The organism is Sphingomonas sp. 67-41 (assembly GCF_001899725.1).
In the GTDB taxonomy this organism is placed as follows: domain Bacteria; phylum Pseudomonadota; class Alphaproteobacteria; order Sphingomonadales; family Sphingomonadaceae; genus Sphingomonas; species Sphingomonas leidyi.
This window is the reverse complement of sequence record NZ_MKWJ01000022.1, coordinates 413,124-467,560: the sequence shown is the minus strand read 5'-3', so window position 1 is coordinate 467,560 and position 54,437 is coordinate 413,124. Positions and strand designations below refer to the sequence as shown.

Genomic DNA, 54,437 nt, shown 5'->3' with positions numbered 1-54,437 from the left:
CGAGCAGGTCAGCGCCACCAGCGCCGCGTTCTTCGAGGCGACGAAACAGCAGGCGCTGTCCAAATGGCGGTTCAAGCCGGCGACTCGCGGCGGCGTGGCCGAGGAGAGCTGGATGACGCTCAGCGTCACCTTCCAGATCAAGGACCAGTAACGGAACGTCCTTGATGGAGCGCGGGGGCTGGCTCTCGGGCCTCCGCGCTCCTATCTTCGGCGGCGAGATGAGTTACCTTCAGAGATTCAACCCCCTGCGCGCATTCGGCGATCTGCGGCGCTGGCTTGCCACCCGCAAGCCCTATGAGCTGTGGTTCATGATGCTGGCCATGGTGGTCACGCTCGTGATCCTGTGGATGTTCGTGAAGGATTCGAACGTCGCCACCCCGTACAAGCGCGACATCATCTATGTGCAGCAATGGCGGCTCGACCGCAGCGACGCGGACATCAAGGCGCAACAGGCCAAGGACCTGCCCGAGGAGCTGAAGCGCAAGGCGGCGATCGAGGCGGCGCAGAAGAAGCGCCAGGCCGAATTCAAGAAATATGACGATTGGCTGACCAGCCACGGCTTCTGAGCGATGCGCGCCGGATGGGCGCCGCGCTTGCGCTGGCCGAGCGCGGGCGGGGGCGAAGCGCGCCCAATCCCAATGTCGGCTGCGTGATCGAGCGGGACGGAATCGTGGTCGGCCGCGGCTGGACCCAGCCGGGCGGCCGCCCCCATGCCGAGGCGATGGCGCTGGCCCAGGCAGGGGAGAAGTCGCGCGGCGCGACTTGCTACGTCACGCTCGAGCCCTGCGCGCACGAATCGCCGCGCGGCCCGGCCTGTTCGAGCCTGCTCGTGGCGGCCGGCGTCGCCCGGGTGGTGATCGCGCTCGGCGATCCCGATCCGCGCACCAATGGGGCGGGAGCCGCCCGCCTGCGCGCCGCCGGGATCGACGTGGTGGAGGGCGTCCGCGCCGCCGAGGCGCGCCGTTCCATGGCCGGCTTCCTGACGCGGCTGGAAAAGGGGCGTCCGTTCGTCACGCTCAAGCTGGCGACTTCGCTCGATGGCCGCATCGCGCTTCCCTCGGGCGAGAGCCGCTGGATCACGGGCGCGCAGGCCCGCGCCCATACCCATCTGGAGCGTGCCCGGCACCAGGCGATCCTGGTCGGCCGGCGGACCATGGAAGTCGACCGCCCCCGGCTCGACGTGCGCCTGCCGGGACTCGAGGATCGCTCGCCGCGCCGGCTCGTGCTGTCCTCGACCGGCGATGTCGAGCGGCCCGAGGACATTGCCGGCCTCGAGGGCATCGACCTTCTCTTCGTCGAGGGCGGCGCCGAGACGGGCTCGGCCTTTCTCCGCGCCGACCTGGTCGACAGGCTGCTGCTCTATCGCGCGCCGATCCTGATCGGGCAGGGCAGGGCGGCGCTCGGCGATATCGGGCTCGCCCGGCTGGACGATGCCCATGGCCGCTGGCGGCTGGTCGACGGCCGCATGCTTGGCAGTGACAGGCTGGAGGTCTACGAGCGCGCATAATGTTTACTGGAATCGTCACCGATATCGGCACGGTCGAGGCAGCCGACAGGCAGGGCGACCTGCATGTCCGCGTCTCCACCGCCTATGAAACCGCGGGCATCGACCTCGGCGCCTCGATCTCCTGCTCGGGCGTGTGCCTGACGGTGGTCGACAAGGGCGTGGATGCGGGAGGCGACGGCTGGGTCGCGTTCGACGTCTCGGGCGAGACGATCAGCCGCACCGCGCCGGGCATGTGGGCCTCGGGCCGCAAGCTCAACCTCGAGCGGGCGTTGCGCCTGGGCGACGAGCTGGGCGGGCATATCGTCACCGGCCATGTCGACGGGATCGGCACGGTGAAGGCGATCGAGGAGATCGGCGGCTCGCACCATGTCGTCATCCTCGCCGGCCCCGAGCTGGCGCCCTATATCGCGCCCAAGGGCTCGATCACCGTCGACGGCGTCTCGCTTACGGTCAATGCGCTGCGCGATACGGCCGAAGGCGTGGAATTCGACCTCAACATCATTCCCCATACCGCCGCAGTCACTACATTCGGCGCACTCGAAGCAGGGCAGGCCGTCAATCTCGAGATCGACGTGCTCGCCCGTTATCTGCAGCGCATGGAGGCGCTCCGTGGCAAAGCCTGAACGAGCCAACGAACTTGGGCGCCTGAAGCACGCCTTCCTCTCCTCGCCCGAGGAACTGATCGACGAGGCCCGCAACGGCCGGATGGTGATCCTGGTCGACGACGAGGACCGCGAGAACGAAGGCGATCTCGTCATCCCCGCCCAGATGGCGACGCCCGACGCAGTCAACTTCATGGCGCGCTTCGGACGCGGACTGATCTGCCTCGCGCTCACCGCCGAGCGCGGCCGCCAGCTCCAGCTCGAGCCGATGGCGCGCGTGAACGGCACGCCGCTCGGCACGGCGTTCACGGTCTCGATCGAAGCGAAGGAAGGCATTTCGACGGGCATCTCGGCCGCCGATCGCGCGCGCACCGTCGCGGTGGCGATCGATGCGGCCAACGGGCCGGATGCGATCACCTCGCCCGGCCATGTCTTCCCGCTGATCGCCCGCGACGGCGGCGTCCTCGTCCGCACCGGCCATACCGAGGCGGCGGTCGATCTCGCGCGGCTCGCCGGGCTCAACCCGTCGGGCGTGATCTGCGAGATCATGAAGGACGACGGCACCATGGCTCGTCTCGACGATCTCATCGCCTTCGCCCAGTTCCACAACCTCAAGCTCGGCACGATCCGCGACCTGATCGCCTATCGCCGCCGCCACGACCATCTTGTCGAGAAGCGTGCCGAGACCCGCTTCGAGAGCGAATGGGGCGGCGAATGGACCGCGATGACCTTCTGGAACAAGGCGACGGAGAGCGAGCAGGTCGCGCTGGTCAAGGGCAGGATCGATCCGGCCAGGCCCACGCTCGTCCGCATGCATGCGCTTTCGCCCTTCTCCGACATCTTCGGCGAGGGTGGCGCGCGCGGCGGGCTGCTGCGCCGTTCGATGGAGATCATCGCCCAGGAAGGCGCGGGCGTCGTGGTCGTGATCAACAAGCCGCGTCCGGACCAGTTCAGCGTCGCGCTCCAGGCCCGCGAAGGCAAGCTCGAGGCCAAGGACATGGACGAGCTGCGCGACTATGGCGTCGGCGCGACGATTCTCACCGAACTCGGCGTCCAGGACATGGTCCTGCTCACCAACACCCATCACACGCTGGTCGGGCTCGACGGTTACGGCCTGTCGATCGTCGGCGAGCATCCCATCGATACCGGAGAATGACTTGGCACGTGTCCTGATCGTCGAAGCGCGCTTCTACGCGCATCTGAATGACTTGCTGCTCGAGGGCGCGCGCGCCGCGATCGAAGCGGCCGGGCATCAGCACGAGACCATTACGGTGCCGGGCGCGCTGGAGATTCCAGGTGCGGTGGCGATGGCCGCCGAGACCGGGCGCTACGATGCGTTCGTCGCGCTCGGCGTGGTGATCCGCGGCGAGACCTATCATTTCGAGATCGTCTCGAACGAAAGCGCGCGGGGCCTGATGGCGCTGGCGATGGACGGGATCCCGATCGGCAACGGTATCCTTACGGTCGAGAACGAGGCCCAGGCGCTCACCCGCGCCAGGCCGGACGAGAAGGACAAGGGCGGGGAAGCCGCCAAGGCCGCGCTGGCGATGCTCGCGCTCAAGAGCCGGTTGGGCTGACAGCCATGGACATGCCCCCCTCCCGCTACCGCGTAGTGGAGCAGGGGCGCCGGCTGGTCGTGATCGATACGCTGGCGGGGGAACCGGTCCGCCCGGTTCCCAGCGCTCCGGAAATGCCGGGCGAACGGCGGCGGCGCATGGAAGCGCCGCGCCCGCGGGACCGGGCCGCGCCGCCGCTCCGGAGGCCCGAGCCGGGCGGCCGCCATGCGGGCGGAGAGGGGCTCGGCTTCACCACCGCGCGCTGGTTCGACGATAAAGGCCCGCGCACGATCCGCATCGGCCCGGAGAGTCAGGGCCAGATCGCGGTCGTCGCGGCGATCCTGCTCGTGGTGGCGATCTTCTGCATCGCGATCATCGGCTGGCCGGCCCTCTTCGTGCTGGGCTTTCTCGCGCTCAACCCCAAGACGCGTGGCGGCCTCCGCGCGGCCGCCACCGGCTGGCTCACCGCGCTCGACAGGGGCGGTGGCTAGACCGCTGCCGGATAGTCGGTATAGCCCTCGGCTCCGCCGATATAGAACAGGTCCTCGCGCTGCGGATTGAGCGGCAGGCCCTCGCGCAGCCGCCGCGGCAGGTCCGGATTGGCGAGGAAGGTGCGGCCAAAGGCGATCGCATCGGCCTCGCCCGCGTCGAGCACGGCCTGGGCGTCGTCGAAATGATAGTCGGCATTGAGCGCCAGCGGGCCCTTGAACACCTTGCGCATCACCGGATGCACCGGCGGGTGGTCGGGCAGCCCGCGCGTGCCGCCCGGGCGCGGCTCGCGCATCTCGAGAAAGGCGATGCCGATCTCGTCGAGCGCCGCCGCCGCCGCTTCGAACAGCGCATGCGGGCTGCTGTCGTTGACGCCCTGCACCTCGCCGTTGGGGGAAAGCCGCACGGCCGTGCGGTCGCCGCCGATCGTATCGACCACCCGCTGCGTCACTTCGCGCAACAGCCGCACCCGGTTGGGGATCGCACCGCCATAGCCGTCGTCGCGGAAATTGGCATTGTCGCGCAGGAACTGGTCGATCAGATAGCCGTTCGCGGCGTGGATCTGCACCCCGTCGAAGCCGGCACGGATCGCATTGCGGGCCGCATTGGCATAATCGTCGAGTATGCCGGGGATCTCGTCGGTGCGTAGCGGCCGCGCTTCGCCGTAGGGGCGCCTGATCTCGCCGCTATCCTCCGCCGGATAGGTGCGGACGGTGCCCGGCGCAGTGGTGGCGGAGGCCGAGACGGGCCGGGCGCCGTCCAGGAAGTCGGAATGGACCAGCCGGCCCATGTGCCAGAGCTGCGCGACGATGCGCCCGCCGGCCTGGTGCACCGCTTCCACCACCGGCTTCCAGGCGTCGGTCTGCGCCTCATTCCACAGGCCGGGGGCATAGGCCCAGCCCAGGCCCTGCCGGCTGATGCCGGTCGCCTCGGAGAGGATCAGCCCGGCGCTCGCCCGTTGCGCATAATATTCGGCCATGATCGGCGTCGGCACATGCGCGCGCGTTGCGCGGCCGCGCGTCAACGGCGCCATCAGCATGCGGTTCGGCGCATGGATCGCGCCCAGCTGGATCGGATCGAACAGGCTCGGCATCGAGGCGGTTTCCCTAACGACTGTGACGGCGGCCAAATAGGTGGCTAAGGGGGCACATGCATCGGCCCGGATCCCCAAGAAAAGCTACCGCATCGCAAACCGCCTCTGCGTTGCCGATCGCGGCATTGCTCGCCGGCAACGTCGCGCTCGCCTTCGGGCCGTGGTTCGTGCGGCTGGCCGATGTCGGGCCGGTGGCGGCCGGTTTCTGGCGCATCGCGCTGGCGGCGCCGATCCTGGTCGCACTTTCCCTTGCCGGCCAGAAACGCCCCTTCGCCCCCGCGCGCGGGCTGTGGCTGCCGATCGCCCTTGGCGGGATCGCCTTCGCGGCGGACCTGGCGAGCTGGCATGTCGGCATCCTGCAGACCACGCTCGCCAATGCGACGCTGTTCGGCAATTCGGCGACGCTGATGTACCCGATCTACGGCTTCGTCGTCGCGCGCATGTGGCCGACGCGGACCCAGGGGATCGCGCTGGCGCTCGCCGCGGCCGGGGCGGGGCTGCTGCTCGGCCGCTCCTATCAGCTCTCGCCCGATCATCTGGTCGGCGACCTGCTCTGCCTGCTCGCGGGCACGCTCTACACCGTCTATTTCGTGCTGATGGGCAAGGCGCGCGAAGCGATGGCGCCGCTTCCGGCGCTCGCGCTGTCCACGCTGGCCAGCCTGCTGCCTCTCCTGCTCGCCGCGCTGCTGTTCGGCGAGAAATTCTGGCCGGAGCATTGGGGCGTGCTGATCGGCCTCGCGCTGGCGAGCCAGGTCGTGGGGCAGGGGCTGATGATCTACGCGATCGGCCTTCTCCCGCCCCTCGTCGTCGGCATCGCCCTGCTCACCCAGCCGATCGTCGCGGGGGCGGTGGGCTGGATCGTCTATGGCGAGCGGCTCGGCCTCGCCGATTTCATCGGCGCGGTGCTGGTCGCGATCGCATTGGTGCTGGTGCGCGGCGGCGGCACGCGGGTTGCGCCGGAAGCTGAGGGGACTAAACCGGCATGATGGACCTGAAGGACGCGACTCTCGACGAACTTCGCGCCGCGCTTGCGCCGGAAGTGGCGGCCAATGCGGCGTTCGACGGCTGGAACAACCGCGCGCTCGACGCCGCGGCGGACGGCCTGGGCATCGACCGCGACGTCGCCCGGCTCGCCTTCACCGACGGGCCGGTGGCGATGATCGACGCCTGGTTCGCCGCGATCGACGCCGCGATGCTTGCCCGCTTCACGCCGGAGCAGCTTGGCGGCATGAAGATTCGCGCCCGTATCACCGCGCTGGTCGAGGCCCGGCTCGATCTCGCCGCACCGCACCGCGAGGCGCTGCGCCGCGCGCTCGCCATCCTCGCCATGCCGCAGAACGCGGCGCGCGGGGCCCGGCTCGGCTGGCGCGCCGCCGACGCGATGTGGCGGGCGGCCGGCGACACCGCGACCGACTACAACCATTATTCCAAGCGCATGACGCTCGGCGCCGTCTATGCCGCGACGATCGCGGTGTTCCTCGACGACGAGAGCGAAGGCCATGCCGATACGCGTGCCTTCCTGGCGCGCCGGATCGAGAACATCATGCAGTTCGAGCGTGCCAAGGCGAAGTGGCTGACGCCGCCCGAGCATCGCTTCAGCCTTTCCCGCTTCGTCGGCCGGCTGCGCTACCCGGCGGCTTGATTCAAGGGCCGGCGCCTCGCTGCGGCCAGGCCGTCCCCGGGGGGATGGCCCGGTGCGGGGACGGGGCAGGACATATCCTACTGGCGTACCCTCGTCGCAATTGATAATGACTCGCAGCATGAATGCCCCCGCTGCGATTCCCGTGCCCGTACCGCTTGCCAGCCTGCCCCGCCACAAGCCCGCGGCCGTCGCCACGATCGACTGGAGCAAGCTGAGCGAGCCCGAGGGCCGGCGCCTGCGCGAGCTGGGGCTGGACGAGGGCGTCGAGGTGGAGCTGCTCCACAAGTCGGGCCTGCTCGGCGGCGGGCCGATCGCTTGCCGGATCGGCCGGATGATCGTCGCGCTGCGCCGCCACGTCGCTTCGGCGATCCACGTCAGTCCCGGCGCATGAACGCCGCGCCGCTGGTTGCGCTGGTCGGCAATCCCAATGCCGGCAAGAGCGCCCTGTTCAACGCGCTGACCGGTGCGCGGCAGAAGGTGGGCAATTATCCGGGCGTCACCGTGGAGCGCCACGCCGGCCGCCTGTCGCTGCCCGATGGCCGCCCGGTCGAGCTGCTCGACCTGCCCGGCACCTATAGCCTCGATCCCTCCTCCCCCGACGAGGCGGTGACGCGCGACGTGCTGTTCGGCAAGCAGCAGGGCGAGAAGCTGCCCGATGCGATCATCGTGGTGGTCGATGCCACCAATCTCGACAATCACCTGCGCTTCACGCTCCAGCTGGCTGCCCTGGGCCTGCCCATGGTGGTCGCGCTCAACATGGTCGACATGGCCGAGCGCGACGGCCTGATCCTCGACGCTGCGGCGCTGGAGCGCGAACTCGGCGTGCCGGTGGTCGCCACCGTCGCGGTGCGCAAGCGCGGGATCGACACGCTCAAGGAGCGGCTGGGCGAAGCGGTCAGGGGCAATCACAAGCTGCGCGAGGGCGCGGGCGTCCAGCACGACATCGTCGTCCTCCAGCGCCGCGCCCGCCAGATCGCCGCCGCGGTCACCGTCTCGGAGACGGCCGCGCGCCGCTGGACCCACCGGATCGACGCCGTCGTGCTCCATCCCGTCGCCGGGCCGATCATCCTGCTCGCGCTGATGTTCGTCATGTTCCAGTCGGTCTTCGCCTGGGCCGAGGCGCCGATGGGCTGGATCGAGGCGGGCATGGCCTGGCTCGAGGGCGCCGTCGCCGGTGCGCTGCCCGACGGGTTTCTCCGCGACTTCCTCGTCCAGGGCCTGATCGCCGGCGTCGGCGCCGTCGTCGTCTTCCTGCCGCAGATCCTGATCCTCTTCGCCTTCATCCTGGTGCTCGAGGCGACCGGCTACATGGTCCGTGCCGCGATGCTGATGGACCGGGTGATGGCCGGTGTCGGCCTGTCCGGCCGCGCCTTCATTCCCCTGCTCTCCAGCTTCGCCTGTGCGGTGCCCGGCATCATGGCGACGCGCACGATCGCGGACGAGAAGGACCGGCTCACCACCATCCTGATCGCGCCGCTGATGACCTGTTCGGCGCGCCTGCCGGTCTATGCGATCATCATCGGCGCGCTGATTCCCGATCGCGCGGTGCTGCCTGGCATCGGGCTGCAGGGGCTGGTGCTGTTCGGGCTCTACATCCTTGGCATCGCCGGCGCCTTCTGCGCGGCGCTGCTGCTCCGCCGCACGGTGACAAAGGGTGCGACTTCGGGCTTCATGATGGAGATGCCCAAATACCAGCTGCCGCGCCTGCGCGACATCGTGCTCGGCCTGTGGCAGCGCGCCGAGATCTTCCTGAAGCGGGCCGGCACCACCATTGCCGCCACCGTCGCCATCCTGTGGCTGCTCGCCACCTTCCCCCAGGCGCCGGCGGGCATGAAGCAGAGCGAATATTCGATCGCCGGGCGCATCGCGAGCGGGATCGAGGTGGTGGTGAAGCCGATCGGGTTCAATCACGACATCGCGCTGGCGCTGCTTCCGGCGATGGCCGCGCGCGAGGCGGCGGTGGCGGCGATCGGCACCGTCTATGCGGTCGACAATCCCGAGGATGCCAAGGGCGAGGCGACGATCACCGAGAATCTGCGCAAGCGCTGGAGCCTGCCGACCGCGCTCGCCTTCCTGATGTGGTTCGTCTTCGCGCCCCAGTGCATTTCGACGATCGCGGTGACGCGGCGCGAGACCAATGGCTGGAAATGGCCGATGTTCATGATCGGCTATCTCTTCACGCTCGCCTATGCGGCGGCGGGGCTCACCTATTGGAGCGCGGTGGCGCTGGGGCTCTAGATCCGTCCTGCGTTCCTTCCGTCATCCCCGCGCGGGCGGGGTGACGAGGGTGGGGCGCTCAATCGCGCCTGGCATCGTCCAGCGTCTTCGCGATGCGCGCCTTTTCGGCGGCCTCGGCCTGCTTCTCGGCCCTGGTGCGGCCGAAGCGCGCGCGATTTTCCTGTGCACGGATCGGCTTCTCGGCCCTTGCCCTGGCCTTGCGCGCCTTGTTGAAGTTGATGATCTCGGCCATATCCTCACCAAAGCATCTACAGATTTCGAAGCGGAGTTTCCATGGCGGGCAGCGTCAACAAAGTGATCCTGGTGGGCAATCTTGGGCGCGATCCCGAGAGCCGCAGCTTCCAGAATGGCGGCAAGGTGGTCGAGCTGCGCATCGCCACCTCGGAAAGCTGGAAGGACCGCAACTCGGGCGAGCGCAAGGAAAAGACCGAGTGGCACACGGTCAAGGTCTTCAACGAAGGCCTGGCGAACGTCGCCGAGCGCTACCTGCGCAAGGGCAGCAAGGTCTATATCGAAGGTGCGCTGACCACGCGCAAATGGCAGGATCAGAACGGCCAGGACCGCTATTCGACCGAGATCGTGCTCCAGGGCTTCAACTCGGTGCTCACCATGCTCGACGGCGCGCCCGGCGGTGGCGGTGGTGCTGGCGGCGGCTTCGGCGGCGGCCGCGCATCTGGCGGTGACGATTGGAACTCGGGCGGCGGCGACGAGTTTGCCGGTCAGTCGTCCAGCCGGGGCGGCGGCAATTTCAACAGCGGCGGCCAGCGTTCGGGCGGCGGCGGCGGTGGCGGCGGCAGCTTCGGCGGCGACTTCCCGGACGATCTGGACGACGACGTTCCGTTCTGACCTTCGGAAAGGATTACCATGCGCGGCGCGGTGACTGGATTGGCCTTGCTGGCGGCGGCCTGTGGCGGCCCCAAGACGACCAGCGATCCCGCCGCGCAGAATGTGATCGAGGCGACCTCGAAGGGCGTGCCCGCCAAGGTCGCCGCCGGCACCTGCAACGACAAGCCCGATTTCGTGCCGGTCTACAAGGAAGCCAAGATCATCAGCTGCACCAGCGGCGATGTCGCGGTGACGGGGAAGCGCAGCGGCACGGTGATCTACACCGATTTCGCCACGCCCGCGGCGATCCTCGCCTGGTCGAAGCAGCAGGCCATCGCATCGGGCCTGTCGCTTGGTATCGAGGACGGCAAGTCGTTCAGCGCGACGGAGGGCGACCGGCGCACGCTGCGGGTGATGGCCGAATCGGGCACGGCGACCACCAACGTCACCGTCAACTGGGGCGTGAAGCGCTAGCGCCGGAAATTCAGGCTTCGACGATCTCGGCGACGCCGAACCTGCCCGCCTGGTAATCGGCGAAGGCCTGGCGGATCTCGGCCTCGCTGTTCATCACGAAGGGCCCATGCGCCACGATCGGCTCGTCGATCGGGGCGGCATGGCCGAACAGGAACAGCGCGGGAGCGTCGGCGGCGATCGTCACCGCGTCGCCGGGGGTCAGCTCGGCGAGATGGAAATGCGCGACCGCCGTGCCTTCCACGTGGAACACGCCCCGCACGGCATAGAGGAACACGTCGCGCCCCTCGAGCCCGGAAAAGGTCACGCTGCCGCCGGCCGCGATCTCCACCCAGCTCAGGAAGACGCCGGTCAGCGAATCGACCACGCCCCTGGCCTGGCCGAAACTGCCCGCGACCAGGTGGACGGTGGCACCGTCGACGGCGACCGACGGAATCGCCCCGGCCTGTGCGCCGACATAGCGCGGCGCTGTCATCTTGAGCCTGGAGGGCAGGTTCACCCAGAGCTGGAGGATCTCCATCGGCCCGCCGTCACGCTTGAACTCGGCGGGCGAGACTTCGGCATGGACGATGCCGCTGCCCGCGGTCATCCACTGGATGCCTCCGGCGCGAATGATGCTCGCATGGCCGGCGCTGTCGGTATGCGCCAGTTCGCCCGCCAGGATGAACGTCACCGTCTCGAAACCGCGGTGCGGATGCGGGCCGAAGGGCAGGCCGCGATTGTTCGCCGGATAGGTCTGCGGGCCGTGATGGTTGAGGAACAGGAAGGCGCCGACATGCCCGATCGCCGGGCCCGGCACCGGCCGCCGCGTGACGAGGTCGCCGATGTCGTCGCGAAAGGCCGGGTGCACCCGCTTCACCGTCCGCATCGCATCACCTCCTCAGCAGGAACACCGCATGTTCGGCGAACAGATTGGCCATCGCCGAGCCGCAGCGCTGGTCGCCCGACAGGAACCAGCTGCCCTCCAGCGTGATCCCGCGCCCCTGCACGAACGCGCGAAAATCGTCGACGGTCACATGGTGGATGTTGGGCGTGGCATACCATTCTACCGGCAGCAGCCGCGTCACCGGCATCCGCCCGCCGAACAGCAGCGAGGCGCGCACCCGCCAATGGGCGAAGTTGGGGAAGGAGACGAAGGCGTGCTTGCCGATGCGCAGCAGGTTCTCCAGCACCAGGTCCGGGTGGCGGGTGGTCTGCAGCGTCTGGCTGAGGATGGCATAGTCGAAGCTATGGTCCGGATAGTCGGCCAGGTCGGTATCGGCATCGCCCTGCACCACCGAGAGGCCCCGGCCCACCGCCGCCGCCACGTCGCCCGCGTCGAGCTCGAGCCCGCGCGCATCGACCTGGCGGGTGTCGCGCAGCGCCGCCATCAGCGCCCCATCGCCGCAGCCCACGTCGAGCACGCGGCTGCCCGCCGCCACGTTCGCGGCGATGATCGCCAGGTCCGGGCGCAGAGTCATCGCGTGTAGAGATCCACGTCGTGCCGTTCCATGCAGCGCTCGGGATGCGGGATCTGCGTCCAGCCGAGCTTGGCATAGAGGGGCTGCATGTCGCGCGTGAAGAGCAGCCAGCGGCGCAGGCCCGCCAGCTCGGGGTGCGCCTGCACCGCTTCGAGCATCTGCGTCGCCACGCCCCGGCCCCGGTGTGCCGGCAGCACGAACACGTCCGCCAGATAGGCGAAGGTGGCATGGTCGGTGATGATCCGGGCAAAGCCGACCTGCTCGTTCTGGCCGGCCTCGTCCTTGGCGAAGGCGCCGGCGCAGAAGGAATTGCCGATCGCGTTCTCGACGATGTGCCGCGGGATGCCCTTGGCCCAATAGGATCCGCTCAGGAACGCGTGGATCAGGTCGAGATCCAGCTCGGCCTTGTCGAACGAGATGCGATAGTCGCTCATGCCGTCCCCGCTTCCAGGAAGCCGCGCACCACCCGGTCGAGCTCGGGGCTCTCGAGCAGGAAGGCGTCATGGCCGAAGGGTGATCTCAGTTCGACGAAGCTCGCCCGCGCGCCCGCCGCGTTGAGCGCATGGACGATCGTGCGCGATTCGCTCGTCGGATAGAGCCAGTCGGTGTCGAAGCTGACCACGCAGAAGCGCGCGCCGCTGCCCCGGAAGGCGCTGGCGAGCAGCCCGCCATGCTCCTCGGCCAGGTCGAAATAGTCGAGCGCCCGGGTGATGTAGAGATAGGAATTGGCGTCGAACCGGTCGACGAACGCCAGGCCCTGGTGGCGCAGATAGCTCTCCACCTGGAAGTCGGCGTCGAAGCCGAAGGTCTTGGCGCCGTCCGGTTTCTCCGGGCGGCTCTGCAGCTTGCGCCCGAACTTGGCGGTGAGCCCCGCCTCGGAGAGATAGGTGATATGCGCCGCCATCCGCGCCACCGCCAGCCCGGCGGCGGGGGGATCATTGTCGGCATAATAGTCGCCGCCGCGCCATTTGGGATCGGCCATCACGGCCTGGCGGCCGACTTCGTGGAAGGCGATGTTCTGCGCGGAGTGCCGTGCGGCGCTGGCGATGACCACGGCCGAGGCGACGCGCTCGGGAAAGGTCGCCGCCCAGCTCAGCGCCTGCATGCCGCCCATCGAGCCGCCGACCACGGCGAACAGCTTTCCCACGCCGAGATGATCGAGCAGCATCGCCTGCGCACGAACCATGTCGCGGATGGTGATGACCGGGAAGCCCATTCCCCAGGGGTTGCCCGTGGCGGGATTGACCGTCGCCGGCCCCGAGCTGCCCAGGCAGCTGCCCAGCACGTTCGAGCAGACGACGAAATAGCGATCGGTGTCGATCGGCTTGCCCGGCCCCACCATCCGCGCCCACCAGCCGGGCTTGCCGGTGCGCGGATGGGTGGAGGCGACATGCTGATCGCCGGTCAGGGCATGGCACACCAGGATCGCGTTGCCGCCATCGGGCGTGAGGGTGCCATATGTCTCGTAGCCGATGTCGAGCGGCGACAGCAGCCCGCCGCCGTCGAGGCGCAGCGGCCCCGGCAGCGTCACCGAACGGCCAGTGCCATAACGCGGATCGTCGGACATTCCGCGGTCGTTAGGAGGCTGTGCGTTCCGGTTCAAGCGGCCTTGGCATCGATCCGCCTGCCAAGGACGGCGGCGGCGGCCATCCGCCCGGTCTGCGCGGCGCCGTTCATATAGCCCGGAAAGGCATCGGAGAGATGCTCGCCCGCGAACCAGATCCGCCCCGCATGGGGAACCTGGTCGTCGCCCTCGCCCTCGACGTACAGCAGCTTCGAGAAGCGCGTGAGCTGGCCGGGGGCATAGTTGCAATAGGCGCCGAGCGTGAGTGCCTGGGCATGCCAGTTGGTGCGGGTGAAAGGGCCGGTGGCGGCCTCGACCAATCCCGGGATCGCGGCGGCGGCGCTGTCGGCGAAGCGCGCGGCGAGCGCGGAGGGCGCTTGGCCCTGCGCGCGCAGCACTTCGTCGCCGCCCAGAAACCAGGTCCAGACCGGCGAGAGCCCGTCCTTGCGGTGGACGCTGCCGTCCCAGCCCAGTGCCCAGCCGGCACGCGGATCGGTCTGCCACAGCTCGCCGCCCACGCCCATCGGCCGGCGCCACGGCATGGCATTGGTGCCCGACTGGACCTTCTCGTTGAAGCCCAGCTCCATCTCGCCGATAAAGGCGCGCCAGGCGGCGGGAAGCGGCACGCGGAAATCGATCTGGCGGGTAAGCGGCCCGGGCACCGCGACGATCAGCGTATCGGCATCCGCGGTCGAACCGTCGAGGAAATGGAGCTTCAGCCCCGGCTCGACGCGGTGCAGGCGCTTGCCGGTGGCGATCCGATCGGCATGGAACGCGCTCATCGCCGCGATCAGCGCCGAGCTGCCGCCCTCGATCACATAGCGCTCGTCGGCGCCGCCCAGCACTTCGGCACGCCGGCCGTCCACTGTCGGCAAGTTGAAGATCAGCTCGATCGCCGAGGCGCGATTGGGCTCGACGCCATATTCGGTGCGGCTGGTCGCCTCGAGCAGCTGGCGGACCCAGGGCTCGCGGACCCGGGCGGCGTGCCTTTCGAGATAGTCGTGGATCGACAGGCGATCGAGGCGGGGCGCGACGCGGGCATGGTCCCGGTCCAGCCGGTCGGCGTCCTTCCCGATCTGCGCGGCGATCGGACGCAGCGCCGCGGCCAGCTCCGCGTCGCTCACGAGCCGGCCGTTCGCGAGGATCAGCGTATCGTGCGGCTCGTTCTTGCGGTCGAGCAGCGCCACGCCGAAGCGCGCGAGCAGCGCATGCATGTCATAATGGTCGGTGTTGACCAGCTGGCCGCCCGCCTCGAACGTCCAGTCGCCCGATCTGTGCGTGTACATCCGCCCGCCGGTGCGGCCGCGGCCTTCGTACAGAAAGGCATCGATGCCGGCCTTGCGCAGATGATGAAGCGCGCTGAGGCCGGCGATGCCGCCGCCGACGATCGCCACCCGCCCGGGCGGGCGCGCCGCGGCGGCGCGGGGAAAGGTGCCCGCAATGCCGGTCGCGGCCATCGCCCGCAGCACCGCGCGCCGTGTCGCGCCGCTCGCGCCCTTGACCGGCATCGCCTCGCCGGCCGCTTCCAGATTGCGCCGCCGCGCCGCTTCCAGCGCGCGCCAGACGATGCCGTTCCCCCGCATTGCCCCTCCCTGGCTCCCTTTAACCATGAAGCCCTAGAGCCTGACCCTTGCCATCCGGTAACCATTCCGCCAAGCCGCGCGACCATGACCGCACCAGTTCCCAAGCCCTGGATCATGGAAATCGCCCCCTATGTGCCGGGGCGCTCCACCACCGATGACGGCCGCAGGGTCTCGAAGCTCTCGTCCAACGAGAACCCGCTCGGCACCTCGCCCAAGGCGCGCGCGGCGTTCCTGACCGCCGCGACCAGCCTCGAGCGCTATCCCGATGCCAGCGCCGTCGAGTTGCGCGAGACGATCGCGGCGCGATACGGCCTCGATCCCGCGCGGATCATCTATGGCAATGGCTCGGACGAAGTGCTTCACCTCGCCGCCGGCGCCTTTGCCGGCCCGGGCGACGAGATCATCTACGTCCACTACGGCTTCACCGTATATCCGATCGCCACCCGCCGGGTCGGCGCGACGCCGGTGGTGGCGCCGGACAAGGACTATGCGACCGACGTCGACGCCATCCTCGCCTCGGTGACCGAGCGCACCAAGATCGTCTTCGTCGCCAACCCCAACAACCCGACCGGCACCTATGCGCCGCGCAGCGAGATCCTGCGCCTCCATGCCGGCCTGCCCAGCCATGTGCTGCTCGTGCTCGACCATGCCTATGCCGAATATATCGAAGGCGACGACGACGATGGCGGCATGGAACTGGCCCGCACCGCGCCCAACGTGCTGGTGACGCGCACCTTCTCCAAGATGTACGGGCTCGCCGCCGAGCGGATCGGCTGGGGCTATGCCTCGGCGCCGATCATCGAAGCGATGCACCGCATCCGCCTGCCCTTCTCGATCACCATCGCCGGCACCGCCGCGGCGGTCGCCGCGCTGGGCGATACCGATTTCGTCGCCCACACCAAGGCGCACAATGCCGAATGGCGCCGCTGGTTCGCGGACGAGATCGCCAAGCTGGGCAACAAGGGCCTGCGCGCCGTGCCGAGCCAGGCGAACTTCGTGCTGGTGCTGTTCGAGGGCCAGCTCGGCGCCGAGGCAGCGTACAAGGGACTGATGGACGCCGGCTATATCGTCCGCTGGCTGCCCGGACAGGGGCTGCCGCACGGCCTGCGCATCACCATCGGCACCGAGGAAGAGACGCGCGGGGTGATCGCGGCGCTTCGCAGCCTGGCGGGCGAGGACTGATGCTGCCCTTTGCCCGGGTGACGATCATCGGCCTGGGCCTGATCGGCTCTTCGATCGCGCGCGCAGTGCGGCAGCACATGCCGAGTGCGCGCGTGACCGGCTTCGACGCCGATCCGGCGGTGCGCGAGACTGCCTTGCGCATCGCGCTGTGCGACGACGTCGCGGACACCGCCGGCACTTCGGTGATCGACGCCGATCTCGTCATCCTGTGCGTCCCCGTCGGCGCGATGGGCGCGGCGGCGGCCGGCATCGCCGCGGACCTGCCCGCCGACGCGATCGTCAGCGATGTCGGCTCGTGCAAGGAAAGCGTGGTCGAGGCGGTGCGCACCGCGCTGCCGGACGCGACCTTCGTTCCCGCGCACCCGGTGGCGGGCACCGAGAATAGCGGCCCCGAGGCCGGCTTCGCCTCGCTGTTCCACGGCCGCTGGTGCATCGTCACGCCGGTGGCGGGCACCGACGCACTGGCCGTGGAGCGGGTGCGCGAATTCTGGAAGCGGCTGGGCGCCGAAGTCGAGACGATGGCCCCCGACCATCACGATCGCGTGCTGGCGGTGACCAGCCACCTGCCCCACCTGATCGCCTATACGATCGTGGGCACCGCGTCGGACATGGAGGAAGTCACCCAGTCCGAGGTCATCAAATATTCGGCCGGCGGCTTCCGCGACTTCACGCGCATCGCCGCCTCGGACCCGACGATGTGGCGCGACGTGTTCCTGGCGAACAAGGAAGCGGTGCTCGACATGCTCCAGCGCTTCTCCGAGGACCTGACCGCGCTCCAGCGCGCGATCCGCTGGGGCAAGGGCGACGAACTGTTCGAGCTGTTCACGCGCACCCGCGCCATCCGCCGCTCGATCATCGAGCAGGGCCAGGACGACGCGGCGCCCGATTTCGGCCGCACGCACGACTAGCTTCCCGCGGAGCGACGCCGACGTTCCGCCGGAAGGTCGCGAACGCCTGCGCCCGCAGGATCCCGTCGTTCCGACAGGCGAAAGCGCGGCCGGACGCCGATCCGGCCGCGGGCGGCGGCTCAACCGTTCAGTGCGTTGATCCCCGCATGCACCCGGGCCTCGGCTTCGGCGCGAGGCAGGCCGGGCGGGATCATCGGCTCGAACCGGAAGGTGACGACGCCCGGCTTCTTGATTCCGTGCTTGGGCCATACATGGCCGCTCTTCACCGCGATCGGCACCACGGGCAGGTCGAGCATTCGATACAACCCGGCAAAGCCCGAACGCAGTTCGGGCTTCTCGCCCGGCTTCACCCGCGTCCCCTCCGGGAAGATCATCACCGATCGGCCCTGCCGCAATGCGGCTTGCGCGTCCTTCATCATCGCGCGCAGCGCCGAGGCATTGGCGGTGCGGTTGACGATGATGACGCCATAGCGCCGCGCCGCCCAGCCCCAGAGCGGGATCCGCGCCAGCTCGCGCTTCATCACCGTGGCGGGCGAGCCCAGCAGCCGGCTCAGCTCCAAGGCCTCGAACAGCGATTCGTGCTTGCCCGCGAACAGCACCGGGCCCTTGGGTATCTCGCCCTCGATCCTTACCCGGATCCCCAGGATCCAGCGCGCCGACCAGCGCATCAGCGCCACCCAGCCCATCGCATAGCTGCGCAGCGCGTCGCCGCCCAGCACGGCGACGAAGGGCACGAGCAGCACCATCGGCACCGACAGGCCGTAGAAGAAGATCGAGAAGGCGAGCGTGCGGAGCAGGTTCATCAGCTGGCGCCGAGCAGCAGCGCGATCCGCCGCACGAGATATTTGTGATATTCGCGGAACAGCATCGCGAAGCCCGGCTGGCTGCGCACCGGATCGCCGATCACCTCGACGCCCTTCAGGGCATGGGCCAGCTCGAGCCGGGCGCGCGGCATGTGCCAGTCGGACGTCACCAGCCGCACCGTCCTGTACCGGTGCTCCTTCACCCATTCCGCGGTCTCCTCCGCGTTGGAGCGGGTGTCGACCGCCTGCCAGCCCAGGTCGACGCAGCAGCGCATCAGCTTCCGGTCGATCTTGTATTCCGCGGCGAACTCGCCGGGGCGCACATCGGGATCGACGCCGCTGACCAGCATCCGCTGGGCATCGCCCGCGCGCAGCACCTCGAGCCCGCGGTCGATGCGCTTCGATCCGCCGGTCAGCACCACGATCGCGTCGGTCTTGCGGTTCTCCAGCGGGTGGCCGAGCGAGAGCATGAACGCCGCGAAGCCGAGCAGCCAGGCGATCAGCACCAGGGCAATGAGGCGCAGGATCACAGCGTACGGCCCAGCGCACGCAGCACGGTGCTCCGCGCCGCGAAGGTGGCGAGCAGCGCGAAGCCCAGCGGCAACAACAGGAGCAGGAACCAGTCGCGCTGCTGCAGCGCCACGCCGCTCAGCATCTCCGAGCCCACCAGTGCCATGCGCGACTGGAGGAACCAGACGAGTCCCAGCGCCGCCGCGGAGCCGAGCAGGCCGCCGAACAGCGTGTCGAACGCGATCCGCCGCTGGAACAGGCGGGCAATCTGGACATCGGTGGAGCCGAGCATGTGCAGCACATCGATGGTGTCGCGGTGCGTGTCCAGCCCCGAACGCGCGGCGAGCAGGACCACGGCGGCAGTGGCGGTGGCGATCAGCAGCATCAGCCCCACCGCGAGCCAGCTCATCGTGGTCATGAAGCTGCGCACCGGCGAGAGCCATTGCGCATGCCGGTCGATCCGGGCGCCCGGGGCGATGGCCCGGGCAGTGCGCTCGACCATGGCCAGGCTGCTGCCATGCACCTCGACGTCGATCATCGCCGGCATCGGCAGGTCGGGATCGAGCCCGGTATCGCCCAGCCAGGGCTTGAGCAGCTCGGCGAGCCGCTGGCGATCGACTTCGGCGGCGCGCACCACGCCCGGGATCCTGGCCATCGCCGTGCGGATCGCCGCCGCCTCGCCGTCGCGCGTCGCGGCGTTGGGTTCGACGATCTGGATGGTGAGCCGCCCCGCCAGCTGGCGGTCGAGCTGCGCGGTGGCGGCGAACATGCCAAGCCCCAGCGCACCGGCGAGCACGGTCAGGAACAGCATGATCGCCATGATCCAGGTCATGGCGCGGGTACGCCGGCTCTCGTCGAGCAGGCGGCGATCGGGCGCATTGGGGTTGAGGCTCAGCTTCATGCGCGCCCCGGCGGATTGCGCAGCGCGCCGGTGGGGTCGTTGAGCCGGCCCTTTTCGAGCCGCATCATGTGCGCGTTGGGAATGCGGTTGAGCAGGTGGAAGTCGTGCGTCGCGACCACGACGGTGGTGCCCAGGCGGTTGAGGCTGTCGAACAGGTGCAGCAGCCGCTCGGCCATGTCGGGATCGACGTTCCCGGTGGGCTCGTCGGCGACCAGCAGTTCGGGCCGGCCGATCACCGCGCGGGCGATGGCGATGCGCTGCTGCTCGCCGCCAGAGAGCGTGGGCGGCCGGGCCCGGCCGCGATCGGTCAGCCCCACCCAGGCGAGCATCTCGCGCACCGGTGCCTCGATATCGCCTTCGGACACGCCCGCCACCCGCAGGGGGAGCGCGATATTGTCATAGGCGGAAAGATGGGGAACGAGGCGGAAGTCCTGGAACACCACGCCGATCCGCCGGCGAAAGCCGGGCAGGCGGGCACGGGGCAGGGCGCCTGCATCCTCGCCGAACAGCCGCACCGTGCCGCGGCTAGGCCGCTGGGCCAGATAGAGGAGCTTGAGCAGCGAGGTCTTGCCCGCGCCGGACGGTCCGGTGAGGAAATAGAAGGCGCCCGTATTCAGCGAGAAGCTGACGTCCGAGAGAGTCTCGTCGCCCGAACCATAGCGCAGGCCGACATTCTCGAATTGAACGATGCTGGCCATCTGGCTCCCGGCGCTTCCCTCGCCCCTGCCATCGCACAGGCGCAGACGGGTCACAAGAAGCTGGGGATACTCGGGCACGGGACTCTTGTGGGCGCGAATCGATGGGTCTAGAATCGTGACAATCGGGCGACAGGCCCCGTCTTGTGAGCCGCGCGTAATGATCCTCGAATGCAGCCAGTGCCGTACTCGCTATCTGGTGCCCGACAGCGCCATCGGCGCCGATGGCCGCACCGTGCGCTGCGCGAGCTGCAAGCATAGCTGGTTCCAGGCGCCGGCCGCGCTCGACCTGACGACACGGGCCACGGCTGCCGACGGCCCGGTCACCCAGGCCTCGGATCGCGTGGCCGAGACGCCGCGGCGCGAAGCGCCGGCGCCGCGGGTGTTCGACGACGCCTCGATCACCGCCGCGGCCGGCGGGCCGGCGCCGGACTATGATCCCTTCGCGCCCCAGCCGCCGTTCAAGCCGCGGCGCAATCCTGCCCGGCGCTGGACCGCGGCCGCGGTCGTGGCCGGCTTCTCGATGCTGCTCGGTACCGGGGCGATCCTCTATTCCGGCGCGCCCGGGCTGGCGGCACAGATGGGGCTCGGCCTCGGCATGGGCAGCGAAGTCGAGACGCCGCTGGTCTTCGCCGACAAGAATGCCGAGTTGCGGACGCAGACCAATGGCAGCGAATTGTTCATGATCTCGGGCAAGGTCGCCAATCCCACCTCGGACAAGCAGCGCGTGCCCGACATCCGCATCGAGCTCCGGGACAAGCAGAACCAGCTGGTCTATAGCTGGCGCGTGACGCCGCAGGTACGCGAGATCGGTCCCAAGCAGACGATCGACTTCAATTCGGCCCAGCTCGATCCGCCGCGCAACGCAAGCACGGCGCGGCTGAGCTTCGCTACCGAAATCGGCGGCTGACCCACCAGAGCCGCGCGCCATGGAGCGCGGCGGCCACGACCATCCCGAATCCCGAAGCGAGGACGAGGCCGGTCGCGCCCCAGCCCGCGAGGTGAACAAAGGCCAGCCCCGCCCCGCCGGTGACGAGGAAGAAGGCGATCACCGAGTTGATGCCGGCCACCACCTGGTCGCCCAGCGAGCGCAGCGCATAGACGCATACCACCTGGATCCCGTCGAACAGGATGAAGGGGGCCCAGACGGGCAGCATGGCGAGTGCCAGGCCATGCACCTGGGGTATCGCCGGGAACAGCGCGACGAAGGGGTGCGGTATCAGGATCAGCAAGGCCGCGAGCAGGCCCGTCGCCAGCGCAGCCAGCGCGGCGGCGATGGCGGCGCGGTGCGCCGCTTCCCGGGGGACGCCTTCGCCCACCGCATTGCCCGCGCGCACGCCCGCGGCCGATCCAAGCCCCAGCGCCACCGAGAAGGTCACGTTGTGGATCGAGAACACGATCTGGAAGGCGTGGGTGGTGACTTCGCCCAGTTCGGTCGACAGGGCGATCAGGATCGAGAAGCCGACCAGCTCGAGGCCCGAGGCGATGGCGGGGACCAGGCCGAACAGCGCGAGCCCCAATGCCCCCTTTAGCGAGGCGCGGCTGAAGATGCCGGCCAGGTCGTGCACGCCGCGCTGCCTTGCCCGGGGCAGGGTCCAGGCCGCGCCGATCATCCCCGCCGCGCCCAGCGCCGAGGCGATCGTGGTGGCCAGCGCCGCGCCGACGGCGCCCATGGCGGGCAAGCCGAGATGGCCGCCGGACAAGGCCCAGGCGAGCAAGGCGTTGATCGGCAGGATCGAAAGGTTGACGACCGTCACGCGCTGCGGCCGGCTCACCCCTTCCAGGAAGAAGCTCGCGGTGACGATGAGCAGCTGGAAGGGATAGGCGAGCGCCATCACCCGCACGACGTCGGCGGCGAGCGGCGTGATCTCGCCCGCCACGCCGATGCCGCGCAGCATCGGTTCGGCAAGGGCGAAGAGCGTCAGCGCGCTGATCATGCCCAGCGCGATGGCGAGCAACAGCCCCTGGTGGAACGCGCGGCCGGTGCCGGGCAGGTCCTTCGCGCCATCGGCACGCGAGACATGGACGAGCACGCCCGAAAGCGCGCCCAGCCCCATCACGATGCCCGGAAAGGTGAGCGCACGGCTCGCCCCCAGCGCGGCCACTTCCTCGGTGCCGGTGAAGCCGACGACGATCACGTCGGTGACGTGCAGGATCGTCCAGTTCAGGCTGGTCAGCGCCACCGGCCAGGCGAGCGACAGGATTCGGCGCATCTCGGCGGAAAGATCGGGGGAGAGGCGCATGGGAGGGCGCGCTTAGCGGATTTCGCGCCGTTTGGAAAAGCGTACGGCAATGGCTTGCATTGTCCGGAACGCGTTGCTAGGGGCCGCTGCCTTACCAGCCGTCGGTATTCATTCGACGGAGTTTCACGTGCGGTCGTGGCGGAACTGGTAGACGCGCAACGTTGAGGTCGTTGTGGCCGAAAGGCCGTGGAAGTTCGAGTCTTCTCGACCGCACCAGTGAAAGATGCAGCGCCCGGCGGAGCCGGGCGCAGCCCTCCCCGCGGTACCGCGATTTTTTCCAGAACCGGGCAAACTTCTGCGACAAGTGGCGATTAGCCACGCCCCATTCATGCAAGCGGTGTCAGGTGCGCCGCGGGGTTTTCGACGAGGGTGGGGGATTGATGCGTTCGACGTTGAAGCTGGGTTGCGCGGTTGCCGGTCTGCTCGTCGGTGCGATGCCCGGTGGGGCATTGGCCCAGGCGCAGCAGCAGCCCGCGCCTTCGCCGACCCAGGATCGTCCCGCGCGGCAGCACCCTTCGCAGCCGGCCGCCGCGCAGGAGCAAGGCACGGACGAGCTGGGCGACGAGGGCACGATCGTCGTCAACGGCGTCCTGCCCGGCGCGGTCAAGACCGACGTCAAGCCCGAGGTCCAGCTCAATCCGGCCGATATTCGCGCCTATGGCGCCTCGAACGTCTCGGAACTGATCACGGCGCTGCAGGCGCAGCTTGGCAGCAGTTCGGGCCGCGGCGACGAGCAGCCGGTGATCCTGATCAGCGGCCGCCGCTCGAGCATGAACGAAGTCCGCGACCTGCCGACCGAGGCGATCGAGCGGATCGACATCCTGCCCGAGGAAGTCGCGCTGCAATATGGCTATGGCGCCACGCAGAAGGTGATCAACTTCGTGCTGCGCAACCGTTTCCGCGCGCTCACCACCGTGCTGGAAGGGCAGATGCCCACTGCCGGCGGCAATGCGACCGAGAGCGCGAACCTCAATATCCTGAAGCTCAACCGCGACGGGCGCGTGACGCTCGACGTCAAATATAATCAGAATTCCGCGATCCTCGAGAGCGAGCGCGGCGTCAGCCGCGTCGGAAACGCGCTGTTCGATACGCGCGGCAACATCACCGGCATCGGCGGTGCGGAGATCGATCCCGCGCTGAGCGCGCTCGCCGGCATGCCGGTGACGATCGCCGGCGTGCCGGCGGGGGCGGCGGGCAGCCCGCAATCGCTCGCCGCCTATGCCGCCAATGCCAATGATCCCAACGTCACCGATCTCACGCCCTATCGCACGCTGGTGGGACCGGCGAAGAACCTGACGATCAGCGGCATCTACAACCGCGCGCTCTCGCCCAAGGTGAGCGCCACCGCCACCGTCAATCTGGACGTCAACGAGAGCGAATCCTGGCTCGGCCTGCCGAGCGCGACCTTGCTCCTGCCCGCCGGCAACCCGTTCTCGCCCTTCGGCCAGAATGTCGAGCTGCGGCGCTATTATGACAATCTCAATCCGCTCACCCGCTCGAGCGGCAGCCAGTCGCTGCGCGGCGAAGTGACGATCAACGGCGACAGTTCGCCCTGGATCAACAGCTGGCGCTGGTCGGTCAACGCCAATTACCAGCAGACCGGCAGCGACACGACGACGACGCGCGGCGTCGATCCCGTCGCGATGCAGGCGCTGCTGAATGCCAACGACGCCAGCTTCAACCCGTTCGCGCCGATCCCCTATGGCCTGGTCGGCAGCCGGCCCGACGACTGGACGGAATCGACCACCAAGGTCGGCAATGTCGAATTCCTCACCAACGGCCCGCTGTTCAAGCTGCCCGCGGGCGACGTGACCACCAGCATCCGCGTGGCGGGCCGCACCAACGACCTTTCGGGCAAGTCCTTCCGCGCGGGCCAATACAGCGCCAGCGACATCTCGCGCGACACCGGCGCGGTGCGCGGCAACATCACCATCCCGATCACCAGCCGCCGGCGGGCGGTGCTCGATGCGATCGGCGACTTCTCGGTCAATGCCAATTTCGAGATCGAGCAGCTCTCGGACTTCGGCCGGCTGACCACCACCGGCTATGGCTTCAACTGGTCGCCGATCACGCAGGTCCAGGCGATCGTCAGCTTCATCAACGACAGCAACGCGCCGACGCCGGGCCAGCTCGGCAATCCCGTGGTCACCACGCCCAACGTGCCCATCTATGATTTCGTGCGCGGCGAAAGCGTCAACATCACCCAGATCACCGGCGGCAACCCGCTGCTCGGCGCCGACAGCCGGCACGTATTCCGCCTCGGGCTCAACATCCGGCCGTTCACCGAGACCAATCTCGGCATCGTGGTGAACTACACCAATGTGCGCTTCCGCAACGCGATCCAGAACTTCCCCGGCGCTTCGCAGGAACTCGAGGCCGCCTTCCCCGATCGCTTCGTGCGCGACGGCAGCGGGCGGCTGCTCAGCCTCGACACGCGCCCGGTGAACTATGACCGGACCGCGCATTCCGAACTGCGCTGGGGCTTCAACCTGTTCATTCCCATCGCCTCGCCCCAGCAGAAGCGCATGCGCGAGCGCCGCGAGGCGTTCATGAAGGCGCGTGAGGAATCGCGCCGCACCGGCCAGCCGATGCCGGCCGAGATGACGGCGATGTTCGACCAGTTCCGGCGCCTCGGCCAGCAATCGAGCCTGTTCGGCGGCACGCTGGGCCAGCAGTTCCGCGGTCCGCGCCCCGAGGGGCAGCAGGGCCAGGGACCGCAGCCGGGCCAGGACCAGGGTCAGGGACGCGTACAGACCGACGGGCCGGGCCAGGGCCCTGGCGGCGGCCCGGGCGGCGATGGCCCGCGCCGTTTCGGCGGCCCCGGTGGCGGGGGCGGCGGCGGTCGCGGCGGCTTTGGCGGCGGCGGCGGTGGGAACCGCATCCTGCTCAGCGCCTATCACACCTGGGTGCTCAAGGACGAAATCCAGATCCGGCCGGGCCTGCCCGTGATCGACCGGCTGGACGGCGAGGGCTCGCAGTCGATCGCCGCGCACCGGGTGGATTTCACCGCCGGCATCAAGCGCGACGCGCTGCTGCTCCAGCTCAACGGCAACTGGCAGAGCGGCACCCGCACCACCAGCGGCACCGCGGCGATTCCGGGCAGCGCCACCGAGCTGAACTTCGGCAGCCTGGCCAAGCTGAACCTGCTGGCCGAGTTCAATCCGGGGCAGGACATCGACTTCCTGCTCAAGCACCCCTGGTTCCGCGGCTCGCGGGTGCAGTTCCGGATCGACAATCTGTTCGATGCCCGGCAGCGGGTGACCGATCAGAACGGAATGACGCCCGCAGCCTATGCGCCCAATCTGCGCGATCCCATCGGCCGCACGATCAAGCTCACCTTCCGCAAGCAGTTCTTCTGACCGGCGATCAGTGCGGCAATGGCGTCCCGGCCTCGCGGCTGGCGCGCAGGCCGGGCCGGAAGCGGCCCTGCTGGTCCTGGTCCATGATCCGGCGATAGAGCAGGGTGATCGAGACGCGGCGGTTGCGCGGATCGGCGGGGTTGTCGACGATCAGCGGCTCGCGGTCGGCCACGCCCTCGATCCGCTCGAAGCGCATCTCGGTCACGCCGCCGGAGAGAAGCCGCCTGCGCGTGGCTTCGGCGCGGCCGCTCGACAACATCCAGTTGTTCATCGCCAGCGGGTCGCCATAGCCCAGGCTGTCGGTATGGCCGCGGATCATGATCGGGTTCTCCATGCCCTTGATCGAATCCGCGATCGTGCCGATCAGCGCGCTGGCCTCGGGCACGAGCGCCGTGGTGCCCAGGTTGAACATCGAATAATTGGCATCGTCGAGCAGGTCTATCCGCATCCCGTCGCGCGTCGGCACGAAGCGGACGTGATTGGCGAGCTTCGATAGCGCCGGCGTCGTCCGCATCCGCTCGCGGATGCGCTTGGCGGTCTCGTCGAAATTCTTCTGGTCCTGCTGGGTCAGCGCGCGCTGGTCCTTCAGCGTGCCCTTGGCGCCGGTGCCGACATTGTTGCCGCCGCTGCCGCCCACCGGCACGGTGAGCGCCCGGGTGCCGGTCTGCGAGGCCTTGCCCGGATAATTGTCGCGCTGGTTGATCGCCTCGCCGCCGAACAGGCCGTTCGAGCCGGCGCTGTTCTGCTTCAGCTCGACGAGCGTCGGCGCGAAATAATCGGCCAGCGCCTTGCGCTGCTTCTCGGTGGTGGCGCCCAGGATCCAGAGCAGCAGGAAGAACGCCATCATCGCGGTCACGAAGTCGGCATAGGCCACTTTCCAGGCGCCGCCGTGATGGCCGCCATGCCCCTCGACATAGATCTTCTTGACGATGATCTTGGGTGGCGCGTTTATGCCATGGGGAGCGCGCGCGGTCGCCATCTATGCGGCTCCTGCCGCAGGGTCGGTGCCGGACAGCACGATCAACGCCCCCGCAGCCCGTCGAACACCTCGCCGAAGCCCGGCTGGTTGGCGTGCGCGATGCTGGAGCGGGCGGCCTCGATCACCAGCGGCTGCGGATGGCCGTGGAGCGAGGCGATGATGATCTGCTTCACCACGTGATAGATTGCCGAATCGGCGTCGATCACCTGCTGCAGGCGGCCCGCCAGCGGCGCGACGATGCCATAGGCCAGCAGCACGCCCATGAAGGTGCCGACCAGCGCCGAGCCGATCATCGCGCCCAGGATGCTCGGCGGCTTGTCGATCGAGCCCATCGTCTTCACCACGCCGAGCACGGCGGCGACGATGCCGAGCGCCGGCAGCGCGTCGCCCAGCGACTGGAGCGTGGTCTGCGGGCCCTGCACCTCGTGGTGGTGGGTCTTGATCGAATTGTCCATCACCTCCTCGACCGCGTGCACGTCGAGCGTGCCCGACGAGACGACGACGAGGCGGAGCGTGTCGGTGATCAGGTTGATCAGCGTGTGGTCGGCGAGCAGGCGCGGATATTCGGCGAAGATCGCGCTCGACTTGGGATCCTCGACATGCGGCTCGAGCGCGATCGGCCCTTCGGTCCGCAGCATCTTCATCAGCTTGGAGACCAGGAAGATCGTGTCGAGATAGTCCTGCTTCTTGTATTTGGGGCCCTTCAGCACCTTGATCAGTCCGCCGCCCAGCGCCTTCAGCTCCTTCATCGAATTGCCGATGACGAGCGCGCCCATGGCGGCGCCGCCGATGATCAGCATCTCGTGCGGAATGGCCTCGAGCACGGGGCCGAGCGCGCCGCCGGTGATCGCGAAACCACCGAAGACCATCGCGAGCAGGATGACGAGGCCGATTGCCGGAAACATGTGCGCGAAGAACCCCTGTTTTGACGTCTCGGTTAACGACCGTTTCGCCGTTATCTTCAGCGGAAAAACGTGGTTAATTCGTTACCGGGGCGAATTATTTCGCCGTTTCGCTTGGGTTTTCCGAAGGGATCGCCTGGCCGCGCGGCGGCGCCAGGCGAAATCCTGCATCGGTAGCGCGCAGGCGCCTACTTGATATAGTCGAACAGCGAGACGCTGGTCAGCTTGGAGAAGCTGGCCTGGGTCGCCTGCAGCACGGTCAGCGTCTTCTGCAGGTTCGCCACCGCGGTGGGGATGTCGGTGTCCTCGATGCCCGAGCGGGTGGCCTCGCGGGTTTCCGCCACGTCGGTCAGCCGGTCCGCCTGGAGATCGAGGCGCGCGCCGCGGGCGCCGACCGAGGCGCGCGCCAGCGCCACCGTGTCGAGCGAGGTATTGATCCCGTCCAGCGCCGTGGCGCCGGCCGCCTGCACGTTGCCGCCTGCCTTGAGCGCATCGGCAAGATTGCCCAGTGTCGCGAAGATATCGGCCCCGGCGGGGCTGAACACTCGCTGGCCGCTGATCGTCGGCTGGATGTTCTCGCCGTCGCCGATCGGGATGGCCGAGGGCTCGCCGGTTCCGGCGAAGCTGATCGAGCCGTCGGCGTTCTTCACATAGGCGGCATCGCCGGTCGCCCCGCCGAACAACGGCTGGCCGCGAATGTCGTCCTTGGTGTTGGCGAGGGCGAACAGCGTGTCGCGGATCGAGCTCAGCTCCTCGCCGATCGACGCGCGATCCGAAGCCGAAAGCGTGTCGTTCTTGGCCCGGGTCGCGAGTTCGAGGGCGCGCTGGAGCTGCGTCTCGACGCCCTCGAGCGTCTGGTCGGTCTGCGAGACCACGCCCTGGGCGACGGTGATGTTGGCCTTGTAGGTCGCGTCCGCGGTGGTGGCGCGCTTGATCTGCTGCAGCTTGATATAGGCCGCCGCGTCCGAGACCGCGGTCACGCCCAGCTTGGTCGTGGCGATCTGGGTCTGGGTCTTGTCGGCCTCTGCGGTGAGCTGGGTCATCAGCGACACCGGCCTGCCATACATCTGCGAAGTGGAGATGCGCATGATCGTCTACCTGATATCGAGGATGGATTGCAGCGTCTCGCGCGCGATCTGGATCACGCGGGTCGACGCCTGATAGGCCTGCTGGAAGCGCATCAGGTCGACCGCCTCCTCGTCGATATTCACGCCGCTCACCGAATCGCGCGCCGAGACGGCGGCGTCGCGGATCGCGCTCTGCGCGTCGGCCACGCTGTTGCGGCCCGAAAGCGCCGCGCCATTGGCCGCGGTGAGGTCGGTCACGCCCTGCTCGAACTTGCCGCTGGTGCGCAGCGTTTCGAAACCGGCGAGGTTCGAATTGTCGCGCTGGCCTGCGCCGGCCGCCGCGGCGGCGATCCCGCGGGGATCGGTCATGACCGTGCCGAGCTGATAGGCGGGATCGCCCACCGTGAAGACCGGCTGGCCGGCATTGCCCTGCAGGTCGCTGCCCGCCGCCTGGACGGCATTGACGCCCTCGGCGAAGTCCCTGGCCATCTGGCTGATCTGGTCGCGGGCCGCCGCGATGCGCCCGCCGCTCTCGGCGATGCCGGCGAGCGCGCCGCCGCTCGGTGACATCGGCTGGACCTGGCCGCTGCTCTGCCGGACGGCGAAGGAGAAGGCGCCCTCGTCGTTGCTGACCTGCGAGACCTGGGCCGCCTGCGCGCCCTCGACCAGCAGCGGGCCGGTATTGCCGCCGGCATGCACCGCGGCCCGGCCGTAATTGTCGAAGCTTACCGTCACGTCGGTCAGCGCGCTCATCTGCTCGAGCATCTGGTCGCGCTGGTCGAGCAGCGCCGCCTGGCCGGCGGTGCCTTCATTGGCGCGGGCCAGGCCGGCATTGACCTTGGCGAGGCTGGCCGAAAGGTTGTTGAGCTGTGTGACCGCGGTTTCCGCCGAGGCCTTGAGATCGGTCATCGCGCCGTCGAGCGCCTTGCCGGTCGCGCCGAAGGCGGCGGCGACGCCGGCGGCATTCTCCAGCATCGTCGCGCGCGCGGGCAGCGCGGTCGGGTCCGCCGCCACGGCCTTGGCCGACGTGAAGAAGGCCGTCAGCTGGTCGCCCAGCTTGTTCTGGGTCAGGCTGCTGTCGATCCGCCCCAGCCAGGTGGCGCCGGCGAGCGTGCGGGCAAGGTCGGAGCTCGCGCTGCGCACTTCGGTCGCCTTGAAGGCATCGGCCGCACGGGTGACGCCGCCGACATTGGCGCCCAGGCCCGAATTGATCGCGCTGGTGTTGCCGCCGGTCGCGACGACTTCGCGGACCGTGGCGACGCGGCGCGAATAGCCCGCGGTCGCGGCATTGGCGATATTGTCCGACGTGGTGGCGAGCGCCGACTGATAGGCGCGGGCGCCACTGGCGCCGATCGAAAGCAGGTCGGTCATTTGACGGTGCCTCCTCCTTGCGCGGCTGCCGATGCGGCGCCGGGTTCCGCCGCTGTCTCGGTCTTCATGCTCCTGGCCAGGAAGGCGGTCATCGCCTTGCCGATGCCGATCGGCGCGTGCACGGCCATGCTCTGGGCGAGCTGCTGGTCCTGCATGTCGCGGAACTGGTCCTCGCCCTTGCTGTCGAACAGCCCGTCGCCCAGCTTGGCCTGGCGCATCGATTTCAGCATCATGCCGGTGAAGACCGCCTCGAAGCGCTGGCCCGCGGCTTCGAGATTCTCCTTCGACGCCAGGCGCGACGTGTCGGTCGACACGCCGCCCGACGGGCTGCCGATGGGGCCGAGCAGCTTGCTCACAGGACGATCAGCTCCGCCTTGAGGGCGCCGGCTTCCTTGAGCGCCTCGAGAATGGCCACGAGGTCCGCCGGCGACGCGCCGATCGCGTTCACCGCCTTGACGACGTCCGAAAGCTTGGGGCCCGGTGCCATCAGGAACATCGGTCGCTTCTCCTCTTCCACGCCCAACGTGCTGTGCTGCTCGGTGCGGGTCTCGCCCTTGCTGAACGGTGCGGGCTGGCTGACGCGCTGGTTCTCATCAATACGAACGGTCAGTTTACCATGCGTTACCGCCGCCGGGCTGACGCGGACCGCCGAGTTGATAACCACCGTGCCGGTGCGCGCGTTGACGATCACCTTGGCGGGCGCTTCCGCCGCCTCGACGGTGAGGTTCTCGACTTCGCTCATCAGCTCGGCGCGCACGTCGCGGCCCTCGGGGGCCTGGATGGCGATCGAGACGCCGTCGATGGCGCGGGCGCGGCCGGTGCCGAAGCGCAGGTTGATCGCGTCCTGCACGCGCTGCGCCGTGGTGAAGTCGGCACGGGCGAGGTTGAAGGTCAGGAAGGGCGACCTGTCGAAGCCGGTATCGACGGCGCGCTCGACCGTGGCCCCTTCCGGGATGCGGCCCGACGACGGCGTGTTGACGACGATCTTCGAGCCATCGGCACCTTCGGCGCCCAGGCCGCCGACCGCGAGGTTGCCCTGCGCCATCGCATAGATCTGGCCGTCGGCGCCCTGGAGCGGCGTGAGGATCAGCGTGCCGCCGCGCAGCGACTTGGCCTTGCCCATCGACGAGACGGTGATGTCGAGCTTCTGGCCCGGCTTGGCGAAGGGGGGCAGCTCGGCGGTGATCATCACCACCGCAGCGTTCTTCAGGCCCGGCGCCACGCCCTGGGGCAGCTGCAGCCCGAAGCGCGAGGCGACGCCCTTCATCGACTGGACGGTATATTCCAGATTGTCGTCGCCCGTGCCCGGCAGGCCGACGACGATGCCATAGCCCGTGAGCTGGTTGGTACGGATGCCCTGGAACCCGCCCAGGTCCTTCACGCGCTGGGCATGGGCCGCGGGAGCGGCGGCGGCGAGCGCGAGGGCGGCGAGGGCGATGAAGCGGCGGATCATCTGACTGGCTCCGGCTCTTAGAAGGGGCTGATCACGGAGAAGAACCGGCTCAGCCAGCCCTGGCGGCTGGCGCGGGCGACGTCGCCCTTGCCGGTATAGGCGATGCGGGCATCGGCGACGCGAGTCGACAGCACGCGGTTGTTCGCGTCGATATCGGCGGTGCGCACCAGCCCCTTGATCTGGACGAACTCGTCGCCCCGGTTGAGCGTCACGCGCTTCTGGCCCTGCACCAGCATCGTGCCGTTGGGATAGACGGCGGCGACGGTGACGCTGATCTCGCCCGAAAGCGCATTGGCCTGGTCGGCCGTGCCGGTGCCGTTGAAATTGCGCTTGCCGCTCACGCTGGCGTCGCTTTCCTTGAACAGCGAGAGCGCGCCGGTGGTGGGCGGCGTCAGGCCGAAGCCGCCGCCGCTGTCGAGCTTGCTGCCCGCGGACTTGGACGCGGCGGTCTTCTCGACCAGCAGGATGGTCAGCGGATCGCCCACGCGCCGCGCGCGCATGCCCTCGTAGAGCGCGGCATAGCCGTCGCCTGCCTGGAAGATGCCGCCATTGGCGGGCGGCTGGGCGGTGACCGGCGCGGGAAGCGTCGCGGAGAAGTCCTCCGTCTGCTTCTTCTTGCCGATGCCCAGGAACTGCGCCTGGGCCGGCGTCGCGGCGAAGGCGAGCCCGGCGGCGAGAAGCGTGGCGGTGGCGAGGGCGTGGAGATGCTTCATGATCCGCCCTCAGATGTTCTGGTTGACATATTTGAGCATCTCGTCGGTCGCCGAGATCATCTTCGAATTCACCTCATAGGCGCGCTGGGTCTCGATCATGTCGACCAGCTCCTCGACGACGTTGACGTTCGAGCCCTCGAGCATGCCCTGGCGGATCGTGCCGCGGCCGTCGATGCCGGCATTGCCGAGCGCGACCGTGCCGCTCGCCGGCGTCTCGATCAGATAATTGTCGCCGACCGCCTGGAGCCCCGCCGGATTGGGGAAGCTCGCCACCTGGATCTGGCCGATCTGGGTGAGGTCGGTCTGGTTCGGCATCTGCGCCGAGACAGTGCCGTCGCTGCCGACGGTGACCGAGATCGCGCCTTCGGGAATGGTGACGCCGGGCATCACCTGATAGCCCTCGGCAGTGACCAGCTGGCCCTCGGCCGATCGGGAGAAATTGCCCGCGCGGGTATAGCCCAGGCCGCCGCCGGGCAGCTGGATCTGGAAATAGCCATTGCCGTCGATCGCCATGTCGAGGCCGTTGCCGGTGGTCTGGAGCGAGCCCTGCGTCTCGAGCCGCTGCGTGCCCTGGATGCGCACGCCGGTGCCCAGGTTCAGGCCGGTCGCGTATTTGGTCTCCGCGGTCGAGGCGGCGCCGGGCGCGGTGACGACCTGATAGGCGAGCGTCTCGAAGCTGGCGCGGTCCTTCTTGAACGCGGTGGTGTTCACGTTCGCCAGGTTGTTCGAGATGACCCGCATGCGCGTATCCTGGGCGTCGAGGCCCGTGCGCGCGATATGCAGTGCTGCCGATCCCATGTTCTAACTCCTCAATCAGGACGGCATCCGCATCAGCGATGCGGTGCTCTCGTCCATGTTCTTGGCTTCCTTGAGCAGGCCCGCCTGCACTTCGTAGGCGCGCTGGTTCTCGATCATGTCGACCAGCGCCTGCGTCAGGTTCACGTTCGATTGCTCGAGCGAACCGGAGGTCACCTTGGCATCCATGTCCTCGGGCAGCACGCCGCCGCCCTTCACATGGAGAAGATTGTCCAGCCCCTTGGCGGTCTGGCTGCCGCCGGTGCTCGCCAGCTTGATCTTGCCGACTTCCTGGGGCTGGGTCGGGTCGCCGCCGCGCGGCACGATCGAGATCGTGCCGTCCTCGGCGATGCTGATCTTGTCGGCGGGCGGCACGGTGATGGGGCCCCCCGACCCCATCACCGGGAAACCGTCGCCGGTTTCCAGCACGCCCGAGGGCGCGATCCGGAGATCGCCGCGCCTCGTATAGGCTTCGGTGCCATCGGTGGCCTGGACCGCGATCCAGGCCTCGCCGTTCACCGCGACGTCGAGCGGGTTGCCGGTCTGGACCATCGTGCCCTTCGAGCGGTCGAAGTCGTTGACTTCCTCCGCGGCGAGCTGGCGCGAGTCCATTCCGGTGCCCTGCAGGACCAGCCGGTCGAAGCTGACGCGCTCGGCGCGGAAGCCGATGGTCGAGGCGTTCGCGATGTTGTTCGCGATCGTCGCCTGCGACTGCATCTGGCTCCTGAGCCCGGACATCGCGGTATAGACAAGCCGGTCCATTGCTTACTCCTCCTCAGCCGATCGGATCAGCTGCGGATGTTGAAGATGGTCTGGGACATCTGGCTGGCGGTATCGAGCGCCTTGGCATTCGCCTGGAAGTTGCGCTGTGCCGCGATCAGATTGACCAGTTCCTCGGTGATGTCGACGTTCGAGCGCTCGATCGCGCCCGACATCAGGCCGCCGAACCCGTTGGTGCCCGGCTCGCCCAGGCGCGCATCGCCCGAGAAGCCGGTGGCGGCCCAGGTCGAGTTGCCCAGCTGGCGCAGGCCCGCATTGTTGGTGAAGCTGGCCAGCACGACCTTGCCCAGCGCCTGGGTGTCGCCGTTCGAGAAGCTCGCGGTCACCGTGCCGTCGTCGGCGATCGTCACGCCTTCGATCTGGCCGACGGGCGAGCCGTCCTGCTTGGTCGAGTTGAGGCTGAACGGCGAGCTCACCTGGGTGGTGCCCTGGGTCAGGTCGAGCTTGAGCACCTGTTCCGAAGTCGCGCCCGGCGCCAGGAAGCCCATGAACGTGATCGGCGTGGTCGGCTCGGAAAGCTTGCCGGTGCTGTCGAACTTCAGCTCGAACTGCTTCATCGTGGCGGGGTCGTCGCCGGCATTGAGCTGCTGGTCGCCGACGAAGGAATAGACTTTCCAGGTGCTGGTCGCGTCGCTGTCGGTCGGCTTGGTCTCGCGGACGAAATAGTTGGTCAGCGTCAGCGCGTTGCCGTTCGCGTCATAGACCGTCGTCTGCACCGACTGGTTGTAGGTGGTCGGGTCGAAACGGTCGAACTTGTAGCCGGCGCTCTCGAACTTGGGGTTCGTCGAGGGGATCGCCGAGCCGGCATTGAGGTTGAGGCCGAGCTTGACGTTCTCGGTCGCCTGGGGCGTGCCGCTGGTCTGGGGCAGGCGCAGGCTCACCGTCGAGGACAGGCCGGTCGCGACCACCGCGCCCGAGCCGTCGACCGGATAGACCTGCAGCTTGTTGCCCTGCGCGTCGACCACATAGCGGTCGGCATCGACCTGGAAGCTGCCGTTGCGGGTATAGGCCACGCCATTGCCGCTCTTCTCGTCGCCCTTGACGATGAAGAAGCCATCGCCCGAGATCGCCACGTCGAGCGAAGACGACGACTGGGTGAAGCCACCCTGGCCGAATTGCTGGCGCACCGCCTTCACGACCACGCCCGAGCCGACCATCTGGGTCGGGTTCATGTTGGCGGTCGACGCGATGACGTCGGCGAACTGCGTGGAGCTCTTCTTGAAGCCGTTGGTCTGCACGTTCGCGAGATTGTGCGAGATCGTCGACATGTCGGTCTGCGCTGCCTGCAGGCCCGAGAGCGAAGTGAAGAAGGACATTTTCCGTTACTCCGTGGAAAAGAGGATTCAGCCGACCTGCCAGACGGCGTCGGTGGACACGTTGCCGATGCCCGGAAGAGTGAGGACGGGCTTGCCGTCGGATCCCATCGAGACGGCGGTGACCGGTGCCCAGACCAGCGGATAGGCCTTGACGCTGCCCTTGCCGTCGGTGGCGGTGACGCTGACGTTGAACGGGCCCTTGCCGGCATCCTCGCCGGTATCGGTCTTGCCGTCCCAGTCCCAGGCGACGGCCCCCTTGGCTTCCTTGCCCATCTCGATCGTCTTGAGCGTGTTGCCGTTGGTGTCCTTGATGGTCACCGTGACGTTGGTCGCGTCCTTGTCCAGCGCTACGGCCCCGGCGAGACCGCCGGAGGTGCGCGGATAGGCGGTCGAGCCCTGGACCAGCACGTTCTTGCCGACATAGCCGATGGCGTCGTTGAGCGAGGTGGCGCCCAGCTTGCCGGCGATCGACTTCAGCGTGGTGCTCATCTCGGTGATGCCCGAGAGCGACGAGAACTGCGCCATCTGGGCGACCATCTGGGTGTTGTCGACCGGCTGGAACGGGTCCTGGTTCTTCAGCTGGGCGGTCATCAGCGCCAGGAAGTCGGAGACGTTCATGTCGGTCTTGCCGAGCCGCGACGTGTCCTTCGTGTCGAGCGTGGTGCCGCTCGTCGTGCTGGTCTTGTTGTACCGGGAGATGCCCAGCCCGGCGAGGGTGTTGTCGAAATCACTCATGATCAGCGGCCCAGCTTGAGGGTGTCGACGATGAGCTGCTTGGCAGTCTGCATCACTTCGACGTTGTTCTGGTAGTTCCGGGCGGTCTCCATCATGTCGACCAGCTCCCGGGTCTCGTCCACGGCGGCTTCCCAGACATTGCCGTCCTTGTCGGCCATCGGGTTGCCGGGATCGTAGCGCTTGGTGGGGTCGGAGCCCGCGGTGACGACCTGCTCGACATCGACGGTCGACATGCCGCTCGCCTCGTCGAAGGCGGTGCGGAACACCGGCTTGATCGTGCGATAGGCGGCGTCGGCGCTCGACGCGACCGTGCCGACATTGGCCAGGTTCGACGCCGTGGTGTTCATCCGCACCAGCTGCGCGCTCATCGCGCGGCCGGATACCTGGAAGATCGAAAGCGGCTGGTCGCCCATGCTCATTCTCCCTTCAGCGCGCGCGTGATCTGGTTGATGCGGCCGTTGAGGAACGACAGCGTCGTCTGATACGCGACGGCATTCTCGGCGAAGGCGGTCTGCTCGGTGGTCAGTTCGACGGTGTTGCCGTCGGCCGAGGGCTGGAGCGGCACGCGATAGAGCGTGTTGGCGTCGATCGCGGCATCGAGCGAGCCCCCCGGCGTGGTGGCGCTGTTCAGCGCGGCGCGGAAATCCACGTCCCGGGCCTTGTAGCCGGGGGTGGCGGCGTTGGCGATGTTCGACGCCAGCATGCCCATGCGCTGCGAGCGCACGGCAAGCGCCGCACCGTGTACGCCGAAAAGCTTGTCATCGGGCATTGCACGTCTCCCGCACAAAAGTTCGCCGGGTTCTATGCAACCGCCGTGCCAATTTGCCTTGGGGCACGAAAAAACCCGGTTTCCCCTGGGGGGCGGCAGGCAGCGGCAAGGTTTTGCCGGTGTGGCGGCAGGCGGTTGCCGCTCCGGGCGGCCCGGCAGGCGTTCCAGGCCGCGCCGGGCAGTTGGCCCGTGTCTTGCACCCACGCAGGCATGGACATGAATGTACTTCCGGCCCTGGGGACCTTCCTCGATCCGCTCGCGCTCGCCATTGTCGGCGGGGGGACGCTGGCCGGCACCGTGCTGCGCAATGCTTGGGGCGACCTGGCCCGGGGCGTCGCGGCGCTCGGCGTGCTGCCGCGCCACCGCTTCGATGTGGAGCCCCTGCTGGCCCAGGTCTCGGCGCTCGGCCGGATCGCGCGGCGCCACGGCGTGATCGCGCTCGATCGCTCGAAGATCGAGGATCCGGACATCGCCGCGGCCGTTGCCGCGATCGTCGACGGCGCAGGGCCGCGGGACGTCGAGTCCTTGCTCGAGCAGCGCCGCTGCGCGCGTTTCGAGCGCCAGCGGGGCGCGTGGGAGATATGGTCCGGCGCGGCGGAGCTGGCGCCGGCGATGGGGATGGTCGGCACGCTGCTCGGCCTGGTCGGCATGTTTGCCGCGATGAAGGATCCGCAGGCGATCGGAGGCGCCATGGCCGTCGCCCTGCTCGCCACGCTCTATGGTGCGCTGCTCGCCAATCTCGTGCTGCTGCCGGTCGCCGTCCGCCTGAAGCGTCGCGCCCGGCACGAGGCGCAGGAGCGGCTTCGCCTCCAGCCGGCGCTCGCCGCCCTGGCCGGGATCGAGCCGGGCACCGGCCGGATAAAGGAGATCGCGGCGTGACCGTGTTCGACGAGGACGAACCCGCGCGCGCGCCCTGGCTGGTCACCCTGGCCGATCTGTCGCTGCTGCTGGTCGGCTTCTTCGTCTTCCTCCAGGCGAGTCAGGTCGATCCCGCCAAGCTCGCCGCGGGTATCCGCGCCGGCTTCGGTGTGCGCGAGACGGCGCCCGCCGCCATGCCGGTCGACATCGCCACGGCCACCGGCTTCGCGCCGGGCTCCGCCGCGCCCGTCGATACCGGCTCGGCGCTGGAATGGGCGCGTGGCGCCGCGCGGGACCCGCGCACCCTCTTGCGGATCACCGGCGAAGTCGACGGATCGGCGGCGGACGTCGATCCGGCGACCGGCAGCGGTCCGATCCTTGCCGCCGATCGCGCCCGTGCGGTCGCCGCGCTGCTTGTCGCCCAGCGCGCCGTCGATCCCGCGCGCATCGCGATTTCCACCGGCCGGGGCCAGCGCCGCGCCGTCCTCGCCCTCGGCTTCGAGGGAGGCCGGCAATGATCCGCCACCCGGCAATTGCCTCCCCCTTTTCCATGGAGAAGACCATGTTCCTCGCCATTGCACTCGTCACTGCCGCCCCCGCCGGCGCGCAGGATTTCCAATCGACCCAGGCGCTCGATGCGATCGTCGCCCAGTTCGCCGGCAAGCCGATGGGCGAGCAGGGCGGGGCGATCGCGCCGATCGACCGGCGGCTGAAGCTGGCGGCCTGCATCGCGCCCCAGCTCGAATGGCGCGGCGAGAATCGCGACGCGGTGGTGGTGCGCTGCATGGCGCCGGCCTGGAAGATCTTCGTGCCCGTCGCCGCCGTGCCCAGGCCCCGGGCCGCGCCGCCCGCGCCGATGCCGGCCACCACCCTCGTCCGCCCCGCGGTTCCGGTAAAGGCCGAGCCGGTGATCAAGCGCGGCGATGCGGTCACGGTCGAGGCGGGGGCCGAGGGTTTCTCGATCTCGCGCCAGGGCATCGCGATGAACGACGCGCCTCCGGGCGGCCGGATCGGCATCAAGGTGGACGACAGGCAGCCGCCGGTCCAGGCGATCGCGATCGAGCCTGGTCGCGCCCGCCTGCCCGGCTTCGCCGAGGGAAGTTGAAATTTTTCGGTAAAGCTTCGCCCGCCCTGGCCGTTTGAAGGGCTGCAGGCACAGCGAGGATTGCAGGCAATGGTGGACTCAATCGGCACGAAGGCAGGCGCGGTCACCGACCGTCGCACCGTGCCCGTTGATCCTGCCAGCCGCGTGGCGGCGGTGCGCCCGGTCGCGAGCGACGCGCCGGCGGTGCGGAGCGCCGCTGCGGAGATCGCGGCGGAGCAGGCGGCGCGGCCGCCGGTCGATGCCGAGCGGGTCTCGCGCATCCGCAAGGCGATCCACGACAATAAATTCCCGCTTTCTCCCTCGACGATCGCCGACCGGCTGCTCGCCTTCAAGCTCGATTGGAAGTCCCGTGAACCGTCGTGACGCGCTCATCCAGGTGATCGAATGCCTTCACGCCGAGATCGCGGCGCTCAAGGCGAACGACGTCGCCGCGCTGGAGGCGGCCACCCGCACCAAGCTCGCCGCGATCGACACGGTCGCGCTGCATGACGGCGAGGCCCCCGGCCCCGAGATCCGCGAGCTCGCCGCCGAGGCGCACAAGCTCAACGAGACCTGCCGCATCTATGTGAACCTGATGGCGGCAAATGTTCGCCGCCGCCTGCAAATCCTTTCCGGCCAGCAGGCGCCGGCCTACAAGGCAGGCGGCTACGCCCTCGGCTGAGCGGGCGTTTTCCGCATCCGTTAACCGTAACTGGCACGCTCCTTGCTCTGGATAGCCCCGGATTAGGCTATTCGGATTCCAGGATCGATGAGCGTTACTTCGGTCAACACCAGGGCAAGCGTCCAGACGGCGATCGCCGCGGCGAGCCGCAAGACCGGCATCGACTTCAACTATCTGCTCGGCCAGGCCCAGGTGGAAAGCGGGCTGCGCGCCGATGCGCGTGCCGGCACGTCCTCGGCCACCGGCCTCTATCAGTTCATCGAGCAGAGCTGGCTGGGCGTGGTGAAGCAGCACGGCGCCGAGCATGGGCTGGGCTGGGCCGCCGACAGCATCAGGCAGACCGGCACCGGTCGCTATGTCGTCAGCGATCCCGCCGCACGCAGCGCGATCCTGGGCCTGCGCAGCGATCCGCAGACCGCCTCGCTGATGGCCGCCGAGCATGCCGCGGACAACAAGGCCTCGCTCGAGGACAGCCTGGGCCGGCCGGCCACCGGCACCGATCTCTATATGGCCCATTTCCTGGGCCTGGGCGGCGCCGGCAAGTTCCTGAGCGCGATGGCCGACAGCCCCGGCCGCACCGGCGCCTCGCTGTTCCCCGCCGCCGCGCGCGCCAATCGCAGCGTGTTCTACGCGTCGAACGGCCAGCCGCGCACGCTTTCGGAGATCTACAGCCGCTTCGCCGGCAAGCTCGACCAGGGCGCCGCCGCCGGCGGGGCCGCCGGGCTTGCCTCGGCCGGCCTGGACGACGGCTTCAACGCCGCTGCCCGTGCCTGGAGCGACGGCGACAACGAAGTCGTGCTCGGCAACGGCGCGGTCGATAGCGATCGCCACTGGGTGCAGAACACGCTCGCCCAGCTCAACGTCTCGCAGGGTTCGCCCGGCGACCCGCTCGGCCGCCGCATCGATCCGCTCCGGCCGACGCCGGAGAATGCCAGGCTCGCCTATCTCATGCTCGCGAATCTGGGAGCGTAACCCCCCATGTCCGCAATCTCGCTTCCCGCAGGGACCGGCCCTGCCCTGAAGAGCTTCGCGCTGCCCGGCGCGATCCTGCTGCTCGTCGCGCTGATGGTGGTGCCGATCCCGGCCTTCCTGCTCGACGCCTTCTTCATCCTCAACATCATGATCAGCCTCGCGGTGCTGATGGTGGCGCTGAACGCGCAGAAGCCGCTCGACTTCTCCGCCTTCCCCACCGTGCTGCTGTTCGCCACGCTGTTCCGCCTCGGCCTCAACGTCGCCTCGACGCGCGTCGTGCTGGTGCACGGCCATGAGGGCGAGAGCGCCGCCGGCCATGTGATCGAGGCGTTCGGCACCTTCATGATCGGTGGCGACTATGTCGTCGGCCTGGTGGTGTTCGCCGTCATCGTGATCATCAACATGATCGTGGTTACCAAGGGCGCCGGCCGCGTCTCCGAAGTCAGCGCGCGCTTCACCCTCGATGCGCTGCCCGGCAAGCAGATGGCGATCGACGCCGATCTCAATGCCGGCCTGATCACGCCCGACGACGCCAAGAAGCGCCGCGAGGAAGTGTCGACCGAAGCCGATTTCTACGGCGCGATGGACGGCTCGTCCAAATTCGTGAAGGGCGATGCCATCGCGGGCCTGCTGATCCTCGCGATCAACGTGATCGGCGGCCTGATCCTGGGCGTCGCCAGCCATCATATGGCAGTGGGCGAGGCGGCCTCCACCTATGTACTGCTCGCGATCGGCGACGCGCTGGTGGCGCAGGTGCCGGCGCTGCTGCTTTCGATCGCCGCCGCGGCGATCGTCACCCGCGTCGCCTCGAGCCACGACCTGGCCGGCCAGATCGGCACCCAGTTCGCCAGCCACAAGACCTGGATGCCGGTTGCCGTCATCCTGGGCCTGCTCGGCGTCTTCCCGGGCATGCCGCATTTCCTGATGCTGCCCGCCGCCGCCGCCGCCGGCTTCGCGGCCTGGCGCCTGCGCAGGGCCGCCAACCGGCCGAAGCCCGTCGCCGCGCCGCCGGCCGAGCCGGCCGATCTCTCCAGGATCGGCTGGGACGAAGTGACCGACAACATGCAGGTGATGCTCGACATCGGCTATGGCCTGGTGCCGCTGGTCGACGAGCGCCGCGGCGGGCCGCTGATGGGCCGCATCACCGGCGTGCGCCGCCAGCTGTCCAAGGAGCTCGGCTTCGTCGTGCCTCAGGTGCGGGTGCGCGACGACATCAACCTGGCGCCCTTCACCTATCGCATCGTCATCGGCGGCGTCGTCGTCGCCGAGGACAATGTCTCGCCCGACGAAGTGCTGGCGATCGATACCGGCCAGGCCTCGGGCCGCCTCGACGGCAAGCCGGTCAAGGATCCGACCTTCGGGCTCGACGCGCTGTGGATCGCCCAGGGCGATTCCGATGCCGCCACCGGCCTCGGCTATCTCGTCGTCGATCCGGGCACGGTGGTCGCCACCCATCTCAACCAGTGCCTGATCCAGAACGCGTCGGACCTGCTCGGCCCGGACGAGGTCCAGGCGCTGCTCGACGGGCTCAAGGAGCGCTCGGCGCAACTCGTCGCCGCGCTCTGCCCGGCGCCGGTACCGCTCACCACGCTTACCCAGGTGCTGCGCGGCCTGCTTGCCGAGAGCATTCCGCTCAAGGAGTTCCGCCGCATCGCCGCCGCCATCGCGGTCGCCGCCCAGCGGACCCTGGATGCCGAGGAGCTGATGGAGCTGATCCGTCCCGAGCTCGGCCCGCTCATCATCCAGCGCCTGTGCGGCGTGCGCGAGCCGTTGCGCGTGATGACGCTCGAAGGCCAGCTCGAGGCGCTGCTCGGCCAGGCGGTCCGCTCGGATCCGTCGAAGCGTCATACGATCGAGCCCGATCTGGGCCGCCGCATCGCCGAGGCGCTGCAACGCGCCGCCCAGCCGCTGATCGCCGAGGCCAAGCCCTTCGCGCTCGTCGTCCAGCCCTCGATCCGGGTCGCGATCCGCAAGCTGATCAGGACGGTCCTGCCCGACACGCCGGTGATGAGCTTCTTCGAGGTGCCCGAGGACAAGGCCGTCGAAGTGGTCGCGGTGATCGGCGCGCCGGAGGCGCTGCCCGCATGAACGCCTTCACTCCGGGGAAACTCGACGCCATGGCTTCGCTGGCCCTTTCGCCCCTGACCTACACGCCCACCCCGCCGCGGCGCGATCCCGAGGCGCTGGTGCGCAAGCACCTGCCGCTGGTCCGGCGCATCGCCTGGCACATCCATGGCTCGATGAGCTCGCTCGTCGAAGTGGAGGACCTGATCCAGGTCGGGCTGGTCGCGCTGATCGAAGCGGCGGCAGGGTTCGAGGACCGGGGGCAGGTGACCTTCGAGCAGTATCTCGCCACTCGGCTGCGCGGGGCGATGATCGACGAGCTGCGCCGCCAGGCGACCACTACGCGCGGGGCGATGCGCCGGCGCAAGGCCTATCAGGAAGCGATATCGGTGCTGACCAACGAACTGGGCCGCGCGCCCGACGACGAACAGGTCGCCGCCCGGCTGGGCGTGACGCCGGAGAAGCTGCGCGCCGACTATGCCAATGCCGAGGCGGTGCGCTTCGATTCGATCGACGATACCTATTCGGACGAGAGCCCCTGGTTCATGTCCGACGCGCCCAGCGCCTTCGACCAGCTGGCGGAGAGCGACCAGCGCGAGGCGCTGATCGCTGCGATCGCCGAGCTTCCGGAGCGCGAGCAGCAGGTGATCCAGCTCTATTATGTCGAGGAACTGAACCTCGAGGAGATCGGCCAGGTCCTGGGTGTGGGCGCCGCGCGCATCTGCCAGATCAAGGCATCGGCGCATGCGCGGCTGAAGAAGGGGCTGGCGCGCCGGCTCGGCTAGCCAGCCCGAAACCGCGATCCCCGGCGGAAGCGGGAATCTCGTGCGGCTCCTGCCCTGCGCGCGCTTGCGCCGCCTCGACGCTTGCCGCAGAAATCCCCGCTTCGGACCATTCGGGGGATTTCATGACCAAGCATTTGTTCCTGGCCGGCGCGATGACCTTCGGCCTGCTGGCGTCTCCGGCCTTCGCCCAGGACGCATGGACCGTCCGCTCCGAATGGGTGCGCGCGCACGAATCCTTCCTCGCCAGCGAGGCGCTGCAGGGGCGCGGCAGCGCGACCCGCGACGAGGCGATCGCCGCCACCTATGTCGGCTCGCAGTTCGAAGGCTATGGGCTCCGGCCGGCGCCGGGCATGGCCGGCTATCTCCAGTCCGCCAAGGTGATCCGCTATGCGCTGGACGGCCCGGCGGCGCTGACGGTCGCGGGCAGGCCGGCGGCGGCGCCCACGGTGCTGGTCGGCGCGGCCGAGAGCATTTCCGGCACCTCGGCGGTGTTCGACGGCGCCGATCTCGCGAAAATCCCGCATGCCCAGGTGCTGTTCGTGACCGGCGGCAAGGCCTCGCCCATGGCGCTGGTCCGCGCCGCCAGCGCGGCAGGGGCGAAGCTGGTGATCGTGCGTGAAGACGATGCGACGCGCGCGCTGGCCAAGGCGCTGGGCGGCAAGCCGCGCATGCCGGCCGGGCTCGAGGGCAAGGCGCCGCCGAGCTACGCCGCCTTTGCGACATTGCCGTCGGCCGATTTCGACAAGGCGGCGGCCCAGGCCGGCGCCCCGGTCGCGCTCGCCCTGCCGGTGGTGCGCGAGGAGGCGATCACCACCAATGCGATCGGCTGGCTGCCGGGCAGCGATCCCAAGGCGGGCGTGATCCTGGTCACCGCGCATCTCGATCATCTCGGCCGCAAGCCCGACGGCACGATCATGCACGGCGCGAACGACGATGCCTCGGGCACCACGGCGGTGCTGGAGCTGGCGCGGGCGATGGCGGCGGCGAAACAGGCCCGGCGCGGGCTGTTGTTCGTCGCCTATGGCAGCGAGGAGATCGGCGGCTATGGCTCCAGCTGGTTCGGCGATCACCCGCCGGTGCCGCTCGACCAGATCGTCGCCAATATCGAGATCGAGATGATCGGCGCGCAGGATCCCAAGCTGCCCGCCGGCACGATGATGATGACCGGCTTCGAGCGCTCGACGCTGGGCGAGACATTGAAGGCGCATGGCGCGCTCGTCACCGCCGATCCCTATCCGGAGCAGCGCTTCTTCGAGCGTTCGGACAATTATTCGCTCGCGGTGCGCGGGGTGGTGGCGCACACCATTTCGGGATGGGCGGTCACGCCGACCTATCACACGCCCGACGACACGCTGGCCAATCTCGACATCGCGTTCATGACGCGGGCGATCCAGTCGCTGGTCGAGCCGCTCCGCGCGCTGGCCAACAGCGATGCCCGGCCGCAATGGAAGCCCGGCGGCAAGCCCGAGGGGAAATAGGGGCATCGGCGCGGCCTGCGGCGGACAAGGAAAAACCCCGGTGGTCGATACCACCGGGGTTCCCCATGCGCCCCCTCCGGCAAGAAGGGGTGACCGGCCTTGGTGCCTGTCAGGGGGGTGACACCCCGACCGGCACGCGCTTACTGAAGCAGCTTGAGCACCGACTGCTGGCTCTGGTTCGCCTGGGCGAGCATCGCCGTCGACGCCTGCGACAGGATCTGGGCCTTGGCCAGCGCCGTCGTCTCCGCCGAATAATCGGTGTCCTCGATGCGGCTGCGGGCGTCGCTCAGGTTCGCGACGTTGGTCGTCAGGTTGTTGACCACCGAGTCCAGGCGGCTCTGCGCGGCGCCGAGCGAAGCGCGGAGCGTGGCGACCGACTTCAGGGCGCCGTCAACGGTGCCCTGGGCGGTGTCGGCACTGCCGGCGGTGCCGACGGAAAGCGCCGGGACGACCGGGTTGGCGGCCGCGTCGCCCACGATGGCGCCCACGTCGAGCGCGTCGATGCTGATCGTGATCTTGTCGGTCGATTCCGCGCCGGTCTGGATCGAGAACTTCTTGGCCGCGACTTCGCCGGCTGCCGGAGCGGCCGGATCCGCCGGCGGCTTGCCGATCTGGAACAGCGCATTGCCGTTGAACTTGGTGTTGGTCAGCACGTCCTTGATCTGCGAGGTCAGCTGCGTGACTTCGGCCTGCAGGTTCTTGCGGTCGTCGTCCGAATAGGTGCCGCTCGACGACTGGACCGCCAGCTCGCGGATGCGCTGCAGCATGTTGGTGACTTCGTTGAGCGCGCCTTCCGCGGTCTGCGCCAGCGAAATGCCGTCATTGGCGTTGCGGACCGCCTGGGTCATGCCGCGGATCGAGGCGGTCATGGTCGAGGCGATCGCCAGGCCGGCGGCGTCGTCCTTCGCGCTGTTGATGCGCTTGCCGGTCGACAGGCGCTCCATGGCCGTGCTCAGCGCCTTGTTAGCGCCGGTCGAAGCATTGGCGGCGCGCAGCGCCGCGGTGTTGGTCGAGATAACAGTCATGTTCGTTACTCCATGCTCGTCGGCTTCCCGCTGTCCCCCCTGAACGGGAGCCCGGAGCCGCCAAGCCAAGGAACGACCGCCCGCAGCGGGGCTTAAGCGAAAAATTTTCCCTCTACGCACGCACGCGTAGACGCGCCCGGACCAAGGTTGCTGCGGGACACGCAATTTTACGCGGCGTTAACCAAGTCGACGGCAAAAGGATGGTGTCTCAGGGGGTAACCAATGCGATCCATCGTCCCGTCCGCCGCAGTGCTGCACCAGAAATATGCTCTCGTCTCGTCGCTGCGCGCCCAGGGTTTCGCGATCGGCACCTGCGAGGACGGTCGCCCCGCCGCGCAGGACCTGTTCCTGGTCGCCGAGGGCGAAGTGCCCCCGGCCGCGGCGCGCACGCTGATCCTGGGCGATGAAGGCCGCCAGGCGATCGCGTTCGGCGACGGCAATCCGGCCCGGCTGTCCTACACGGCGGACGATGCCGCGGTCGGCGCGGGCTTCGCCACGGCGCTGCTGCGCGGCCCGCACGAGCCGGTCGCCGCCGACCCGGAAAGCCTGGCGCTGCTGGCGCTGGCCGAGCGCGTCGCCGCATCGGACATCACCGTGCTGATCAACGGCCCCACCGGCACCGGCAAGGAAGTCCTTGCCCGCGCCATCCACAACGGCTCCACGCGCCGCGAGGGCCCGTTCGTCGCCCTCAACTGCGCCGCGCTGCCCGAGACGATGCTCGAGGCGATGCTGTTCGGCCACCAGAAGGGTGCCTTTACCGGCGCCTCGTCGGGCGGCCAGGGCTTCTTCCGCGCCGCGCATGGCGGCACGTTGCTGCTCGACGAGATCGCCGAGATGCCGCTCAACCTCCAGGCCAAGCTGCTGCGCGTGCTGCAGGAGCGCGAAGTCGTGCCGATCGGCGGCACCATGCCGGAAAAGGTGGACGTCCGCGTCATCGCCTGCGCCAATCGCGACCTGCAGGGCGAAGTCACTGCCGGCCGCTTCCGCGCCGACTTGTACTATCGCCTCTCGGTCTTCCCGCTCACGACCAAGGCGCTGGCCGAGCGCCCCGGCGACATCGCCGCGCTTTCGGCCGCGATGGTCGTCCGCCATGCCGGCGGCCGCGGCGCGATGCCGTGGATCTCGAACGAGGCGCTCGACGCGCTCGCCAGCCATGACTGGCCGGGCAATGTCCGCGAGCTCGAGAACGTCATCCAGCGCGCGCTGCTGCTCTGCGGCGGCCGCACCATCGATCCCGAGCACCTGATCTTCGACAGGCCGGCCGCGCGCCGCGTGGACGTCGAGGCGGCAGGCACGCTCTCCAACATCGTCCAGATCCACGAATTCGCCGCGATCCGCGAGATGCTCGCCGAATGCGGCGGCAGCCGGATCGAGACGGCGAAGCGGCTCGGCATCTCGGAGCGCACGCTGCGCTACCGCCTCGCCAAGGCGCGCGAGCAGGGCGAGAGCATCGACGCGGGTAAGGCGAGGGCTTCGGCATGAGCGGTATCGACGGTATCGGCGGCGGCGCGATGAGCGTCGACCGGGTCCTGGCGCTCCGCGCCCAGATCCTCGAGCGCAACGCCGCGCTCGCCAAGGCCAACGAGACGCCCGCGGGCGCAGTGACGGGCACGTCGGGCGGCAAGTCCGCGACCTTCGCCGCGTCGATGGAAGACGCCTTCAAGCAGGTCAACCAGGCCCAGAGCCAGGCCGGCGCGCTCTCCGAGGCCTATGAGCGCGGCGAGACGGTCGACATCGCCAAGGTGATGCTGGCCCGCCAGCAGGCCTCGGTCGGCTTCGAGGCGACGCTGCAGGTCCGCAACAAACTCCTGTCCGCCTACAAGGACATCATGAGCATGCCGGTGTAATCCATGAGCAACGCCCTCACCTCCACCGATGCGCCCGTCCCGCCCGCCGCCGGCCGGCTCGGCGCCCCGCTCGCCCAGATGCGCGGACTGCTGGCGCAGCCCGCGGTCAGGCGGGCGATGCCGCTCCTCTTCCTGGTCGGCCTGGTCGCCGCCGGCTTCCTCGCCTGGTCGCTGGTCTCGACGCCGCCGCAGCGGATCCTGTTCGCCAATGTGAGCGATGCCGACAAGGCGGCGATCAGCTCGGCGCTCCAGGGCGCGAGCATCCGGTCGAGCATCGACGGTTCGGGCTCGATCACCGTCGCCGAGGACGATTATCACAAGGCGCGGATGCTGCTCGCCAGCCAGAATCTGCCCAAGGCGGCACCGGGCGGCTACCAGATCCTCGACCAGCTGCCGATGGGCGTGTCCCGCGCCGTCGAGGGCGAGCGGCTGCGCCAAGCGCGCGAGACCGAGCTCGCCCGCTCGATCGAGGAGATCGATGCGGTCGCCGAGGCGCGCGTGCATCTCGCCACGCCCGAGGCCAGCGTCTTCGTCCGCGACAAGGCTGTGCCCACCGCCTCGGTGATCCTCAAGCTCCAGCCCGGCCGCGCGCTGGGCGACGCGCAGACCCGCGCGATCGTCAACCTCGTCGCCTCGTCGGTTCCCGGCATGACGCCGGAAAGCGTCACCATCGTCGACCAGATGGGCGCCCTGCTCTCGAAGAAGGGCAACGAGGCCAATTCGGCCGGCGACGCCCGCATCGACTATCAGCGCCGCATCGAGGACAAGTATCGCGAACAGCTCGTCCAGCTGCTGACGCCGCTGGTCGGCGCCGGCAACTTCACTGCCGAAGTGCAGGCCGATGTCGACCTGGACGAGAACCAGGCGACGCGCGAAAGCTATGACAAGGAAGGCGCGGTGCTCGCGGCCGAACAGGGCGCCTGGACCGGCAGCAAGGACGGCAACGCGCCCGGCGGCATTCCCGGCGCGCTCTCCAACACGCCGCCGCCCGCCAGCACCGTCGCCGCGCCCAATGCGCAGCCTACGCCCGGCGCGGCGCCCGCCGCCGGCACCGCTGCCGCTGCCGGCGCGAGCCAGGCCACGCCGCAGAAGCAGAGCGACAGCTTCTCCCGCGCCTATCAGACCGGCAAGCAGGTTTCCGTGACGCGCCAGGCGCCGGGCGGCATCAAGCGCCTGTCGGTCGCGGTGCTGCTGCGCGAGGAACCGGGCAAGCCGCGCTCGACGGTGGAGATCCAGCAGATCACCCAGCTGGTCCAGGCGGCGATGGGCTATAATCCGGGCCGCGCCGATCAGGTGACGGTGATCAGCCGCAAGTTCACCACCGCCGCTGATGCGGCCGACAAGGGCCCGGCCTGGTACGAGGCCAATTGGGTGCCGCTCGCCGCGCGCAATGCGACAGCGCTGGTGATTGCGTTGCTCGTCCTCTTCCTTGGCGTCCGTCCGCTCACCAAGGCGCTGCTCAAGAAGCGCGAGGAGCCGGCCGCGGGCAATCGCCCGGCATTGTCGATGGGCGGTGCCGCTGGCGAGGAAGGCGGCCACGGCGCGCCGCCCGTCTCGATCGACATGCTCGAGGGCGCTCACAACAGCTATGACGAGCGGGTCGGCCTGGTCCGCGGCTTCACCCGCGACAATCCCGCGCGCGCCGCCCTGGCGGTCCGCGACATGATCAAGGCGGACGCGCAATGAACGCCATCCGCAGCTTCAACGGCGTCGAGCGCGCCGCGGTCCTGATGATGCTGGTGGGCGAGGAGGAAGCCGCGGCGATCCTCCAGAAGCTCGATCCGGAGGAAGTGCGCCAGCTCGGCAAGGCGATGTTCAACGTGGCGGACGTCAGCGAGGCCGAGGTCGAGATCGTCCTGGACGATTTCGTGTTCAAGGCGCGCGAGCGCACCGGCGTCACCTTTGATCCGGCGCCGAAGATCGAAAGCATCATGACCAGGGCGCTGGGCCCCGAGCGCGCCTCCGGCGTGCTGGCCCGGGTGATGCCGGCCAGCCAGGTCGCCGCGATCGAATGGCTCGACTGGTTCGAGCCCGAGGAGATCGCCGGGATGATCGAGGCGGAGCATCCGCAGATCGCGGCGGTGCTGCTCGCCAATCTCGACCCTGATATCGCCGCCAAGGTGTTCGAGCATCTGCCCGAAGCGGCGCAGCCGCAGATCCTGCGCCGCATCGCCAAGCTGGGGCCGATCCCGCCCGAGGCGATCGAGACGCTGAAGACGATGCTCCAGGGCCGCGCCGGCATGGGCGGGCGCAAGTCGAGCGGCGGGCTCCAGCTCGGCGGCACGCGTGAGGCTGCGAAGATCCTCTCCGGCGCGCGCAAGATCACCGAGCAGCGTGTCATGCCCAAGCTCGCCAAGATCGATCGCGAGGTCGCCCGCGCGATCGAGGAGGCGATGTTCGTCTTCGACAATCTGCTCGAGCTCGACGACAAGAACCTGTCGACGCTCATCCGCAACATCGACACCACGATCCTGGTCAAGTCGCTCAAGGGCGTCGAGGAGGAGGTCCGCGGCCGGTTCCTCGGCTGCATGTCGAGCCGCGCGGCCGACGGCATCCGCGACGAGATCGAATCGCTGGGGCCGATGAAGATGGCCGATGTGCTCGATGCGCAGAAGGCGATGATCGCGATCGCGCGCGGCCTGGTGAAGGACGGCACGATCCAGATGCCGTCAAAGGGCGGGGACGACGACTATGTCTGATTTCTCGCCGGGCTTTGCCGGACGGATCAGCGCGGCCGGGCATGTGTTGGCCCGCGCCTTTGGCGACGGTGCCGGCTTCGCGCCGTCGGATGTCGACCGCATCGGCCGCCGCGTGTTCGAGGAGGTGCCGGCCCAGCCGCGCCATTTCGCGCCGGCCAATCCGGAAGCCAATCCCACCGAGGGCTGGGATCCGTTCACTGCCGATGCCCAGCACCCCGCCGAGCATGGCGCGTTCATCGATCCCATCGCGGCCGCGCACGAGGCGGGTTTCGCCGAGGGGCATGCGGCCGCGCTCGTCGAGGCGGAGGCTGCCAAGGCGCGCGAGACCGCGCTGCTCGACCAGATCTCGGCCGCGCTCGCCAGCGGCGCCCATTTCGATCGCGAGCGCATGGCCGGGCAATTGCGCCAGACCGTGCTCCACCTCGTCACCAGGCTGGTCGGCGAAGTCGGCGTCGCACCGGATGTGCTCGCCCAGCGGATCCATGCCGCGGTCGACATGCTGGCCGACAGTGCCGAATCCGCGCTGCTGCGCCTCCATCCCGACGACGTCCCCTTCGTCCAGGGCAAGCTGCCCGCCACGGTCTTCCCCGTCGGCGATCCGCACGTCCAGCGCGGCGGCTTCGTGGTCGAGAGCGCCTCGACCATCGTCGAGGACGGTCCCGATCTGTGGCTCGAGCAGCTCGCCCAGGCGATCGACCGCGTGCCGATCCCGCCCGCATGCTGAACCTCTTCACCGAAGACTATCTGGAAGGCCTTGGCCGCAGCGACTTCGTCGCCCGGCCGCGGGTCTCCGGCCGCCTCGCTTCCTATGACGGGCTGCTGATGGAGGCCGTGGGCCTGCAGCTGCCCGTCGGCACGGTCTGCGCGATCGGCGACGGCGCCAGCCGGGTCGAGGCCGAAGTGATCGGCTTCCGTTCGGGCAAGACGCTGCTGATGAATCTCGGCGGCCCCGCCGCGCTGCTGCCCAACGCCCCCGTCCGCCCGATCGGCGCGCCGGGCGAGGCCGAAGTGGGCGCGGCGATGCTCGGCCGGGTGGTCGACGGTTCGGGCAAGCCGATCGACGGCCTCGGCCCGATCCGCGGCGCCGGGAAATGGCCGCTCGCCGGCAAGCTCCAGTCGCCGCTCGATCGCGGCCGGGTGCTCGAGCCGCTCGATGTCGGCGTGCGTGCCATCAACGGGCTGCTCACCATCGGCCAGGGCCAGCGCGTCGGCATCATGGCGGGGTCGGGCGTGGGCAAGTCGGTGCTGCTCGGCATGATGGTCCGCGCGGCCCAGGCGGACGTGATCGTCATCGGCCTGATCGGCGAGCGCAGCCGCGAAGTCGCCGACTTCCTGGAGACCAAGGTGGCGGGCGACGCCCGGGCGCGCTCGGTCGTCGTCGCCGTTCCGGCCAATCATTCCCCAGTGCTCCGCATCCGCGGCGCGCTGCGCGCCACCGCCATTGCCGAGGCGTTCCGCGCCGAGGGCAAGAAGGTGCTGCTGATCATGGATTCGCTCACCCGCGTCGCCCATGCCGGCCGCGAGATCGGCCTGGCGCTGGGCGAGCCGGCCTCGGCGCGCGGCTATCCGCCCTCGGCGATCGCGATGCTGCCCAGCCTGATCGAGCGCGCCGGCACCGACGTGCACAGCGGCGGCTCGATCACTGCGATCTACACCGTGCTCGCCGATGGCGACGACGGCAACGACCCGGTGGTGGACAGTGCCCGCTCGATCCTCGACGGCCATATCGTGCTGAGCCGCGCGCTCGCCGAGCGCGGCGTCTACCCGGCGATCGACCTTGGCCCCTCGGTCAGCCGCGTGATGACCGACATCGCGCCCAGGGACCATGTCGCCGCCGCACGCGTGCTGCGCCGGCACCTCGCCACCTATGAGGAGAATCGCGACCTGGTGCTGATGGGTGCCTATCGCGCCGGTGCCGATCCGGAGATCGACGCGGCGATCGCCTGCCACCCGGCGGTGATGGAATATATCCGCCAGGGCGCCGACGAGATCGTGACCCTGCCCGACGCGGTGGCCGAGCTGGTCGGCGTGTTCGGCCATGGCTGATTCGATGGCGGTGCCGGGAATCCAGGATGCCTAGGTCGGCGAAGAAGCTCGGCCGCCTGCTCCGCGTCCGCACGCTCCAGCTCGACCTGGTCCGTGCGGACGAAGTGCGGGCGCTCGCCAAGGTCGATCAGGAAGCCCGGCTGCGCGATCGCATCGCCAATCTGGCGGCGAACGTGGCGCCTGCGCCCAGCGTTTCCGAATCGGCGTCGAGCCTGGCCGCCGCCGCGCATTTCCGCGAACGGCTCCACCAGTCCGCCTTCGCCGCCGAGAAGCGCGTCGAAGTGGCCGAGCAGAGCCTGGAGATGGCACGCGCCGCCACGCGCGAGGCGCGCCGCGACCAGAATGCGATCGAGAAGCTGATCACCCGCGCGGAAGCCAATGCCGCGCTCAAGGCGCTGCGCGAGCTGGAGCAGCTTCCGCCCATGGGCAAAAATCGGCACGATATTTGCTGAGTGCCTCGTGAACCTAGTGTCACGGGGACCTGAACTTGATCCAGCTCGCTACCGCGCTTCCCGCCATCACCGTGGGGCCCGTCAAGCCGAACGCCGCGATTTCCGCGGATGCGGGCGGCTTCGCGCTGGCGCTGGATGCGTTGATGCCGGAGATCGCGGCACCCGCCATCGTTGCCCGGGGGAAACCGGGCGAGGTGGCGATCCCGTTGCCGATGGGGCAGGAATCTGCCGAGGGCGGCAAGGAATTGCCGGATGCCGTGCCTGGCCTGGACGGCAATGGCGGGGAACGCGCCGGTTCGGACGCCGAACAGGAGGACGCGGCGACTGCAGAGGATGCGCCGCCGCCGCCCTTCGCCTGGTTCGCCGCCGCGCCGGTGCCGACACCCGCACCCGAACCGGGCCCCGAAGCGGATGCTCCCCTGCCGATCGTGGGGGGAGACGCGGGCGGCAAGGCCCCGGCGCATCGCGAGATCGTGCTCCCCGAGGCCGGCATGGCGCCGGACGGCAAGGCGAAGACCGATCGTGCCGGCGCCCGCGCCGCCGCCGAACCGGCCGCACCGATCGCGCCGGAAGCCAAGTCGCAACCCGAGGCGGCGGTGCAAGCCCCGGCGCCGCGCCGGCGCGGCGCCGAGATCATCCCGCCCATCGCGTCCGCTCCGTCGCGCACGGTGCCGGCGCCAGGCGCCGCACGCGGCGATCCGGCCATCGATCCGACCACGGCCGATATGGCCGCTGCCGCCGTTCCGCAGGCAGAGCCGGCAAAGGCTGCCGATACGCCCGGATCCATGCCGTCGCAGCCCGTGCTCGCGCCGGCACCGCGCGAACTCCGCCGGGCTGCCGCCGAGGCGCCGGTGGTGCGCATCGCGCTCGATCGGCCGGCATCGCCCCAGAAGGTGTCGATCGCCGATGTGGCCCAGGGGCGCGAGGCGACCGTCGCTCCGCCACAGGCCGCCGCACCGCCATCGTCGGCCGCCGCGCTCGAACCGGCCCGGGTGCCGGGCGATTCGCAGCCCGATCTCTCGACGCTCGCCGCGCCGGCCACCGGTGCGCAGACCGCGGTGGCGGCTTCCGCCGCCGGCGCGAGCCAGGACGCCGCGCTCGACATGCGTCACCAGCAATGGACGGCGAAGATGATGGACCGGATCGAGACGTTGCGCGATGCCGCGCCGGCCCGCGAGACCCGCCTCAGCCTGATGCCCGAGGCGCTGGGCAAGGTCGACATCGCGATCCGCCAGGACGATGCCGGCATCCACGTCCAGTTCCATACCGAGAGCCAGGCCGCGCGCCAGCTGATCGCCGACGCCCAGCCCAGGCTGGCGGAGATCGCCGAGCAGCGCGGCATCCGCCTCGGCTCGACCAGCGTCGAATCGAGCGCGACCGGCACTGGAGCCGGCACCGGCAATCCGCAGACGGGGCAGGGCCAGCGCAACGACGCGGCTCCCAACCGCCACCAGCCTTTGGCGGCGCCCGCCGCCCGCCGCGAGGCACAGGCTTCCACCAATGACGACGAACGGGTCGCCTGAGACCCCCGGAGATAGATGATGTCCGACGCCAAGACCGAAAGCGCCGCCGCGCCGAAGAAGAAGAGGAACCTGCTGCTGCTCGTCGGCCTGCCGGTGCTGCTGCTCGGTGGCGGCGGGGGGGCGGCCTTTTACGGCATGCAGGCCGGCTGGTTCAGCGCGACTGCGCACGCCGAGGAGAATGACGAGCCCCGCCTGGTGCCCAAGAGCGAGGAGAAGCGCGCCTCGGCGAAGGAAGGCGGCGAGGGCGGCCATGGCGGCGAAGGCGGGGAGGCCCCCGGCCATGGCGGCAAGCCCACGCCCAAGGGCGAGGGCGGCGACAAATATGCCTCCAGCTATTATCCGATGGAGAAGGAGTTCACCTCCAACCTCCAGGACAGCGTCCATTTCGTCCAGGTCGGCATCGCGGTGTCG

61 protein-coding genes and 1 tRNA gene (2 of these 62 cut by a window edge) are annotated in these 54,437 nt (G+C 69.1%); 36 read left to right on the top strand and 26 right to left on the bottom strand.

Annotation, left to right across the window (positions count from 1 at the left end):
• The 7 genes from BGP17_RS13100 to BGP17_RS13070 all read left to right on the top strand — a co-directional run.
• A protein-coding gene (locus BGP17_RS13100) for an energy transducer TonB (RefSeq protein ID WP_286712323.1) crosses the window boundary here: on the top strand, positions 1-151 show its final stretch. 521 nt of this gene lie to the left of the window's left edge; only the last 151 of its 672 coding nucleotides appear in the window; the start codon falls outside the window, past its left edge; the stop codon is at positions 149-151.
• Between the two features lie 67 nt (positions 152-218).
• Positions 219-566, top strand: a complete 348-nt coding sequence (locus BGP17_RS13095; protein WP_086128408.1) for a hypothetical protein — start codon at positions 219-221, stop codon at positions 564-566.
• Positions 567-580: 14 nt separating this feature from the next.
• Positions 581-1,507 carry a bifunctional diaminohydroxyphosphoribosylaminopyrimidine deaminase/5-amino-6-(5-phosphoribosylamino)uracil reductase RibD gene (gene ribD / locus BGP17_RS13090; protein WP_286712776.1) on the top strand — a complete coding sequence of 309 codons (927 nt, stop codon included), beginning with the start codon at positions 581-583 and terminating at the stop codon, positions 1,505-1,507.
• Positions 1,507-2,130 carry a riboflavin synthase gene (locus tag BGP17_RS13085; RefSeq protein WP_167300102.1) on the top strand — a complete coding sequence of 208 codons (624 nt, stop codon included), beginning with the start codon at positions 1,507-1,509 and terminating at the stop codon, positions 2,128-2,130. Before ribD ends, BGP17_RS13085 begins: the two co-directional genes overlap by 1 nt.
• Positions 2,117-3,265, top strand: a complete 1,149-nt coding sequence (ribB, locus tag BGP17_RS13080; protein ID WP_286712322.1) for a 3,4-dihydroxy-2-butanone-4-phosphate synthase — start codon at positions 2,117-2,119, stop codon at positions 3,263-3,265. The genes BGP17_RS13085 and ribB overlap by 14 nt, the downstream gene beginning before the upstream one ends.
• Before the next feature lies 1 nt (position 3,266).
• Entirely contained in the window at positions 3,267-3,686 is a 420-nt protein-coding gene (gene ribH, locus BGP17_RS13075) for a 6,7-dimethyl-8-ribityllumazine synthase (RefSeq protein WP_286712321.1), read from the top strand.
• Positions 3,687-3,691: 5 nt separating this feature from the next.
• Positions 3,692-4,156 (top strand): hypothetical protein, encoded by a 465-nt coding sequence (locus BGP17_RS13070; RefSeq protein ID WP_286712320.1) that lies wholly within the window; start codon positions 3,692-3,694, stop codon positions 4,154-4,156.
• Here the strand turns inward: BGP17_RS13070 and BGP17_RS13065 are convergent.
• A complete protein-coding gene (locus BGP17_RS13065) occupies positions 4,153-5,247 on the bottom strand; it encodes an alkene reductase (RefSeq protein WP_286712319.1) in 1,095 nt (364 codons plus the stop codon). The two genes, BGP17_RS13070 and BGP17_RS13065, sit on opposite strands and share 4 nt — an antisense overlap.
• 56 nt (positions 5,248-5,303) lie before the next feature.
• Here BGP17_RS13065 and BGP17_RS13060 point away from each other — a divergent pair, with 56 nt between their 5' ends.
• The 4 genes from BGP17_RS13060 (at position 5,304) to feoB (ending at position 9,127) form a co-directional block, all read left to right on the top strand.
• Complete coding sequence (locus tag BGP17_RS13060; RefSeq protein ID WP_167300106.1) at positions 5,304-6,233, top strand: DMT family transporter; 930 nt, start codon at positions 5,304-5,306, stop codon at positions 6,231-6,233.
• Positions 6,230-6,889 carry a COQ9 family protein gene (locus tag BGP17_RS13055; RefSeq protein WP_422051197.1) on the top strand — a complete coding sequence of 220 codons (660 nt, stop codon included), beginning with the start codon at positions 6,230-6,232 and terminating at the stop codon, positions 6,887-6,889. The genes BGP17_RS13060 and BGP17_RS13055 overlap by 4 nt, the downstream gene beginning before the upstream one ends.
• 106 nt (positions 6,890-6,995) lie before the next feature.
• Entirely contained in the window at positions 6,996-7,280 is a 285-nt protein-coding gene (locus BGP17_RS13050) for a FeoA family protein (protein ID WP_275914647.1), read from the top strand.
• Positions 7,277-9,127: a ferrous iron transporter B gene (gene feoB / locus BGP17_RS13045; RefSeq protein WP_167300107.1), complete on the top strand. Its 1,851-nt coding sequence runs from the start codon at positions 7,277-7,279 to the stop codon at positions 9,125-9,127. The genes BGP17_RS13050 and feoB overlap by 4 nt, the downstream gene beginning before the upstream one ends.
• 58 nt (positions 9,128-9,185) lie before the next feature.
• On the opposite strand, the gene BGP17_RS13040 is transcribed toward feoB, so the two are convergent.
• Positions 9,186-9,359, bottom strand: coding sequence for a DUF4169 family protein (locus BGP17_RS13040; RefSeq protein ID WP_167300108.1), 174 nt, complete (start codon positions 9,357-9,359; stop codon positions 9,186-9,188).
• Between the two features lie 41 nt (positions 9,360-9,400).
• On the opposite strand from BGP17_RS13040, the gene ssb reads away from it, so the two are divergent.
• Positions 9,401-9,973 (top strand): single-stranded DNA-binding protein, encoded by a 573-nt coding sequence (gene ssb, locus BGP17_RS13035; RefSeq protein WP_286712317.1) that lies wholly within the window; start codon positions 9,401-9,403, stop codon positions 9,971-9,973.
• Between the two features lie 30 nt (positions 9,974-10,003).
• Positions 10,004-10,426, top strand: a complete 423-nt coding sequence (locus BGP17_RS13030) for a hypothetical protein (protein WP_167300110.1) — start codon at positions 10,004-10,006, stop codon at positions 10,424-10,426.
• A 10-nt stretch (positions 10,427-10,436) separates the two neighbouring features.
• Here the strand turns inward: BGP17_RS13030 and BGP17_RS13025 are convergent, their stop codons facing one another.
• From BGP17_RS13025 to BGP17_RS13005, 5 genes are read right to left on the bottom strand one after another with little or no spacing between them, the layout of a single operon-like run.
• Positions 10,437-11,291, bottom strand: coding sequence for a pirin family protein (locus BGP17_RS13025; protein ID WP_286712316.1), 855 nt, complete (start codon positions 11,289-11,291; stop codon positions 10,437-10,439).
• Positions 11,292-11,295: 4 nt separating this feature from the next.
• The gene (gene metW / locus BGP17_RS13020; protein WP_286712315.1) at positions 11,296-11,883 is read right to left on the bottom strand and encodes a methionine biosynthesis protein MetW; all 588 of its coding nucleotides are present in this window, start codon (positions 11,881-11,883) and stop codon (positions 11,296-11,298) included.
• Positions 11,880-12,317: a GNAT family N-acetyltransferase gene (locus BGP17_RS13015; protein ID WP_286712314.1), complete on the bottom strand. Its 438-nt coding sequence runs from the start codon at positions 12,315-12,317 to the stop codon at positions 11,880-11,882. Before BGP17_RS13015 ends, metW begins: the two co-directional genes overlap by 4 nt.
• Positions 12,314-13,450 carry a homoserine O-acetyltransferase MetX gene (gene metX / locus BGP17_RS13010; RefSeq protein ID WP_286712313.1) on the bottom strand — a complete coding sequence of 379 codons (1,137 nt, stop codon included), beginning with the start codon at positions 13,448-13,450 and terminating at the stop codon, positions 12,314-12,316. Before metX ends, BGP17_RS13015 begins: the two co-directional genes overlap by 4 nt.
• 32 nt (positions 13,451-13,482) lie before the next feature.
• Positions 13,483-15,030 carry a flavin monoamine oxidase family protein gene (locus BGP17_RS13005; RefSeq protein ID WP_286712312.1) on the bottom strand — a complete coding sequence of 516 codons (1,548 nt, stop codon included), beginning with the start codon at positions 15,028-15,030 and terminating at the stop codon, positions 13,483-13,485.
• Positions 15,031-15,114: 84 nt separating this feature from the next.
• On the opposite strand from BGP17_RS13005, the gene hisC reads away from it, so the two are divergent.
• Positions 15,115-16,212: a histidinol-phosphate transaminase gene (gene hisC / locus BGP17_RS13000; RefSeq protein ID WP_286712311.1), complete on the top strand. Its 1,098-nt coding sequence runs from the start codon at positions 15,115-15,117 to the stop codon at positions 16,210-16,212.
• Positions 16,212-17,120, top strand: coding sequence for a prephenate/arogenate dehydrogenase family protein (locus tag BGP17_RS12995; RefSeq protein ID WP_167300117.1), 909 nt, complete (start codon positions 16,212-16,214; stop codon positions 17,118-17,120). The genes hisC and BGP17_RS12995 overlap by 1 nt, the downstream gene beginning before the upstream one ends.
• Positions 17,121-17,239: 119 nt before the next feature.
• On the opposite strand, the gene BGP17_RS12990 is transcribed toward BGP17_RS12995, so the two are convergent.
• Genes BGP17_RS12990 through ftsE form a run of 4 tightly spaced genes read right to left on the bottom strand, consistent with a single transcriptional unit; the run spans position 17,240 to position 20,032 of the window.
• Entirely contained in the window at positions 17,240-17,923 is a 684-nt protein-coding gene (locus BGP17_RS12990) for a lysophospholipid acyltransferase family protein (protein ID WP_286712310.1), read from the bottom strand.
• Positions 17,923-18,453 (bottom strand): YdcF family protein, encoded by a 531-nt coding sequence (locus BGP17_RS12985; RefSeq protein WP_286712309.1) that lies wholly within the window; start codon positions 18,451-18,453, stop codon positions 17,923-17,925. Before BGP17_RS12985 ends, BGP17_RS12990 begins: the two co-directional genes overlap by 1 nt.
• Positions 18,450-19,334: a cell division protein FtsX gene (locus BGP17_RS12980; RefSeq protein WP_286712308.1), complete on the bottom strand. Its 885-nt coding sequence runs from the start codon at positions 19,332-19,334 to the stop codon at positions 18,450-18,452. Before BGP17_RS12980 ends, BGP17_RS12985 begins: the two co-directional genes overlap by 4 nt.
• On the bottom strand, positions 19,331-20,032 hold the full coding sequence (ftsE, locus tag BGP17_RS12975) for a cell division ATP-binding protein FtsE (RefSeq protein ID WP_167300121.1): 702 nt from the start codon (positions 20,030-20,032) through the stop codon (positions 19,331-19,333). The genes BGP17_RS12980 and ftsE overlap by 4 nt, the downstream gene beginning before the upstream one ends.
• 157 nt (positions 20,033-20,189) lie before the next feature.
• Between ftsE and BGP17_RS12970 the strand changes: the two genes are divergently transcribed.
• Positions 20,190-20,939: an MJ0042-type zinc finger domain-containing protein gene (locus BGP17_RS12970; RefSeq protein WP_167300122.1), complete on the top strand. Its 750-nt coding sequence runs from the start codon at positions 20,190-20,192 to the stop codon at positions 20,937-20,939.
• Here the strand turns inward: BGP17_RS12970 and BGP17_RS12965 are convergent.
• On the bottom strand, positions 20,920-22,272 hold the full coding sequence (locus BGP17_RS12965) for an MATE family efflux transporter (RefSeq protein ID WP_286712307.1): 1,353 nt from the start codon (positions 22,270-22,272) through the stop codon (positions 20,920-20,922). The genes BGP17_RS12970 and BGP17_RS12965 overlap by 20 nt on opposite strands.
• 129 nt (positions 22,273-22,401) lie before the next feature.
• Here BGP17_RS12965 and BGP17_RS12960 point away from each other — a divergent pair.
• Positions 22,402-22,488, top strand: a tRNA-Leu gene (locus tag BGP17_RS12960).
• A gap of 164 nt (positions 22,489-22,652) precedes the next feature.
• Positions 22,653-25,631: a TonB-dependent receptor gene (locus BGP17_RS12955; RefSeq protein ID WP_286712306.1), complete on the top strand. Its 2,979-nt coding sequence runs from the start codon at positions 22,653-22,655 to the stop codon at positions 25,629-25,631.
• Positions 25,632-25,638: 7 nt separating this feature from the next.
• Here BGP17_RS12955 and BGP17_RS12950 read toward each other — a convergent pair whose 3' ends face one another.
• The 13 genes from BGP17_RS12950 to BGP17_RS12890 form a co-directional block, all read right to left on the bottom strand.
• Positions 25,639-26,610 carry a flagellar motor protein MotB gene (locus BGP17_RS12950; RefSeq protein WP_167300125.1) on the bottom strand — a complete coding sequence of 324 codons (972 nt, stop codon included), beginning with the start codon at positions 26,608-26,610 and terminating at the stop codon, positions 25,639-25,641.
• A 41-nt stretch (positions 26,611-26,651) separates the two neighbouring features.
• Positions 26,652-27,515, bottom strand: coding sequence for a flagellar motor stator protein MotA (gene motA / locus BGP17_RS12945; RefSeq protein WP_286712305.1), 864 nt, complete (start codon positions 27,513-27,515; stop codon positions 26,652-26,654).
• A gap of 185 nt (positions 27,516-27,700) precedes the next feature.
• Entirely contained in the window at positions 27,701-28,600 is a 900-nt protein-coding gene (locus tag BGP17_RS12940) for a flagellin N-terminal helical domain-containing protein (protein ID WP_286712304.1), read from the bottom strand.
• 6 nt (positions 28,601-28,606) lie between these two features.
• Positions 28,607-29,950 (bottom strand): flagellar hook-associated protein FlgK, encoded by a 1,344-nt coding sequence (gene flgK / locus BGP17_RS12935; RefSeq protein ID WP_286712303.1) that lies wholly within the window; start codon positions 29,948-29,950, stop codon positions 28,607-28,609.
• On the bottom strand, positions 29,947-30,306 hold the full coding sequence (locus tag BGP17_RS12930; protein ID WP_167300128.1) for a rod-binding protein: 360 nt from the start codon (positions 30,304-30,306) through the stop codon (positions 29,947-29,949). Before BGP17_RS12930 ends, flgK begins: the two co-directional genes overlap by 4 nt.
• The gene (locus BGP17_RS12925; RefSeq protein ID WP_167300129.1) at positions 30,303-31,403 is read right to left on the bottom strand and encodes a flagellar basal body P-ring protein FlgI; all 1,101 of its coding nucleotides are present in this window, start codon (positions 31,401-31,403) and stop codon (positions 30,303-30,305) included. The genes BGP17_RS12930 and BGP17_RS12925 overlap by 4 nt, the downstream gene beginning before the upstream one ends.
• A gap of 17 nt (positions 31,404-31,420) precedes the next feature.
• On the bottom strand, positions 31,421-32,116 hold the full coding sequence (locus BGP17_RS12920; protein ID WP_167300130.1) for a flagellar basal body L-ring protein FlgH: 696 nt from the start codon (positions 32,114-32,116) through the stop codon (positions 31,421-31,423).
• 9 nt (positions 32,117-32,125) lie between these two features.
• On the bottom strand, positions 32,126-32,914 hold the full coding sequence (gene flgG / locus BGP17_RS12915) for a flagellar basal-body rod protein FlgG (RefSeq protein WP_167300131.1): 789 nt from the start codon (positions 32,912-32,914) through the stop codon (positions 32,126-32,128).
• Between the two features lie 15 nt (positions 32,915-32,929).
• Complete coding sequence (gene flgF, locus BGP17_RS12910) at positions 32,930-33,673, bottom strand: flagellar basal-body rod protein FlgF (RefSeq protein WP_167300132.1); 744 nt, start codon at positions 33,671-33,673, stop codon at positions 32,930-32,932.
• Between the two features lie 26 nt (positions 33,674-33,699).
• Positions 33,700-35,007, bottom strand: a complete 1,308-nt coding sequence (locus BGP17_RS12905; RefSeq protein WP_086127699.1) for a flagellar hook protein FlgE — start codon at positions 35,005-35,007, stop codon at positions 33,700-33,702.
• A 27-nt stretch (positions 35,008-35,034) separates the two neighbouring features.
• Positions 35,035-35,742 (bottom strand): flagellar hook assembly protein FlgD, encoded by a 708-nt coding sequence (locus tag BGP17_RS12900; RefSeq protein ID WP_208413583.1) that lies wholly within the window; start codon positions 35,740-35,742, stop codon positions 35,035-35,037.
• Positions 35,743-35,744: 2 nt separating this feature from the next.
• Positions 35,745-36,155, bottom strand: coding sequence for a flagellar basal body rod protein FlgC (gene flgC / locus BGP17_RS12895; protein WP_086127697.1), 411 nt, complete (start codon positions 36,153-36,155; stop codon positions 35,745-35,747).
• Between the two features lie 2 nt (positions 36,156-36,157).
• The gene (locus tag BGP17_RS12890) at positions 36,158-36,511 is read right to left on the bottom strand and encodes a flagellar basal body rod protein FlgB (RefSeq protein ID WP_167300133.1); all 354 of its coding nucleotides are present in this window, start codon (positions 36,509-36,511) and stop codon (positions 36,158-36,160) included.
• Positions 36,512-36,727: 216 nt separating this feature from the next.
• Here BGP17_RS12890 and BGP17_RS12885 point away from each other — a divergent pair, with 216 nt between their 5' ends.
• The 9 genes from BGP17_RS12885 (at position 36,728) to BGP17_RS12845 (ending at position 44,434) form a co-directional block, all read left to right on the top strand.
• Complete coding sequence (locus tag BGP17_RS12885; RefSeq protein WP_286712302.1) at positions 36,728-37,390, top strand: motility protein A; 663 nt, start codon at positions 36,728-36,730, stop codon at positions 37,388-37,390.
• Entirely contained in the window at positions 37,387-37,887 is a 501-nt protein-coding gene (locus BGP17_RS12880; protein WP_286712301.1) for a flagellar motor protein MotB, read from the top strand. Before BGP17_RS12885 ends, BGP17_RS12880 begins: the two co-directional genes overlap by 4 nt.
• Before the next feature lie 44 nt (positions 37,888-37,931).
• Positions 37,932-38,474: a flagella basal body P-ring formation protein FlgA gene (locus BGP17_RS12875; protein ID WP_167300135.1), complete on the top strand. Its 543-nt coding sequence runs from the start codon at positions 37,932-37,934 to the stop codon at positions 38,472-38,474.
• 69 nt (positions 38,475-38,543) lie between these two features.
• Positions 38,544-38,837 (top strand): flagellar biosynthesis anti-sigma factor FlgM, encoded by a 294-nt coding sequence (locus BGP17_RS12870; protein ID WP_167300136.1) that lies wholly within the window; start codon positions 38,544-38,546, stop codon positions 38,835-38,837.
• Positions 38,824-39,135, top strand: coding sequence for a flagellar protein FlgN (locus tag BGP17_RS12865; RefSeq protein ID WP_167300137.1), 312 nt, complete (start codon positions 38,824-38,826; stop codon positions 39,133-39,135). The genes BGP17_RS12870 and BGP17_RS12865 overlap by 14 nt, the downstream gene beginning before the upstream one ends.
• Before the next feature lie 87 nt (positions 39,136-39,222).
• Positions 39,223-40,107, top strand: a complete 885-nt coding sequence (locus BGP17_RS12860) for a lytic transglycosylase domain-containing protein (protein ID WP_167300138.1) — start codon at positions 39,223-39,225, stop codon at positions 40,105-40,107.
• A gap of 6 nt (positions 40,108-40,113) precedes the next feature.
• Positions 40,114-42,195: a flagellar biosynthesis protein FlhA gene (flhA, locus tag BGP17_RS12855; protein ID WP_286712300.1), complete on the top strand. Its 2,082-nt coding sequence runs from the start codon at positions 40,114-40,116 to the stop codon at positions 42,193-42,195.
• Entirely contained in the window at positions 42,192-42,956 is a 765-nt protein-coding gene (locus BGP17_RS12850) for a sigma-70 family RNA polymerase sigma factor (RefSeq protein ID WP_243857313.1), read from the top strand. The genes flhA and BGP17_RS12850 overlap by 4 nt, the downstream gene beginning before the upstream one ends.
• A gap of 122 nt (positions 42,957-43,078) precedes the next feature.
• Positions 43,079-44,434 carry a M28 family metallopeptidase gene (locus tag BGP17_RS12845; protein WP_243857314.1) on the top strand — a complete coding sequence of 452 codons (1,356 nt, stop codon included), beginning with the start codon at positions 43,079-43,081 and terminating at the stop codon, positions 44,432-44,434.
• 140 nt (positions 44,435-44,574) lie between these two features.
• Here the strand turns inward: BGP17_RS12845 and BGP17_RS12840 are convergent, their stop codons facing one another.
• Positions 44,575-45,459 (bottom strand): flagellin N-terminal helical domain-containing protein, encoded by an 885-nt coding sequence (locus tag BGP17_RS12840; RefSeq protein ID WP_167300140.1) that lies wholly within the window; start codon positions 45,457-45,459, stop codon positions 44,575-44,577.
• 222 nt (positions 45,460-45,681) lie between these two features.
• Between BGP17_RS12840 and BGP17_RS12835 the strand changes: the two genes are divergently transcribed.
• The 9 genes in view from BGP17_RS12835 to BGP17_RS12795 are tightly spaced (at most 35 nt apart) and all read left to right on the top strand, a layout consistent with a single transcriptional unit that may run on beyond the window.
• Positions 45,682-46,941 (top strand): sigma-54 interaction domain-containing protein, encoded by a 1,260-nt coding sequence (locus BGP17_RS12835; RefSeq protein ID WP_286712299.1) that lies wholly within the window; start codon positions 45,682-45,684, stop codon positions 46,939-46,941.
• Positions 46,938-47,306, top strand: coding sequence for a flagellar hook-basal body complex protein FliE (gene fliE, locus BGP17_RS12830; RefSeq protein ID WP_167300142.1), 369 nt, complete (start codon positions 46,938-46,940; stop codon positions 47,304-47,306). Before BGP17_RS12835 ends, fliE begins: the two co-directional genes overlap by 4 nt.
• A gap of 3 nt (positions 47,307-47,309) precedes the next feature.
• Positions 47,310-48,992 carry a flagellar basal-body MS-ring/collar protein FliF gene (gene fliF / locus BGP17_RS12825; protein WP_286712297.1) on the top strand — a complete coding sequence of 561 codons (1,683 nt, stop codon included), beginning with the start codon at positions 47,310-47,312 and terminating at the stop codon, positions 48,990-48,992.
• Positions 48,989-50,005: a flagellar motor switch protein FliG gene (fliG, locus tag BGP17_RS12820; RefSeq protein ID WP_167300144.1), complete on the top strand. Its 1,017-nt coding sequence runs from the start codon at positions 48,989-48,991 to the stop codon at positions 50,003-50,005. Before fliF ends, fliG begins: the two co-directional genes overlap by 4 nt.
• Positions 49,998-50,729, top strand: a complete 732-nt coding sequence (locus BGP17_RS12815; protein ID WP_167300145.1) for a FliH/SctL family protein — start codon at positions 49,998-50,000, stop codon at positions 50,727-50,729. The genes fliG and BGP17_RS12815 overlap by 8 nt, the downstream gene beginning before the upstream one ends.
• Positions 50,723-52,051 (top strand): FliI/YscN family ATPase, encoded by a 1,329-nt coding sequence (locus tag BGP17_RS12810; protein ID WP_167300146.1) that lies wholly within the window; start codon positions 50,723-50,725, stop codon positions 52,049-52,051. The genes BGP17_RS12815 and BGP17_RS12810 overlap by 7 nt, the downstream gene beginning before the upstream one ends.
• Positions 52,052-52,077: 26 nt before the next feature.
• On the top strand, positions 52,078-52,503 hold the full coding sequence (locus tag BGP17_RS12805; protein WP_286712296.1) for a hypothetical protein: 426 nt from the start codon (positions 52,078-52,080) through the stop codon (positions 52,501-52,503).
• A gap of 35 nt (positions 52,504-52,538) precedes the next feature.
• Positions 52,539-54,026: a flagellar hook-length control protein FliK gene (locus BGP17_RS12800; protein ID WP_286712295.1), complete on the top strand. Its 1,488-nt coding sequence runs from the start codon at positions 52,539-52,541 to the stop codon at positions 54,024-54,026.
• 18 nt (positions 54,027-54,044) lie between these two features.
• Positions 54,045-54,437: the 5' portion of a flagellar basal body-associated FliL family protein gene (locus tag BGP17_RS12795; RefSeq protein WP_167300149.1), read on the top strand. It continues 228 nt past the right edge of the window; 393 of the gene's 621 nt are visible here — the first part of the coding sequence; the start codon lies at positions 54,045-54,047; its stop codon lies beyond the right edge, outside the window.

Coding starts and splice junctions, on each gene's coding strand:
- BGP17_RS13085 (WP_167300102.1), top strand. CDS start 1,507: ATGTTTACTGGAATCGTCACCGATATCGGCACGGTCGAGGCAGCCGAC.
- BGP17_RS12860 (WP_167300138.1), top strand. CDS start 39,223: ATGAGCGTTACTTCGGTCAACACCAGGGCAAGCGTCCAGACGGCGATC.
- ribD (WP_286712776.1), top strand. CDS start 581: ATGGGCGCCGCGCTTGCGCTGGCCGAGCGCGGGCGGGGGCGAAGCGCG.
- flhA (WP_286712300.1), top strand. CDS start 40,114: ATGTCCGCAATCTCGCTTCCCGCAGGGACCGGCCCTGCCCTGAAGAGC.
- BGP17_RS12810 (WP_167300146.1), top strand. CDS start 50,723: ATGCTGAACCTCTTCACCGAAGACTATCTGGAAGGCCTTGGCCGCAGC.
- BGP17_RS12805 (WP_286712296.1), top strand. CDS start 52,078: ATGCCTAGGTCGGCGAAGAAGCTCGGCCGCCTGCTCCGCGTCCGCACG.
- BGP17_RS13015 (WP_286712314.1), bottom strand. CDS start 12,317: ATGAGCGACTATCGCATCTCGTTCGACAAGGCCGAGCTGGATCTCGAC.
- BGP17_RS12905 (WP_086127699.1), bottom strand. CDS start 35,007: ATGTCCTTCTTCACTTCGCTCTCGGGCCTGCAGGCAGCGCAGACCGAC.
- BGP17_RS12845 (WP_243857314.1), top strand. CDS start 43,079: ATGACCAAGCATTTGTTCCTGGCCGGCGCGATGACCTTCGGCCTGCTG.
- BGP17_RS12925 (WP_167300129.1), bottom strand. CDS start 31,403: ATGATCCGCCGCTTCATCGCCCTCGCCGCCCTCGCGCTCGCCGCCGCC.
- BGP17_RS13070 (WP_286712320.1), top strand. CDS start 3,692: ATGGACATGCCCCCCTCCCGCTACCGCGTAGTGGAGCAGGGGCGCCGG.
- BGP17_RS12885 (WP_286712302.1), top strand. CDS start 36,728: ATGAATGTACTTCCGGCCCTGGGGACCTTCCTCGATCCGCTCGCGCTC.
- BGP17_RS12970 (WP_167300122.1), top strand. CDS start 20,190: ATGATCCTCGAATGCAGCCAGTGCCGTACTCGCTATCTGGTGCCCGAC.
- feoB (WP_167300107.1), top strand. CDS start 7,277: ATGAACGCCGCGCCGCTGGTTGCGCTGGTCGGCAATCCCAATGCCGGC.
- BGP17_RS12955 (WP_286712306.1), top strand. CDS start 22,653: ATGCGTTCGACGTTGAAGCTGGGTTGCGCGGTTGCCGGTCTGCTCGTC.
- BGP17_RS13025 (WP_286712316.1), bottom strand. CDS start 11,291: ATGCGGACGGTGAAGCGGGTGCACCCGGCCTTTCGCGACGACATCGGC.
- hisC (WP_286712311.1), top strand. CDS start 15,115: ATGACCGCACCAGTTCCCAAGCCCTGGATCATGGAAATCGCCCCCTAT.
- motA (WP_286712305.1), bottom strand. CDS start 27,515: ATGTTTCCGGCAATCGGCCTCGTCATCCTGCTCGCGATGGTCTTCGGT.
- fliG (WP_167300144.1), top strand. CDS start 48,989: ATGAACGCCATCCGCAGCTTCAACGGCGTCGAGCGCGCCGCGGTCCTG.
- flgG (WP_167300131.1), bottom strand. CDS start 32,914: ATGGGATCGGCAGCACTGCATATCGCGCGCACGGGCCTCGACGCCCAG.
- BGP17_RS12870 (WP_167300136.1), top strand. CDS start 38,544: ATGGTGGACTCAATCGGCACGAAGGCAGGCGCGGTCACCGACCGTCGC.
- BGP17_RS13065 (WP_286712319.1), bottom strand. CDS start 5,247: ATGCCGAGCCTGTTCGATCCGATCCAGCTGGGCGCGATCCATGCGCCG.
- BGP17_RS12815 (WP_167300145.1), top strand. CDS start 49,998: ATGTCTGATTTCTCGCCGGGCTTTGCCGGACGGATCAGCGCGGCCGGG.
- BGP17_RS12920 (WP_167300130.1), bottom strand. CDS start 32,116: ATGAAGCATCTCCACGCCCTCGCCACCGCCACGCTTCTCGCCGCCGGG.
- BGP17_RS13055 (WP_422051197.1), top strand. CDS start 6,230: ATGATGGACCTGAAGGACGCGACTCTCGACGAACTTCGCGCCGCGCTT.
- fliF (WP_286712297.1), top strand. CDS start 47,310: ATGAGCAACGCCCTCACCTCCACCGATGCGCCCGTCCCGCCCGCCGCC.
- flgC (WP_086127697.1), bottom strand. CDS start 36,155: ATGGGCGACCAGCCGCTTTCGATCTTCCAGGTATCCGGCCGCGCGATG.
- ftsE (WP_167300121.1), bottom strand. CDS start 20,032: ATGGCCAGCATCGTTCAATTCGAGAATGTCGGCCTGCGCTATGGTTCG.
- BGP17_RS12850 (WP_243857313.1), top strand. CDS start 42,192: ATGAACGCCTTCACTCCGGGGAAACTCGACGCCATGGCTTCGCTGGCC.
- fliE (WP_167300142.1), top strand. CDS start 46,938: ATGAGCGGTATCGACGGTATCGGCGGCGGCGCGATGAGCGTCGACCGG.
- BGP17_RS12900 (WP_208413583.1), bottom strand. CDS start 35,742: ATGAGTGATTTCGACAACACCCTCGCCGGGCTGGGCATCTCCCGGTAC.
- BGP17_RS12940 (WP_286712304.1), bottom strand. CDS start 28,600: ATGCGCATCTCCACTTCGCAGATGTATGGCAGGCCGGTGTCGCTGATG.
- BGP17_RS12840 (WP_167300140.1), bottom strand. CDS start 45,459: ATGACTGTTATCTCGACCAACACCGCGGCGCTGCGCGCCGCCAATGCT.
- BGP17_RS12980 (WP_286712308.1), bottom strand. CDS start 19,334: ATGAAGCTGAGCCTCAACCCCAATGCGCCCGATCGCCGCCTGCTCGAC.
- metW (WP_286712315.1), bottom strand. CDS start 11,883: ATGACTCTGCGCCCGGACCTGGCGATCATCGCCGCGAACGTGGCGGCG.
- BGP17_RS12990 (WP_286712310.1), bottom strand. CDS start 17,923: ATGAACCTGCTCCGCACGCTCGCCTTCTCGATCTTCTTCTACGGCCTG.
- BGP17_RS13040 (WP_167300108.1), bottom strand. CDS start 9,359: ATGGCCGAGATCATCAACTTCAACAAGGCGCGCAAGGCCAGGGCAAGG.
- ssb (WP_286712317.1), top strand. CDS start 9,401: ATGGCGGGCAGCGTCAACAAAGTGATCCTGGTGGGCAATCTTGGGCGC.
- BGP17_RS13060 (WP_167300106.1), top strand. CDS start 5,304: ATGCATCGGCCCGGATCCCCAAGAAAAGCTACCGCATCGCAAACCGCC.
- BGP17_RS12995 (WP_167300117.1), top strand. CDS start 16,212: ATGCTGCCCTTTGCCCGGGTGACGATCATCGGCCTGGGCCTGATCGGC.
- BGP17_RS12965 (WP_286712307.1), bottom strand. CDS start 22,272: ATGCGCCTCTCCCCCGATCTTTCCGCCGAGATGCGCCGAATCCTGTCG.
- BGP17_RS12875 (WP_167300135.1), top strand. CDS start 37,932: ATGTTCCTCGCCATTGCACTCGTCACTGCCGCCCCCGCCGGCGCGCAG.
- flgF (WP_167300132.1), bottom strand. CDS start 33,673: ATGGACCGGCTTGTCTATACCGCGATGTCCGGGCTCAGGAGCCAGATG.
- metX (WP_286712313.1), bottom strand. CDS start 13,450: ATGTCCGACGATCCGCGTTATGGCACTGGCCGTTCGGTGACGCTGCCG.
- BGP17_RS13050 (WP_275914647.1), top strand. CDS start 6,996: ATGACTCGCAGCATGAATGCCCCCGCTGCGATTCCCGTGCCCGTACCG.
- BGP17_RS13095 (WP_086128408.1), top strand. CDS start 219: ATGAGTTACCTTCAGAGATTCAACCCCCTGCGCGCATTCGGCGATCTG.
- flgK (WP_286712303.1), bottom strand. CDS start 29,950: ATGACCGACCTGCTTTCGATCGGCGCCAGTGGCGCCCGCGCCTATCAG.
- BGP17_RS13005 (WP_286712312.1), bottom strand. CDS start 15,030: ATGCGGGGGAACGGCATCGTCTGGCGCGCGCTGGAAGCGGCGCGGCGG.
- BGP17_RS12835 (WP_286712299.1), top strand. CDS start 45,682: ATGCGATCCATCGTCCCGTCCGCCGCAGTGCTGCACCAGAAATATGCT.
- BGP17_RS12890 (WP_167300133.1), bottom strand. CDS start 36,511: ATGCCCGATGACAAGCTTTTCGGCGTACACGGTGCGGCGCTTGCCGTG.
- BGP17_RS12950 (WP_167300125.1), bottom strand. CDS start 26,610: ATGGCGACCGCGCGCGCTCCCCATGGCATAAACGCGCCACCCAAGATC.